Source organism: Ginsengibacter hankyongi (genome assembly GCF_008710285.1).
Taxonomy (GTDB): domain Bacteria; phylum Bacteroidota; class Bacteroidia; order Chitinophagales; family Chitinophagaceae; genus Ginsengibacter; species Ginsengibacter hankyongi.
This window is the reverse complement of the sequence record NZ_VYQF01000001.1, coordinates 922,743-980,413: the sequence shown is the minus strand read 5'-3', so window position 1 is coordinate 980,413 and position 57,671 is coordinate 922,743. Positions and strand designations below refer to the sequence as shown.

General features: G+C 39.7%; 30 protein-coding genes (2 of these 30 cut by a window edge). 27 read left to right on the top strand and 3 right to left on the bottom strand.

Annotated features, from left to right (window positions below; translation table 11 throughout):
* From FW778_RS04040 to FW778_RS03970, 15 genes are all read left to right on the top strand, one after another.
* Positions 1 to 1,097, top strand: the 3' portion of a protein-coding gene (locus FW778_RS04040; RefSeq protein ID WP_150413302.1) for a glycoside hydrolase family 32 protein. 424 nt of this gene lie to the left of the window's left edge; only the last 1,097 of its 1,521 coding nucleotides appear in the window; its start codon lies off the left edge, out of view; the stop codon is at positions 1,095 to 1,097.
* 257 nt (positions 1,098 to 1,354) lie between these two features.
* On the top strand, positions 1,355 to 2,401 hold the full coding sequence (locus tag FW778_RS04035; RefSeq protein ID WP_150413301.1) for a LacI family DNA-binding transcriptional regulator: 1,047 nt from the start codon (positions 1,355 to 1,357) through the stop codon (positions 2,399 to 2,401).
* A 253-nt stretch (positions 2,402 to 2,654) separates the two neighbouring features.
* Positions 2,655 to 3,476: an SDR family oxidoreductase gene (locus tag FW778_RS04030; RefSeq protein ID WP_150413300.1), complete on the top strand. Its 822-nt coding sequence runs from the start codon at positions 2,655 to 2,657 to the stop codon at positions 3,474 to 3,476.
* A gap of 155 nt (positions 3,477 to 3,631) precedes the next feature.
* Entirely contained in the window at positions 3,632 to 6,646 is a 3,015-nt protein-coding gene (locus FW778_RS04025) for a SusC/RagA family TonB-linked outer membrane protein (protein ID WP_150413299.1), read from the top strand.
* A 32-nt stretch (positions 6,647 to 6,678) separates the two neighbouring features.
* Positions 6,679 to 8,586, top strand: coding sequence for a RagB/SusD family nutrient uptake outer membrane protein (locus FW778_RS04020; protein WP_150413298.1), 1,908 nt, complete (start codon positions 6,679 to 6,681; stop codon positions 8,584 to 8,586).
* Between the two features lie 100 nt (positions 8,587 to 8,686).
* Positions 8,687 to 11,071 (top strand): GH92 family glycosyl hydrolase, encoded by a 2,385-nt coding sequence (locus FW778_RS04015; protein WP_150413297.1) that lies wholly within the window; start codon positions 8,687 to 8,689, stop codon positions 11,069 to 11,071.
* A gap of 52 nt (positions 11,072 to 11,123) precedes the next feature.
* Positions 11,124 to 13,286: a hypothetical protein gene (locus FW778_RS04010; protein WP_150413296.1), complete on the top strand. Its 2,163-nt coding sequence runs from the start codon at positions 11,124 to 11,126 to the stop codon at positions 13,284 to 13,286.
* Positions 13,287 to 13,344: 58 nt separating this feature from the next.
* Positions 13,345 to 15,513 carry a hypothetical protein gene (locus FW778_RS04005; RefSeq protein WP_150413295.1) on the top strand — a complete coding sequence of 723 codons (2,169 nt, stop codon included), beginning with the start codon at positions 13,345 to 13,347 and terminating at the stop codon, positions 15,511 to 15,513.
* A 44-nt stretch (positions 15,514 to 15,557) separates the two neighbouring features.
* Positions 15,558 to 17,096, top strand: a complete 1,539-nt coding sequence (locus FW778_RS04000; protein WP_150413294.1) for a rhamnogalacturonidase — start codon at positions 15,558 to 15,560, stop codon at positions 17,094 to 17,096.
* Between the two features lie 23 nt (positions 17,097 to 17,119).
* Complete coding sequence (locus FW778_RS03995) at positions 17,120 to 18,016, top strand: alpha/beta fold hydrolase (RefSeq protein ID WP_202552068.1); 897 nt, start codon at positions 17,120 to 17,122, stop codon at positions 18,014 to 18,016.
* A gap of 20 nt (positions 18,017 to 18,036) precedes the next feature.
* Positions 18,037 to 20,070 carry an NPCBM/NEW2 domain-containing protein gene (locus FW778_RS03990; RefSeq protein WP_150413293.1) on the top strand — a complete coding sequence of 678 codons (2,034 nt, stop codon included), beginning with the start codon at positions 18,037 to 18,039 and terminating at the stop codon, positions 20,068 to 20,070.
* Positions 20,067 to 22,001: a hypothetical protein gene (locus FW778_RS03985; RefSeq protein WP_150413292.1), complete on the top strand. Its 1,935-nt coding sequence runs from the start codon at positions 20,067 to 20,069 to the stop codon at positions 21,999 to 22,001. Before FW778_RS03990 ends, FW778_RS03985 begins: the two co-directional genes overlap by 4 nt.
* Before the next feature lie 13 nt (positions 22,002 to 22,014).
* The gene (locus FW778_RS03980; RefSeq protein WP_150413291.1) at positions 22,015 to 23,166 is read left to right on the top strand and encodes a glycoside hydrolase family 88/105 protein; all 1,152 of its coding nucleotides are present in this window, start codon (positions 22,015 to 22,017) and stop codon (positions 23,164 to 23,166) included.
* Positions 23,166 to 25,190, top strand: a complete 2,025-nt coding sequence (locus FW778_RS03975; protein ID WP_150413290.1) for an NPCBM/NEW2 domain-containing protein — start codon at positions 23,166 to 23,168, stop codon at positions 25,188 to 25,190. Before FW778_RS03980 ends, FW778_RS03975 begins: the two co-directional genes overlap by 1 nt.
* A gap of 29 nt (positions 25,191 to 25,219) precedes the next feature.
* Complete coding sequence (locus FW778_RS03970) at positions 25,220 to 27,517, top strand: GH92 family glycosyl hydrolase (RefSeq protein ID WP_150413289.1); 2,298 nt, start codon at positions 25,220 to 25,222, stop codon at positions 27,515 to 27,517.
* 148 nt (positions 27,518 to 27,665) lie between these two features.
* Here the strand turns inward: FW778_RS03970 and FW778_RS03965 are convergent, their stop codons facing one another.
* Positions 27,666 to 28,760, bottom strand: coding sequence for a GTP-binding protein (locus FW778_RS03965; protein ID WP_150413288.1), 1,095 nt, complete (start codon positions 28,758 to 28,760; stop codon positions 27,666 to 27,668).
* Between the two features lie 6 nt (positions 28,761 to 28,766).
* Positions 28,767 to 31,460, bottom strand: a complete 2,694-nt coding sequence (locus FW778_RS03960; RefSeq protein WP_150413287.1) for a GH116 family glycosyl-hydrolase — start codon at positions 31,458 to 31,460, stop codon at positions 28,767 to 28,769.
* Between the two features lie 383 nt (positions 31,461 to 31,843).
* Between FW778_RS03960 and FW778_RS03955 the strand changes: the two genes are divergently transcribed.
* From FW778_RS03955 to FW778_RS03940, 4 genes are all read left to right on the top strand, one after another.
* Positions 31,844 to 34,270, top strand: a complete 2,427-nt coding sequence (locus FW778_RS03955) for a glycoside hydrolase family 95 protein (protein WP_150413286.1) — start codon at positions 31,844 to 31,846, stop codon at positions 34,268 to 34,270.
* Positions 34,267 to 36,609, top strand: coding sequence for a glycosyl hydrolase family 95 catalytic domain-containing protein (locus FW778_RS03950; RefSeq protein WP_150413285.1), 2,343 nt, complete (start codon positions 34,267 to 34,269; stop codon positions 36,607 to 36,609). The genes FW778_RS03955 and FW778_RS03950 overlap by 4 nt, the downstream gene beginning before the upstream one ends.
* A 253-nt stretch (positions 36,610 to 36,862) precedes the next feature.
* Complete coding sequence (locus tag FW778_RS03945; protein ID WP_150413284.1) at positions 36,863 to 37,648, top strand: ThuA domain-containing protein; 786 nt, start codon at positions 36,863 to 36,865, stop codon at positions 37,646 to 37,648.
* A gap of 34 nt (positions 37,649 to 37,682) precedes the next feature.
* Positions 37,683 to 39,929, top strand: a complete 2,247-nt coding sequence (locus tag FW778_RS03940) for a DUF7133 domain-containing protein (RefSeq protein WP_150413283.1) — start codon at positions 37,683 to 37,685, stop codon at positions 39,927 to 39,929.
* A 76-nt stretch (positions 39,930 to 40,005) separates the two neighbouring features.
* Here the strand turns inward: FW778_RS03940 and FW778_RS03935 are convergent, their stop codons facing one another.
* Positions 40,006 to 42,282, bottom strand: coding sequence for an alpha-L-rhamnosidase-related protein (locus FW778_RS03935; RefSeq protein ID WP_150413282.1), 2,277 nt, complete (start codon positions 42,280 to 42,282; stop codon positions 40,006 to 40,008).
* A 375-nt stretch (positions 42,283 to 42,657) separates the two neighbouring features.
* Here FW778_RS03935 and FW778_RS03930 point away from each other — a divergent pair, with 375 nt between their 5' ends.
* From FW778_RS03930 to FW778_RS03895, 8 genes are all read left to right on the top strand, one after another.
* Positions 42,658 to 44,238: a putative Ig domain-containing protein gene (locus FW778_RS03930; protein ID WP_150413281.1), complete on the top strand. Its 1,581-nt coding sequence runs from the start codon at positions 42,658 to 42,660 to the stop codon at positions 44,236 to 44,238.
* Positions 44,239 to 44,681: 443 nt separating this feature from the next.
* Complete coding sequence (locus FW778_RS03925) at positions 44,682 to 46,241, top strand: sulfatase family protein (RefSeq protein WP_150413280.1); 1,560 nt, start codon at positions 44,682 to 44,684, stop codon at positions 46,239 to 46,241.
* Between the two features lie 32 nt (positions 46,242 to 46,273).
* A complete protein-coding gene (locus FW778_RS03920) occupies positions 46,274 to 47,815 on the top strand; it encodes a glycoside hydrolase family 28 protein (RefSeq protein ID WP_150413279.1) in 1,542 nt (513 codons plus the stop codon).
* A 46-nt stretch (positions 47,816 to 47,861) separates the two neighbouring features.
* Positions 47,862 to 49,376, top strand: a complete 1,515-nt coding sequence (locus FW778_RS03915) for an alkaline phosphatase D family protein (RefSeq protein ID WP_202552067.1) — start codon at positions 47,862 to 47,864, stop codon at positions 49,374 to 49,376.
* Between the two features lie 15 nt (positions 49,377 to 49,391).
* Positions 49,392 to 53,201 (top strand): glycosyl hydrolase, encoded by a 3,810-nt coding sequence (locus FW778_RS03910; RefSeq protein WP_150413278.1) that lies wholly within the window; start codon positions 49,392 to 49,394, stop codon positions 53,199 to 53,201.
* Between the two features lie 24 nt (positions 53,202 to 53,225).
* On the top strand, positions 53,226 to 55,346 hold the full coding sequence (locus tag FW778_RS03905) for a glycosyl hydrolase 115 family protein (RefSeq protein ID WP_150413277.1): 2,121 nt from the start codon (positions 53,226 to 53,228) through the stop codon (positions 55,344 to 55,346).
* A gap of 195 nt (positions 55,347 to 55,541) precedes the next feature.
* Complete coding sequence (locus FW778_RS03900; protein WP_150413276.1) at positions 55,542 to 56,681, top strand: formylglycine-generating enzyme family protein; 1,140 nt, start codon at positions 55,542 to 55,544, stop codon at positions 56,679 to 56,681.
* A 257-nt stretch (positions 56,682 to 56,938) separates the two neighbouring features.
* Positions 56,939 to 57,671 carry the 5' end (the start) of a hypothetical protein gene (locus FW778_RS03895; RefSeq protein WP_150413275.1) on the top strand. The gene runs 1,433 nt beyond the window's last position, so 733 of the gene's 2,166 nt are visible here — the first part of the coding sequence; the start codon lies at positions 56,939 to 56,941; its stop codon lies off the right edge, out of view.

Genomic DNA, 57,671 nt, shown 5'->3' with positions numbered 1-57,671 from the left:
ATTACCAAAACCAGAGCATTGCTTACAGTAATGACGATGGAAAGACATGGAAAAAATATAATCATAACCCGGTATTAAAAAATCCTGGTATTACCGATTTTCGTGATCCAAAGGTGATGTGGTATGAGCCCGGTAAAAAATGGATAATGACCTTAGCAACAAAGGACAGGGTAACGTTTTATTCCTCGCCTGATTTATTAAACTGGAAAAAAGAAAGTGAATTTGGAGAGCATATCGGTGCACATGGCGGCGTATGGGAATGCCCCGATTTATTTGCACTGGACGATAATGGTAAAACGGTTTGGATACTTATTGTAAATATAAATCCGGGAGCGCCCAACCTTGGTTCGGGCGCTCAATATTTCGTGGGTTCTTTTGATGGTAATAAATTTACTACGTCCAATAACAACACAAAATGGCTGGATTATGGCCCCGATGATTATGCCGGAATCACCTGGTCAAATACAGGCAGCCGAAAAATATTTTTAGGGTGGATGAGTAACTGGTTATATGCGAATGTTGTTCCTACCGTTAGATGGCGAAATGCAATGACAATACCACGGGAATTAAAATTGAGACATGTAGGTAAAGACATTTTGGTAGTTTCTGAGCCGGTGAAAGAATTGAATATAATTCAACAACATCCAATAACGGTCAGCAACATTGTTGTAGATAAGAATTTGGATCTACATCAAAAAACAGGTGCCGTAAAATTTCCCTGCAGACTTAACTTAAGTATGGATACTGTAGAAGATTTTTCTGTGGTCCTGTCTAATGATATGGGAGAACAATTAATGATTGGCTACAATAAAAGCGACACCCAATTTTTTATTGACAGAACTAAATCAGGTAAAAGAAGTTTTCAAAAAGATTTCGCTGCCAGAGATGTTGCACCGCGTTTCATTAAAAATAATGGCATGAATCTATCGTTGATTATAGATGTAAGCTCGGTTGAATTATTTGCCGATGACGGACTAACGGTTATGACTGAAATATTTTTCCCCTCTAAATCTTATGATAAGATTACCCTACATGCAAAAGAAAAACTCATCATTAAGAAATTGAGTTACGCAAACCTGCAAAGTATTTGGAAGTAGCTGTTCTTTTCAGTTTTATGGGCGGGCACTCGTTTAAAAATAAAAGATTTCTGGTGCAAATGATCTAAACAGCCTCAACGAAAGCTATTTACGCAAACGTTTTCGGAAATAGTTTCCGGCAATTTAATTCGAGGTCCAATAGAATCATCGACCGCTAAAAGCCTTATCAGCATAGCATTTGGTAGCGCCGGCCCGTGATGCCTGCAACTTATTTCTGCTTCTATTTTGCGGATAGAAAACCGGTAAAGAAATAAATCATGATTAAGTTTTGTACCTTCAATCATCGATTGCTTATGAGTGTGGATATTAAAATGCTAGCCAAAAATCTCAATTTATCTATCAGCACAATTTCCCGTGCCTTAAGAGATAGCTATGAGATAAGTGATGTAACGAAAACCAGGGTGAGGGAAATGGCTGAGAAATTAAATTACCATCCTAACCCTTATGCTAGCAGCCTGCGAAAGCATAAAAGTATGACCATTGCAGTGGTAATTCCGGAAATCACCAATAACTTTTTTGCATTAGCTATCAATGGAATTGAATACGTGGCGCAGGAAAAAAACTATCACGTACTCATTTATCTTACTCACGAAAATATTAAGAAAGAAATAGGATTCGCCAATCACCTGCAAAATGGCAGGGTCGACGGGATTATGATTTCTCTTTCATCGGAGACAAATAATTACGATCACCTGATTGAACTTAAAAGTAAAGGTGTACCTATCGTTTTTTTTGACAGGATATGCGAATCTATTGAAAGCAGCTACATTACCACTGACGATTATGAAAGCGGCTTTGCAGCTACTGAGCACCTTATTAGTTGCGGCTGTAAAAAAATTGCATACCTGGATTTGTCCAGGTATTTATCGATCTCCAATAAAAGAATGTTAGGGTATATGTCTGCCCTGGAGAAACATCATATTAGTATAGATGAGCGGCTGGTAATGCGTTTTACCAATAATAATGCAGAAAATGAAGAATTAATTTCGAAGATGCTTACAGGGCCAAACAGGCCTGACGGTATTTTTGCTTCAGTTGAAAAGCTGGCTATTGCCAGTTATAATGTGTGTGAAAGACTTAAAATAAAAATACCTGAGCAATTAAAAATTATCAGTTTTTCCAATTTGGAAATATCGTCCCTGCTGAGTCCCAGTCTTACCACTATTACCCAGCCTGCATACGAGATTGGAAAGCAGGCTGCCTTGCAATTATTCCGTTACCTGGAAAAGAAAAATATGATGAATGTTCACGAAAAAATCATCTTAAAATCTACGCTTATTCCGAGGGGAAGTACAAGGGCGTAGTTTTTCCCTTGCTGTTGATTATATCTATTGTTTGCCCCAAACGCAGTACAGGCACGTTTCCGAAAACGTTTCCGTAAATAAAGATCTGTGGGAGCAATCGAATCCGGGAATTTTGATCCAAATTCATGCAAAAGATTAAAAATTCAGGTTTACAACAGTAATCAATTTCAATTCATCGACGATTGTTTGGCATTTTCCATTAATCGGGCTGTTTAATTAAAACGCCCGATCATCCGTTTTAAACAAAATTATAATGAGTCATTCATTTTCACTGGAAGGTAAAGTGGTAGTCGTTACCGGTGGTACGGGTATTCTCGGGAAGTCTTTTATAGACTGCATTGCAGAAGCGGGTGGAACGGTAGGTATTTTAGGAAGAAATCGTGCAATAGCGGAAGAACGGGCAACAAAAATTAATAAGGAAGGGGGAAAAGCCATTGCCCTTTGTGCGGATGTTACCAACAGAAATGATTTAACCAATGCCCGGAAACTTGTATTAGACACCTATGGTAAAATAGATGGATTGGTAAATGCAGCGGGAAGCAGCATGACCGATGAAGCAGAAAAGGAATTGGATATTTTCAATATGAGCCTCGATGATTTAAAGGCAACCATGGATGTAAACCTGTGGGGAACGATATTACCTACGCAAATTTTTGGTAATGCAATTTCACACCAAGGAAAGGGAAGTATTGTAAATATTTCTTCGATTGCAGCTAAGCGTGCTATTGGCAAAATACTGGGCTACAGTATGGCTAAAGCGTCAGTGGAGTCCTTTACAAAATGGTTTGCAGTTGAGCTGAGCCGCAGGTATAAAGATGCGATAAGAATAAACGCAATTGTTCCGGGCCTGTTTTTAACAGATGCGAACCGGAATTTCTATACAGATATTAAAGCCATAAATGAAAAGCCATCAAATCCTGTTCTTCAGAAAGTTCCTTTTAAGAGATTTGGTGAGCCGGAAGAATTGAACGGGATTGTTGTGTGGCTATTGAGTAATGCCTCAAAATTTGTAACGGGCACCACCATAACTGTTGATGGCGGCTTGAATGTTAATAGCGGATTGTTTGATTCGTGAAATACAGGGACGGCTTACTATTCCTGAATTGCGTGCAAACGTTTCCGTAACTTAATTAAGAGTTGTTCAGTTTAAAATATAAGTTTGTTAACAGAAATTAACCACAACAAGGGTACTAAAAACGAAGATTGCTTTTTCCACCAAAAAAACTTTTTATGAAAAAATTTCTATTGCTATCAATGCTTATGTGCGCTGTTTTTTCAACAGTAAGCGCACAAACCCGCAAAATTACCGGGCAGGTATTGGATGACAAGACCGGCAATCCTTTTTCGGGTGTCAGTATTGTTGAAAACGGAACTAATAATGGAACCACCACCGATCAAAATGGTAGATTCAGTCTTAATATTCCGGCGCAGGGCAAAGTTGTTTTAAACGTAACCCACACAGGTTATGTTGACCAAACAATTACCGTGAATAAACAAACTACACTTACCATCACGTTAGCCGAAGAGGTTAAACAGCTAAGCGACGTAGTAGTTGTCGGTTACGGTACGGTAAGAAAGAAAGATCTTACGGGTGCAGTTGGCATAATAGGCGCCGCTGATATCACCAGGGCAAACCCTACAAATGCAACACAGGCATTGCAGGGGCAGGTGCCTGGGGTAGTTATTACCAAAGGCAACAACCAGCCCGGCCAGCCCTTTAGTATTGATATTCGGGGAGAAAACACCATCACCGGTGTTACTGAACCGCTTGTGGTAATAGATGGAATTGTTGGCGGGAGATTAAGAGATATTAATCCTGCGGATATAGAAAGTATTGATATTTTAAAAGATGCTTCCTCTACGGCTATTTATGGATCCCGGGGTGCTAACGGCGTTGTTATTATCACTTCAAAAAAAGGAAAAAGCGGCCGGCCTAAAGTAACCCTTGATTCTTATATAGGCAATAAGAGGCCTTCTCACTTACCCGACATGCAAACGGCGCAACAGTTTTACAAAAGTATGTACACTGATGTTATTTTGAATAACGGAACACCGGCATCATTCTCTTCAAATGAACTCAGCCAGATAAATAATAATCAAACCACCAATTGGGTAGGTCTTTTAACGAAGCCAAGCACTAATGCGGGTGCAACTGTGGCAGTAACTGGTGGCAGTCCTGGTACCACTTACCGTTTTTCCGGAAGTTATATCCAGGAAGATGGCAATATTCCGAATAGCACCTTTAAGAAATACAGTTTAAATGGCGCCCTGGATAGTAAAATAAATCATTTCTTAAGGATAGGATTTACTGCATTTGCAAATTATAATGATAACCCCACCGGTTCGTTAGAGGCTTTACGTTCTGCGTTTCGTGCAAGGCCTACGGGGGTGGTTTATTATAAAGACCTCGTAAACCCAAGCGATGGCTACGACCTTACCGAAGGACCATGGAACGGCTATGCAGTATGGATGGGAATTAAAGATAACCAGGTTTTAAATCCATTGGTTGAAGCTGATTTTGCAAATACCAGGGAAGAAGTAAAAGCTGCAAATGAGATGGGTAGTGCTTTTGCAGAAATAACCCTGATGAAAGGCCTCACTTTTAAATCCACTATATCAGTGTCGAATATTGATACCAGGACAGGAGATTACCGTGGTACTTACTCAAAAGATCGTAATGGTCTTAAGCTTCCCAGGGCAACTTATTCAACCGCTGACCTGAAAGCCTATACCCTCGATAATCAATTAAATTATAATTATTCCCAGGGGAAAAGCAGGTTGAACGTAACCGCATTACAAAGTGCTTATAAGAACACCGCTGAAACTTATTCTATTGCGGTTCAAAATCTTCCCTACGCTTCCGGATGGTATAATTTAGGCACTGCGGGACTTTCAAACATTACCGCCGTAAGTAGCAATTACCAGCAAAATACTTTGGAATCGTACATGGGAAGAATAAATTATTCTTATAATGATAAGTACCTGCTTACCCTTACAGGACGTGGCGATGGTGCATCCCAATTAGCTAACAGAAATAAGTGGGCCTTCTTTCCTTCAGGGGCTTTTGCATGGCGGGCCGGAGATGAAAAATTCATTGAGCAAACCAAGATCTTCTCTAACCTGAAATTGAGGTTAAGTTATGGGCAGGTGGGTAATGCGAACGTATCACCATACAGCACCCAGGCACAGGTTTTAAATACTATATATAGTTATAATCAAAACGTGGGTAATGGGTTTGCCCCCGGCACGCTGGCCAATAGCAACTTAAAATGGGAAAGAAGTGAAGAGGTGAATCTCGGCCTCGATATGGGATTTTTCAACAACAGGATTTCAGCAACAATTGAAATATATAAAAGAAATACGAAAGACCTGATTTTACAGGAAAATCTTCCAACATCTACCGGCTTTAAAACGGTAACTGCCAATGTTGGCCAAATTTCAAACAAAGGAATAGAACTGGGATTAAATACAGAAAATGTAATTACAAGAAATTTCTCGTGGTCAACCAATCTCAACTTTTCCGCAAATAAAAATAAGGTAGTGTCTCTTGCAAATGGCGTCACCTCTATCATTTCGGGTACTACTATACTTGAAGTGGGCAAGCCGGTAAAATCCTATTATGATTATAGATACGCTGGTATTTGGCAGATACCCGATAGTGCACAAGCTGCAACTTTCCACCAGCTTCCCGGACAGGTAAAAGTGATAGATAGCAACGGCGACGAAGTGATATCAACTTCAACCGGTAAAGATGACCGCCAGGTGTTGGGTACACAATTACCTAAATACACCATTGGTATGACGAATCATTTCAATTACAAAGATTTCGACCTTTCTTTTCTGATGTACTATCGCAACGGAACAATTTTTCAAAATAACTTATTTGGCGGAGGAACTATGGCCGACTACACCAATAGCCGCTACGAACACATTGTGTTGAATTATTGGACGAGAAATAACCCGACAAACGATATGTATGGTGTGGGAATTTCACAACCTTATAAAAATGCAATTGCTTATCAGAACGCAAACTTTTTAAGAGTGTCTGATATTACACTTGGTTATACGATGCCAAAAGTGAAGCTTGATAAATTTAGTATTGACCGGATGCGGATCTACATCCAGGTAAGCAATCCTTTTGTCTTTACTAAATATAAAAGCCTTGATCCCGAATACAATTCAAGTACCTATATAGATGATGTTCCCTACACACTCTATACGTTTGGTTTAAATCTCGGCTTCTAAAAAATTAAAGTAATACTCTTAAAATTAATTATATGAATATTTTTAAAAATATAAAATTCATTTCCATTTTTATACTGTCTTTGTGTATAACCGGAATGAGTTGCAAAAAAAGCTTCCTGGATGAGTACAATCCGTCCAGTCAAACTACTACCAATTATTATGTTGACGCTGCAGGGTTTGAAAGCCTCGTGACATCATGTTATCCATTACTGAGAGACATTACCCAGCAAAGGGTATTGACGTTTGTAGGTACTGATGTATTTGCAGCCAGTGGGCTGGGAGCAATTTATTATAACCAGCCAAGCCCGCAGGGAAGTGCCTTTGATCAATACGATATCCGGTTAAATGCGTCGGCTCCGGAACTGCAGTCACTTTGGGATATGCTTTACCGTGAGATAAACAGGTGTAATGCTGTTGTAGAAAGGGCTCCCGGCATACCCGACGAACCTGATTCCTTAAAACATATCAGGATTTGCGAAGCAAAGTTCTTACGTTCTTTATGTATGTTCTGGGCAGTTCAGCAATGGGGCGATGTTCCAATGCCATTAACTGAAACAAAGGCTGCAAGCCAGGTAGTAACAAAAGTTCCATCAAAAGATATCTATGCTCAAATTATTACTGACCTTACAGAGTGCGCAAGCACTTTACCTGTATCACCGTCAGATGCAGGAAGGGCCAGCCAGGGCGCAGCAAAATTTTTATTGGCCAGGGTTTATTTAACCCGCGGATGGAACTTCAATAATTCCTTAGGCGGAGCGCCTGCTGATTTTACAAGCGCATTACAGCTTTGTGACCAGATTATCGCTTCAGGCAAATATCCTTTAGAAACTAACTGGAACAAATTGTGGCCTGTCCATAACAAAAATCCAAATCTTGAAACAGCAAGTTCGGCAGCCTCTGTTGCCACTGCTAACGCAAGTAAAGAAGTGATTTTTGCAGTTCAATATGCAAACCCATCGGCCTATAATGGAGATCCAAGTGTAGGTACCACCACAATTGGCAATAACATGCATGAAATGTTTTCCAATGGCCCTAGCGGAGTTGCCCAACAGGCCAGAACCAGCACCTACAACCGCTGGCTTCCATCACAAATTTGCACGTGGGCAGCTTATCGCCTCTTCGATCCAACCTTAGATACCAGGTATGACGGAACATTCAATAGTGTTAGTTATGCCACTGCGAAAGGAAATGTCTCATTAGCTACCAATAACCCTAATCCTCAAAATATTACGCTGTCATTTAATGTTAATGATACTACAGCCATTGCATTGCCATGGAATAACCCTGCTACCAGTCCTGACCAGTTTGGAGTAGATATTTCCGGAGGTACTAAAAAATATGCAGTGGTTAATCCAAACCAATATTTTGGTTTAGGTTACAAAGGTTCCACAGCCTATGTAGATAATTTAGGATGGGGCGCTCCCATGTTTTGGAAGTTTTTTCAACCGGGGATTCAATACGGTGACGGATATTCGACATTTAATGATCCGTTATTCCGTGCTGCAGAAGTTTACCTGATGGCTGCAGAAGCTATTGTAAAAGGAGCTACAGGAGCCGCCCTGGGCGGAGCAGATGTTTATTATAATAAAGTTCTCGACCGTGCATTAGGAGCTAATGCGGGGATGGATCCGCAATGTGCTGCTAATCCTGCAGATGTTAATGATCTTACTACGGTTGGATACAGGGCTACCCCGGCAAATATTTCTATCGATATGATTCTCGATGAAAGAGCAAGAGAGTTGCTGGGTGAAGGCAATGAAAGATGGTATGACTTAAAACGGACAGGCACTTTGATTTCCCGTGGTGAAAAATACAATCCATGGGTTGCATACGGATTGAACGGAACACCTTTGATAGATGCGCACGATTATCTAAGACCATTACCGCAGGGAATGTTAGATAATTCGAATCCTCATATTGACCAAAATCCTGGTTATTAGCCCTTCTTAGTGGAGAGGATTTATACACCTTGTTACCAGTTTAGTATAAATCCTTTTCCAAAAGAAGCTGCTGCCTTCATGAATTTTTAAAAATCAACTCATGCATGTTAAAAAGATTTTTATCATAACGATAATAGTTTTGCTAAAAATCTCACTGTCGTATTCGCAGATCAATCGTATTTCAAAGGTTGAAAAGGTTGACCTTGTAGAGCCAATGGTGGATGCCGCAAACTCCCGGTTTTTCTTTTTTAGTTCCGCCTGCAGGCCTTTTGGAATGGTGAACCTGAGCCCGGATATGGTTTTGAATGGAACCTGGGGTACGGGTTACCGTTATAATGAAGATACTATCAAATGTTTTAGTCATATTCATGGGTGGGAGCTTTCGGGTATACCGGTATTACCTACAACAGGCCCTTTTAAAGGGCAATTAGGTCCCGACAAATATGGTTCATCTTATTCTCATAAAGATGAAATCGCCAAACCCGGATACCATAAAATATTTTTAAGAGATTATGGTATAACAGCGGAACTCACTTCTACCAACCGGGTTGGTTTTCACAGGTACACCTTTCCCAAATCCGGTCAGAGTCATATTCTTTTTGACTTTACAACTGATTTGGGTTCATCTGCCACAGACAGTGCAGTTACCCGGGAAATAAGCAATTCGCAATTAGAAGGGCAGGTCGTTATGTCGGCCACCCCAAGGCGCCCTAAGCTAATAACTGTCTATTTTGTGATAATGTTTGATAAGCCATTTCAAACCTTTGGCGGCTGGAAGGATGGCGAAATAATTCCCGTAAAAAATAGTATCGAAGGAAAGCGTACAGGCGCCTACGTTAGCTTTACAACTTCTGCTAATGAAGTAAGGCAAATGAAAGTTGCTATCTCGTACGTGAGCATTGCGCAGGCAAAAAATAATCTTATTAAAGAATTACCGCACTGGAATTTTGCCCAGGTAGTTAAAGATTCAAGGAAAGAGTGGAATAGCTTATTGAGCAGGATTGATGTGGAAGGAGGAACACTTGTTGAACAAAGAAGATTTTATACAGACCTGTGGCATGCATTGCAGGGGAGAAGAATTGTAAGTGATTACAGCGGAACTTATATTGATAACACGGGTGCAAAACCGCGGGTTGGACAAATTCCTTTGGATGCAAATGGTACACCTAAGTTTAATGAATACAATTCAGATTCATTCTGGGGCGCCCAATGGTCATTAAATACCCTTTGGGATCTGGTATATCCCGAAGTAACAGAATCGTTTATCAATTCGTTTTTGTTGATGTATGATGATGGAGGCCTTATTCCAAGAGGTCCGTCCGGTGGCAATTACACTTATGTGATGACAGGTGCTACCACCACGCCCTTCATAGTAAGTGCTTATTTAAAGGGCATTCGCGGATTTGATATAAAGAAGGCTTACGAAGGGATGAGGAAAGATCATTTTCCCGGGGGGATGATGAGTAAAGCGGGTTATGAGTTTAACACCAGCGTAGGTGGCGGTATTGAATATTATATTAAAGATGGTTACGTTCCTTTTCCTCTTTCAAAAGAAAGATATGGTTATCACCAGGACGGCGGAGCTCAGACTTTAGAATATGCTTACCAGGATTATGCGATGTCACAGATCGCGAAGGCTCTTGGAAAGAAAGATGATTATCTTCTTTTTAGTAAAAGAGCACAGAATTATAAAAACATTTTCAATAAGGATATTGGCTGGGTGTGGTTGAAAGATAAGAATGGAAATTGGAATCAGCCAGTCGATATCCTCCGTTATGAAAATGGATGGGTGGAAGGTAATGCGGCCCAGTATACCTGGTTCGTTCCGCATGATGTAAAGGGTTTGATTGACCTGATGGGAGGCTCTGATAACTTCACAAGAAAGTTAAACGAATCTTTTGAAAAAGCCCAGCCTCATGGCTTTGTTTCGGGAAGTTCTAAAGATAAAGAAGATCAGGAACAGGCAAGAAGAGTTTATATTAATTACGGTAATCAGCCTTGTATGGAAACTCCTTTCCTCTTCAACTTTTCCGGCGCCCCATGGCTTACACAATATTGGACAAGACAAATTATCGATTCTGTTTACAGCGGCATTTCACCACAAAAAGGATATAGCGGAGATGAAGACCAGGGCTTGATGGGAACCTTGTCGGCCTTATTAAAGATGGGTATTTTTTCAACTAACGGGGGCACATCCGAAAAGCCTTATTACGAAATAAGCAGCCCGATCTTCAAAAGGATAATTATTCATCTGAATTCAAAATATTATCGCGGTAAACAATTTATAATTGAAACCAAAAATAACGGGGCGAATGATGTTTATATTCAATCGGCTCAATTAAATGGACGTTCATTTAATAAACCCTGGATATATCATAGTGAACTAATTAAAGGCGGGAGACTGGTGTTGCAAATGGGGCCTAAGCCCAATAAATCATGGGGAAATAATCCTGCAGCGGCTCCGCCATCGATGTCGTCAGAATAATTATATATAATTTTTTGATGTTTGATAAAAGCATCAGGCAAAAAATGAATTCATGAAAAGAATTACTATCTCATTTTTACTGCTCGTTTTTAATTTTCAGTTTTTAAAGGCACAGTCCATTCAATATGCGTCAAAGTTTGCTGATGAAAATCATCCCGAAATTGGCTACTGGTTTATATCGCCAGACCTGTTAAACAACGGGCGTTATTTAGAGGAACTGGATTCTATCATTCATCAATGTCCTTACACTTTGGTATTTCTTACCGCAAGGGATGGCGCTAATTTTTATCAATATCCAACAATGCATCCTGTGTTTAAAAAAATAGTTGCTGTAGCACATCAGCACGGATTTAAAGTAGGCCTCCAGCTTTGGGGGAATTATAATGATAAATCTATTGAAGGCGTTCAACGAATGATTGTTGAGGATGAAGTGACGTTAGATGATGAAGGAAAAGCTTCACTCGCAGCTAAAGCAAGATTTATACGATTTCCTGATCGTCTGTTGAAAACAGATTTATTTAAAGTGTATGCTTTCAGAAAAACTTCAGATGGCTTTTATGATCCTTCTACATTGAAAGATATCACCGCGAAATGTGAAACTGTTTTGCCGGATAAAGAAACTGTGCAAATTAAAGTGAATGGAGGAGCATCATTAAAAGGATTAACCGCATGCATTATGACGCAGGAATATTGCAGCCAAAGCAGCATGTGGGGTAACGTTGAGATTAACGGGTTTAAAAAAGCAATGGATGAATACAATGACATACCTTTTGATGGGGTTGCATTAGACGAATATGGAAACAAGTTTGTTGAAAGAATATTCGATTCTGTAACAACGAAGCCTTTCAGGGGCCGATGGTATTCAAATGCAATGGCAAAAGCCTTTAAAAGCTCCACCGGAACTTCATTGATTAAAACACTGTTTGATGGCCGCTACGCACCGGAAGGAAAGTCTGAAGTAAGAATGAAAGCGATCAATCAATACATGGATTTTATGAGAGGAGGTGCTTTACGAGTGGAAAAAGCAGTCTATGATTATTCTCATAAAGTTTTTGGAAATAACATTTTCAATGGTATTCATGATACATATCACAATAAATTAATCAATGATGAAATATGGGCAAATGGCATTTCCTGGTGGATTTTGCCCCGCAAGTATGGCCAGACGGATGAGAAGACTTTCCTGCCCACCCGAATGGGAGTTGCTATGGCACACACAAAAAATGCAATGTATAACCAGTATTACGATAGAGTATTTCCACCGGTTCAGGAAAAGGCATTATTCGATCTGCGCTATGGAGTCCGAACACATTATCATGCCATGCACGATAAACGGGTAAATCGTTTCGATCTTTTGGATCCGGAAGCTGTGGCCGGGATCGACAAAGTGGAAAATTGTTCCAGGCTTTTGAATAAGTTCAATCCATTATTACCTAAGATTCATTTATTAGTAATTTTTGGAATCGAGTCACTGGAAAACTGGTATCCTGTGGCGGCAGACAGAGGCGTTTATGACATTAATGATAAACAGGGTATTGAAGCAAAAGCTGTTGAAATATGGAATGCCGGCTACCTCAATGCATTAGTCCCTTCCGATTTGATTGCTCATAATATTTTGAAGTTAGATAAGAATGGCAAACCGGTTATGAACGGGCATACGTTTGATGCGATAGTATACCTAAATCCACAATACGCTAAAGAATCAGAACTTAAGTTTTTAGAAGAATATGAAAGCAAGGGTGGTAAACTGATGGTAGAAGGAGGCGCTGATCGTGATTTTAATGCCAACAAAATTTCAAAAAGATTTACGTCAATTTATAATAAAGCTACCGTTAAAGGTTATTCAATAGAAAACCTTTCCAGGCTTGGTCTGCAAAAAAATCTGCTTCCCGATGGATGTAAAAATGAAGATGATTCTTATGTTTTCACCGATATCAATTCTTTAAGAACGGGAAGCATGGCATCTTTCTCGATAAAGATTGACGGTGATTTATACGAATGCAGTTACCAGGGGTTAGCAATCATAAGGACAGTTAAAAAAATGGGTGTTATAAAATTTGCTGCCAATGGCTTCACGTCATTACGCCGAAACGGCAAAGTGGTATTAAGTTTCAAGGACCCGGTGAATATATTTATCAGCCGGCAAAATGGAAAAATTAATATGATTATTAAAGACAGTACGCACACTATAAAACCTATGATAAATAAATTATAGACTGTTATAATTATTGAAATCGTCAGTTTAATAAAATGAGTCCTTATAAATATTTTGAATGAAAAATAAATTGCTTTTGTTTTTTTTCTGTGTGTTGATTTTGCATGTTACCAGCAAAGCACAGCAACTAAAAGTAAACTATGTAAACGCTTTCCAAAATATCAATCATCCTGAAGTTGCCTATTGGTTTTTTGCCAGTAACATGTTGCCCAAAGCAGCTTACCGGGGAAAGATTGACAGCTTTGCCAGGTACAGCAAATACACATTGATCTTTCTTACAGAACGCGATGGTTGTAACTTTTACGACTTTAAAACCATGCACCCGGTTTTTAAAGACCTTGTTGCTTATGCGCATAAAAAGGGTTTGAAGATCGGGCTGCAGATTTGGAAACGGGAATTTGGAACCCGTATTGAGAACACGGATCGTTTGATGCAGGAAGGCGAAGTGGTTTTGGATGAAAATGGCCACGCAAATTATAGTGTAATGGCAAAGGGTGCACGAAATATGAGTGAACTTTTAACAAGTGATTTATTTAAGATATACGCTTTCAAAAAAACCGGTGATGGCTTTTACGATCCTGCTACATTTAAGGATATAACAAAATATGCGAAAGCTGATACCAGCAGAACACAAGTGAAAGTTTCTATAAGTGCAGGAAAAAAATTAGAAGGTTATACGGCTTACATTCTCACTCAACACTATTACAATTATGCAAGCAATTTTTCTGAACAGGCAAAATCAGTTTTATTGCATGCTTTTAAAGCGTATGCAGATATCCCTTTCGATGGAATAGGCCTAGATGAATATAAGAATCTTTTAATTGCAAGGCAACCTGTTCTTAAAAAGACGAATGATACATTTAGAGAGAGACTATATTCAATCGCAATGGCAAAGCGAATGAAAGCTTTCACAGGCATGGATTTGAGCCGGGTACTTTTTGATATGCGTTATGCTCCTGAAGGAAAGCCGGCCATCCGTATAAAAGCCATCAATGAATATATGAGTCTTTTGCGAACCGCAACGTTAGATATAGAAAAGTCTATGTATGACCTTGGTAAAAAAATGTATGGCCCAAAAACCTTCATCGGTTTACATGATACATTTCATAACAATCTCGATGAAGATGAAGTCTGGCAAACCGGTGTAAGCTGGTGGAACATAAAAAGAGATTATGGGCATACGGATGAAGAAACATCAACGCCGGTTCAAATAGGAATAGGAATGTCCAACAAGGAGAATGCCATGTACAACATGTATTACAATAAAAGCCTGGAACGCATTTGGACTAAAGCCTTATATGATTTGCGGTATGGGGTTCGCACCCATCATCACGCTGCCAACGATGTACAGGGCTGGGGCGTTTCAATTGATAAACCAGCAGCGTTAGAGAAAATAAACAAGGTAGAAAATTGTGCCCGGTTGCTTAACCGGTTTAACCCGCCTTTTCCAGCTATTAAATTACTCGTGGTGTATGGCATGGAGGCAATGTATAATTGGTATCCCAATAAAGAGGATAGGGGATTGTATGATATCAATGACAAACTCGGTATGGAAGAAAAATCAATTCAATTATGGCAAAATGGTTATTTGAATGCAGCGGTTCCTACAGATGAAATTGAAGATGGGCGTTTGAAGTTAAATGCGGATGGCAAGCCCGTTCTTAATGGATATACATTTGACGCGGTGATTTTTCTTGACCCGCAATATTCAAAAGAAAGTACCATAAAATTCTTTCAGCAATATGTAAACAGAGGTGGGCAATTGTTAATTGAAGGAAACGCTACTAACGGTTATTATGGAAATGATATCACCAATCCATGGGCAAATATTGAGAGCAAAGCTGTGGCTACTTCTTTCTCTTTGGAGAATGTAGAAAAATTAGGTGTCCCGAGAAATGACCTGGTTAATGGTGTGCCAAATGGCGATGGAGCTTATACTTTTACCAGCATCGAATCTTTGCAGAAAGACAGCGCTGTTAATTTTTCGTTTGCGTATAACGGTTATACATTTAGCGGCAACTACAAAGGCCTGGCTGCTATTAAAGTTGATAACAAAGGAAACCTGCAAAAACTTGCCGCCACGTGCTTCTTGTCGCTTAAAAGAAATGGTGTGCAAATAATGCATCTTAGTAAGCCGGCTGACATCTTTATTTCTCTTGAAAATAATAAAATCGACGCAACAATTGCCGATTCAACCAAAACCATACAACTGTTCCGGGATGAATAGCGTAACTCATAAATAATGTCTCATAACATTTAAAACCATGACAAATGAAATTATTTCCGGCAATTAAAATCCTGTTCTTTTTAGTATTGATTAATATTTCATCTGTCACCAATGCTGCGTCTCCTGTTAAAAATATTTTTTTTAATGTAAAAGACTATGGCGTAAAAGGCGATGGCAGCACGGTGGATACGAAGGCCATCAATATCAGTATTGATGCGGCTTCTGCTGCAGGCGGAGGAACGGTTTATTTTCCTGCAGGCGATTATTTATCAGGTTCTATTCGCCTCAAAAATAATATCACTTTGTTTATAGACCAGGGCGCAACCATTATTGCGGCTCCTGCAGAAGATTCATCTGAGTACGATAAAATTGAACCTGCCGTCAATGATAAGTACCAGGATTTGGGTCACAGCCATTTTCATAACAGCTTTATATGGGGAGAAAATTTGCATGATATATCCATTATTGGCAGTGGTATGATTTGGGGAAAGGGATTGCTGGGTGGCGAAAAAAAAGGAGGAAGTAATTATGCGAATAAATCCATTGCATTATTATCATGCCGCAATGTAATCATACGCGATGTTACAATAAAACATGGCGGATGGTTTTGTATTTTGGCAACCGGCGTCGATCATTTAACCATTGATAATGTAATGATGGATACCAACCGTGATGGAATGGATATCGACTGTTGCCAGTGGGTTCACATTTCAAATTGCACTGTAAATTCTCCTTCAGACGATGGTATTTGTCTCAAAAGTTCGTTTGCTCTCGGCTATACAAGACCCACCAAAAATGTAACAATTACCAATTGTATTGTGAGCGGCTATTTTGAAGGAAGCGTGTTGGATGGAACTTACAAAACAGATTATAGAAAAGCGCCAACGGGCAGGATAAAAATGGGTACCGAATCAAATGGTGGTTTTCAAAATGTGGCTATTTCTAATTGTGTATTTGATCATTGCCGGGGGTTGGCGTTAGAGTCAGTAGATGGAGCCTTACTGGAAGATGTAACAATTACCAATATCACCATGCGAGATGTTACAAACTCGCCTTTTTTCATAAGGCTTGGTGCAAGGATGCGTGCCCCGGATAGCCTGGTAGTAGGTCATTGCCGAAGAATTGTTATTAGCAATGTAAATGTTTACAATGCAATGGATGATAGTTCAGGCTCTATCATCAGTGGTATTCCCGGCCATGAAATTGAAGATTTGGAAATGAAAAATATTCACATTTATTATAAAGGCGGCGCCAGCAAAGAAATGGCTTTGACTAAAGTTCCAGAGTTTGAAAAAAGATATCCTGACCCCAATAAATTTGGAGTGATACCTGCCTACGATTTTTTTATAAGGCATGTAAAAAATATTGTGATGCATGATATCACGATCAGTTTTTTAAATGATGATTATCGGCCGCCCTTTATTTTAGACGATGTAACAGTCGCAACTTTCCGGTACGTGAAAGCTCAGAAGCTACCGGCTACTCCTTCCTTTGTTTTAGATAAGGTCGGTGATTGTACCATCCAAAATTGCACTGGATTAAAAGATGTCCATATAAAACAGGCGGTTCATCAATCGTTGTAACTTAATAATTTAAAAAATCGTGTATGCCGGAACGCTATATAAAATCAACACTGCATATGTTGAAAAAATTGATCCATCTTTTTTTGGGGCTTTGCCTTTCAGCAGTTGCATTTAGCCAATCGGCCAATCAAAGCATAGCTGATACCGCCACTCCTTATGGAGACAATCCTGCGGCAGGCAGGTATTATAGTGTGAGGGGCATAAAAATATATGCAGAAGAATATGGAACGGGCATGCCTTTGCTTATGATTCATGGTAACGGTGGTTCGGGTAAGGCTTTTGGAAAAATAGTTCCCTATTTCGCAAAAAATTACCGGGTCATTATTGCAGATAGCCGTGCACAGGGAAAGTCCGTTGATACCGGGGATTCGTTAAGCTTTGAAATGATCGCCGATGACGAAGCGGCGTTGTTGGATGAAATGCATATTGACTCTGCTTATGTACTTGGTGCCAGCGATGGAGGAATCGTTGCACTGGTGCTGGCTATGCGTCATCCGGGTAAAGTGGTTAAACTGGCGGAAACAGGTGCTGACCTTGTTCCTGATTCCACAAGCATAGCCGTTGTTCATTCATCATGGCTAAAAGAAAAGGAATTTTATGATGAAAACATAAACAGAACTCTCACAACCGAAGAAGAGAAAAATCATTGGAAAGTGAAAATGCTGGATTGGCGACAACCCAATATTCCGTTTAGTGCATTAGAGGCTATCAAATGTCCTTCTTTAATAATTAGTGGCGATCATGATATGTTTAACGTAGAACATGCGGTGCAGATTTATCACCATATTCACCGGGCGTATCTGTGGGTGGTCCCCAATTCCGGTCATGGCACAATGCATGAGCATACGGATGATTTTATAAAAATGACAGACAATTTCTTTAACGAGCCCTTTAAGGACAGGAAAAATTATATTTTATAGAAATGGCATGAAATTTTAAAATGAATTATAAATTAAAACTGTTTATTGTCGCTATCATTTTAATTGGCGCAGTTGCGATTGCTCATGCTCAACAGGGCAATCATGTGTGGCTCGACGATTTGCTTGTATCCAACTTTTCAGAAGGCATTCCAAGTGTATCTGCCAAAACCAGTGCAGGCAGCGATTCTATGAAGTTGCAGGGAGTTTATTTTGCCAGGGGAATTGGCGTTCAATCATTAAGCGTGCTTTCTTTTTATCTTGACGGGAAGGCAAAGAAATTTACCGCTATAGTAGGCGCTGATGATAAGGGAAATCCTATCACTTCATCTAAATTTTATGTGATAGGCGATAGGAAAATTCTCTTCGGGAGTAAGGACATGAAGCCGGGAGACAAGCCGGAGAATGTCGACGTGGATCTTAGTGGAATAAAGCGTTTAGGCTTACTCGTGACCATTGCTGATTCAGGGGCGGGAAGAGTTTATTCTGACTGGGCAAATGCGAAATTTGAAATGCTGAATAATGCAATGCCGGAACCAATGCCCAACGATGATGAAAGATACATTTTAACTCCGCATTCTTCCAAAATTCCCAGGATCAACTCCCCACTGGTATTTGGCGCAACACCGGGAAATCCATTCTTGTATACAATTGCTGCAACCGGGGAACGGCCGCTGCATTTTTCCGCAATAAATTTACCAAAAGGCCTTTTTCTTAATGCCAAAACCGGAATTATAACGGGAAAGATTACCCGAAGAGGAAATTATATAATAACATTAAAGGCCGGTAATAAATTTGGAACAGCCACAAAACGCCTGGTAATAAAGATTGGTGATACCATTGTACTTACACCTCCCATTGGCTGGAACGGCTGGAACTCATGGGCAAAAAGCATTGACAAAGAAAAAGTAATTGCTTCGGCAAATGCCATGGTTTCATCGGGGCTTAGCAATCACGGCTGGACCTACATCAATGTAGATGATGCCTGGCAAGGACAGCGGGGAGGAAAATATAATGCTATTCAGCCCAATGAAAAGTTTACCGGCTTTAAAAAAATGATTGATTACATCCATTCGAAAGGACTCAAATTTGGCGTTTACTCTACACCGTGGATATCCAGTTATGCGGGTTATGTAGGCGGCTCTTCCAACTTTAAAGACGGCGCCTATCCTGATTTTATAAAAAACAATAAGCGGGCTTATCGTTATATCGGGAAATACAGGTTTGAAAAAAATGATGCGCTGCAAATGGCAGATTGGGGAGTTGATTACCTGAAATATGATTGGCATATTGAACTCAATTCTGCGGAGCGAATGTCGGCAGCTTTGAAAAATTCCGGACGGGATATTTTTTTCAGTATATCCAATTCGGCACCTTTTGCTTTGGCAAAAGATTGGGAACGCATTACCAATGCATGGCGCACGGGCCCTGATATCCGCGATAGCTGGCTTAGTCTTTATGTCTCTGCTTTTTCTATTGATAAATGGGCGCCTTATGGGGGTCCCGGACATTGGAACGATCCTGATATGCTCATTGTTGGAAATGTTACTACGGGTTCATCATTACATCCAACGAGGTTAACGCCCGATGAACAATATAGCCATGTAAGTTTGTTCAGTTTACTTTCGGCTCCTTTAAATATTGGCTGTCCCATTGAGCAACTTGATCCATTTACATTGAATTTACTTTCTAACGATGAAGTGCTGGAAATAGACCAGGACCCATTAGGAAAGTCTGCAAGATTATTGGCAGATGAAGATAATGTTCAAATATGGGTGAAGCCGATGCAGGATGGTTCTTACGCAGTTGGTTTGTTTAATATAGACGGCTTTGGAAAAACGCCTCAATCTTTTTTCCGTTGGGGTGATGAAAAGCCAAGGTCGTTTCTTTTTGATTTTTCTAAGTTAAACCTGCCTGGCAAATGGCAGCTTCGCGATGTATGGAGACAAAAAAATTTAGGCGTGTTTAATGGTTCTTTCACCACCAGCATTCACCATCATGGAGTTGTTCTGCTGAGGATGTTCCCTGTTGGGATTTCTAATAAATTATCGAAATGAAAAAAATTACATGGATGATTTGCCTGCTGGCATTGTTTCAATTGAACGGCTATTCGCAAAATCAAAATAAATTTAATATACCGCGAATGCCTGATCCTTTGGCACAAAAAGCTACACTCGAAAGGGAATGGAAACTATTGCAACAATCACCTCCAAAAGGGATTGTCCGCGAAGGCTTTTTATTTTTGCTTGATGCGCTGGATACCCATTTTTTAACTGATGAACAAACCTTGTGGGTGTTGCATTTATTAAGATCGAGAATTGTAACAGATACCACGGCGCAAAGTTTCGGTAACATGTATTGGGGCTGGGCAGATAAGAATAATGATGTAGGAGATGGTAATAATGTCGAGTTCTGTGTGCAATATGGGATTCTTATAAAAATATTGTTTGATGACAGGCTTTCTTCGCAAGCAAGAAAGGCGCTGGATGAAATTTTCCAATATGCGTTAATCGGCCTACATAAACAAAACGTGCGGATATCTTATACCAATATTTATGTAATGAAAGCGTGGAACCTGTTAGCATTGGGGCAGGTGTATAAAAACGCCGCGGCAACTGAAGAAGGTCGGGAAGTTTTTAATAAATGGTTGAACCATGTAGCCCGTTATGGCAACCGGGAATATGATAGTCCTACTTATTGCGGTGTTGACCTTGAATCGTTGGTATTGCTTCATAAATATATTAATGATGATGATATAAAGAAGAAGGCCGCAGACGCAATTAATTTTTCCCTAACCGATTTATCTGCTCATTATAATGTACAAGGTGGCTTTCTCGGCGGGGCGCATAGCCGGGATTATAATCGTGTGTTTGGCCGCGATCTGTTGGAGGAAAAATATCTGAATCCTTTACTTGGCTGGCAAAATAAAAACGACCAGCTTTTTAACCAGGTGTGCTTTACAGCATTACAGGAGATAGGTCTTACTCCGCAACAAAAGGAATTAATGAACGGCAAAAAAATGTATGTGGTGCAGAGATGGGACAGTTTGCCAAATGCATATGCATGCGAGTATGTTGGTAATAAATTTTCTCTCGCATCATCTAATCAGACCTATAGCCCTGATGATAAATCATTAGTTGCTTATCTCAACAGTAAGAAGATTCCTGAAATGCTTAACATCACTTATGTGGCAGAAGGAAGAGACGATCCTTATGGTACGTGGGCCGCTGAAGGCAAAGGGGAGAAAATGAAAAAGCTGATGCCTGCGAATTATCCGTCAAATGGTGGCTGGGGAAAAACGCGGCACCTGATGCCGTTCATCCAGGCGGCTCAAAATAAAAATGAATTTGTGATGTTGGTAGCAGGAATGAAAGATCAAAACTGCATCAATTCCTATATCAACTCAACTATCGTTTTGCCCAATGCATTTGATGAAATATGGATAGGAAACAGAAAAATAAATATTCTGGAAAAAGGCCGCAGCATTGCTTTTGATACAACCAATACTTTTTTTGCACGCTTTGAAGATGTGGTAATTGCATTTCGTATTCTTTGGGATAATGCAGATAAAGGGGTTAAGCCCGCTCTTTATAATGATGGCTTTGAATATAAACCTGCGAGGGAATATTTCAGTTTAAAAAATAATAAAGGATTGCGTATTACACTAAAACATCCCGATAATGGAGTAGTAAAAATTGCTATGTGGTGGAAGATACAGGAAGGTATTAACAGTGCAACTGATTTTCTTAAATTCAGGCAATCCGTTTTATCCGCACCCGTAAGTGTATCAAACAATAATGGAGTTGCAGACATTTCTGTTTTAACTCCGGCCGGTAAATTAGGCGTTAAAGCAGACCTTATAAGAAAGCGGCGATTGGATTATTATCTTCCAACACCTTTGCCAAAAGATTTTCTTTTTAATGTGGATGGAAAGGAATTAGGAAAGCCCATCATGAAAAAATATATTTTAAAAGGTATTGAGGAATAAAAATGGAAGACGCATGAAACAAAAAATTAAAATATTTTTTATTGGAGTATTCCTTCTCATTTCATCTTCTCTCTTTGCACAAAACTGGGTAGATTCGGTGGATGCTTATGGAAGAGAAGTGTACATGCCTGCAGAAAAATACAAATGGGATTGGGGACAGGCAACATTTTTAAATTCATTAATCCATTTGTATAATTATAAATCGGCAACTGGTAAAGAAAAATACCTGGCCTATATTAAAACTGCAATGGACGCCACTTACAATGTAGCGAATGGCAAACATCCAAATGCGGTTGCGTCTGGGATTGGTATGGCTTTTTTGGCAAGAATAACCGGTGAAGAAAAATACCGCAACAAGGCAATTGATATTTACAACGACTTTCTTAAAACGCCGCGGGCGCCAAACGGTGGTGTTTCTCATAGAGTAGAAACAGTTGAGTTATGGGATGATACCATTTATATGATCAGCATGTTTCTGTTAGAAATGTATCGCCTTACGGGCGATGAAAGATATATTGCTGATTTTGCTGCACAGGTTAAGGCACATAGTGAAAAATTAGCTGATAAAACGTGGGGACTTTGGTATCATGGCTGGGATGCTGATAATAAAAACTATGATGATAAATGCAGCATGGCAGGCTGGCCTGATAGTGTAACAAGAAGAAGCAGCCAGTTTTGGGGACGCGGTAACGGTTGGGTAACGATGGCGCTCGCTGATGCGCTGCATACAATTCCGAAAAAATCAAAATACTGGCGACCCCTTGAAGTTGAGTTTAAGAAAATTTTAAAAAATCTTCCGGCACTTCAAAATAAAATAACAGGCCACTGGTACCAGCTCCCGATTTTTCCCGGAGACCCTTTGAACTTCCAGGAAAGTTCATGCACTGCTATGTTTTCTTATGCAATCACGATGGGGCTTGAAATGAAAATACTTAACGAAAAAATTTACAAGCCGCTTATTGAGCGTTCCTATAAGGGATTACAACAATATAGTTTAAGTAAGATGGATGGGCCTTATCTAATTCCTTCCCAGGTATGCGGAGGTACGTGCATCGGCGATAAAAATTATTACTTCAACAGGAAAAAAACAATGGGAACAGGTTTTGGTCTTGGATCTTTTATCATGTTCGGGCTGGAATATAACAATCTTAATAGCATAAAGTAATGAAGAAAACCAGGGTTAAAGCTTGGCTTGTTTTATTGATGTCGATATTTGTTTCATCGAGCGCATATACGCAGTCACTCAAAAAAGTTTGGCTTGATGACCTGGATATTCAATCTTTTTCTCAAAGCATTCGCCCCGTTCAGGCAAAAACAAATTATAGCCATGATTCAATTTATATTAATGGCAACTTTTATGAAAGAGGGGTAGGCGCACAATCGGTGTGTATTCTTTTTTTTCAACTAAACAAGCATGCGAAGCGGTTTACAGGAATCGTTGGCGCCGACGATAAGGGTAATAAAGATATCGCCATTAAGTTTTATGTTATTGGTGATAGAAAAATACTCTTTGAAAGTGGAGAAATGAAAATTGGTGATGCTCCCGAAAAAGTAACGGTAGACCTTACAGGGATAGAGCGACTTGGTTTACTGGTTACTGATTCTATAGGTGGGATACGTAATAAAAGAACGTATTGTGATTGGGCCAATGCGCAATTAGAAATGTATGATGATTACTTGCCGCAGCAAATTCCCAATAATGGTAAAAAATATATTCTTACTCCTGCACCGCCGAAAAAACCACGGATTAATTCAGCAAAAGTGTTTGGTACCACTCCGGGTAATCCATTTTTTTATACCATGGCCGCAACCGGTGAACGTCCCATTCAATTTGAGGTTGAAAATTTACCTGCCGGACTTTCTGTTAACCGGCAAACGGGTGTTATAACGGGGAAGGTTAACCGAAGAGGTATTTATTCAGCAATATTAAGGGCGAAAAATAAATTTGGCGAGGCAACGCAGGAATTAATAATTAAAATTGGTGATACGATAGCCCTCACTCCTCCTCTCGGCTGGAATGGCTGGAATGCATTGGCAGGTCGTTTAAATAAAAAAAATGTAATGGCCTCAGCACATGCAATGGTAACATCAGGTTTACGCGATCACGGCTGGAGTTATATTAATATTGATGATAGCTGGCAGGGAAAGAGAGAGAAACCGTTAGATGCTCTTCAGCCAAATGAAAACTTTAGCAACATACAAAAAATGGTGGATGAAATCCATTCCTTGGGATTAAAAGCCGGTATTTACTCAACGCCTTACATTTCGAGTTATGGCAGTTATGTGGGTGGCTCATCTGAATTTCCACATGGCGGAGAAACGCATGATCTTATCAAAATAAATCATCAGCCTTATATGCATATCGGCAAATACAGGTTTGAAACTAATGATGCGAAACAAATGGCGGAATGGGGTTTTGATTTTTTGAAATATGATTGGCGCATAGACGTCAATTCTGCTCAACGGATGCAGGACGCATTAAAGCGGTCGGGGAGAGATATTGTTTTTAGTTTATCTAATAACGCTCCGTTTGAAAAGGTAAACGATTGGATACGGGTATCCAATATGTATCGCACCGGTCCCGACATTCGTGATAGCTGGAACGATCTGTATATGTTGGCATTTACGTTAGATAAATGGGGCCCTTACGGTGGGCCCGGTCACTGGAATGACCCTGATATGATGGTTGTTGGGAAAGTCGCTACTGGGCTGGAACTTCACCCTACGCGGTTAACGCCCGATGAGCAATACAGTCATGTAAGTATCTATAGTTTGCTGGCTGCGCCGATGCTGATCGGGTGTGAGCTTGATAAACTTGACGCGTTTACATTGAACTTATTATCTAATGATGAAGTGCTGGCAATTAACCAGGATCCTCTTGGTAAGCCCGCAAGATTATTGAATGAAGAAGACGGAGTGCAACTGTGGGTGAAGCCAATGGAAGATGGATCTTATGCTGCAGGCTTATTTAATACAGATGGTTACGGCACCACCCCTCAATCGTATTTCCGGTGGGGCGATGAAAGAGAAAAATTATTTGAATTCGATTTCGGTAAAGTTGGTTTAGAAGGAAAATGGAAATTGAGAGATGTATGGAGACAAAAAGATTTGGGTGAGCGTAACGGATCTTTTAAAACGAATATCCCGTATCATGGAGTGGTGTTGCTCCGGATGTTCCCGGTTCAATAATACTGCTAAAAGCCTGTAAAGTCTAATTCATGAGGGGACTAAAATTATTTTTGATAGGTTGTTTTGTGTTGTGCCGGTTTTTACTGCAGGCGCAGAAAGATTTTACAAAATATGCGTTACCTCTTGTCAGCACACAAAATGAGTATCAGTTCTCTAACGGTAACGTGTATCCGTGTATTGGGTTACCATTTGCAATGAACCACTGGAGCCCGCAAACTGCATTAAACGGGGAAAGATGGCAATATTCCTACAACGCACACCAGATAACCGGTTTGAAAGAAACCCATCAACCAAGCCCATGGGTGGGCGATTATGGGCAGTTATCATTATTACCTACTGTTGGAGAAAAGAAGTTTTTAGAAAAAGACCGGCAAAGCTGGTTTTCGCATAAAACGGAAATAGCAGCGCCCGATTACTATAAAGTTTATCTCGCGGATTATAATGTTACGGCTGAACTTGCGCCGAGTGAAAGAGGATGTATGATGCAATTTATTTTTCCCGAAACGAGTGAGGCTAACGTAGTCATAGACGCTTTTGACCAGGAATCATTTGTAAAAGTTATTCCGGGAGAAAATGAGATTATTGGGTATACCACCCAGCATAGTGGCGGTAAGAAATTGCTGCCTGGAAATTTTAAAAATTTTTTCATAATCAAATTTGATAAACCATTTAAGAACTATTCAACGTGGCTGGACACTTCTTTCGTTGGGGATGTAAAAGAAGTTAAAGGAAAGCGCACAGGCGTGGTAGTTACATTTAATACAACTGCCAATGAAAAAGTTATCGCCAGGATTGCTTCCTCTTTCATCAGTCAGGGACAGGCGCAACTGAACCTGTCCCGTGAAATAGGCAATAAAACTTTTAAACAGGTAAAAGAAAAAGGAAAACAAGCCTGGAACAAATACCTGTCAAAATTTGTGGTGGAAGATAATAGACTGGATGACCTGGATCATGTACGAATGTTTTATACAGCTTTGTATAGGATGCTACTATATCCAAGAGAATTTTTTGAATATGATACCCGCGGAAGAATAATGCATTATAGTCCATATAACGGGAAAGTGTTGCCAGGCAGAATGTACACTGACAATGGATTCTGGGATACTTTTCGTGCCGAGCATCCTTTTTTCACACTCTTCCTGCCTGGTGTAAGTAAACATATATTGGAAGGATTGGCCAATACCTATAAAGAAAGTGGATGGCTTCCTGAATGGGCGTCTCCGGGGCATATTAAAGTTATGATCGGATCCAACTCTGCTTCCATTATTGCATCTGCATATCTTAATGGAATTAAGGATGTTGATATTAATACTTTGTGGAATGCTACATACAAAAATGCTTATCATGTACATCCGGTATTATCGTCTGTAGGAAGAGCGGGTGTGATGGAATACAACAAGCTTGGTTATGTTCCTTATGACGTGATCAATGAAAGTGCAGCCCGAACACTGGAGTATGCCTATGATGATTTTTGCATGTATAAGCTCGCTCAAAGTCTGCATAAGTCCCCGGATATTATAGCAACTTTCCGTAAAAGGGCTTTTAATTATAAAAATCTTTTTTACCCAAAATACAATTTAATGGCAGGGCGGCATTCTAACGGGAATTTTCGCTCGGATTTTAATCCATTCTCCTGGGGGGGCGATTTTACCGAAGGAAACAGCTGGCAATATTCATGGAGTGTAATGCAAGACCCTTCAGGACTTGCAAAATTAATGGGCGGCAGAAAAATATTTGTAGAAATGCTGGATTCTGTTTTTAAAATGCCGCCGGTGTTTGATTATAAAAACTATGGCAAAGTAATTCATGAAATGCGTGAAATGCAAACGATAGGCTTTGGCCAATATGCCCACGGCAATGAACCTATTCAGCATATGATTTACCTCTATGATTGGGCTGGACAACCATGGAAATCCCAATATTGGGCAAGGCAGGTAATGGACAGATTGTATCAACCAACAGCTGATGGGTATTGCGGGGATGAAGACAACGGCCAAACATCTGCATGGTATGTATTTTCCGCACTGGGCTTTTACCCGGTTTGCCCGGTAATTGGCGAGTTTGCCATTGGGTCTCCCTTATTCAGAAAAGTAAAAATCAGGTTACCTAACGGTAAAACGCTTATCATAAACGCAAATAAAAACAACGAGGAAAATGTGTATTTGAAAAGTATTAGTGTAAATAAAATAATATGGGATAAAAATTATTTTACCCGTGGCCAGCTTCAGCAGGGGGGTATAGTGAATTTTCAAATGACTTCGAAACCAAACCAACTGAAAGGAACTAAAGAGAAAGATTTTCCTTTTTCACTTTCAAATGAAAAATAGCAAGCTTGAAAAACTTAATAAACTCCTTTCATGTATTAATTACCCTGAATAATATTCTAAAATAAAAAACGGTTACTAACGGCAGTTGACTATTGTATTGAAAAAGAAATGGTGAAAAGCGTTGGATATCCTTTTAGGGGATTATTTGCTATCCTGCAATCCGGTGCGTTGGCCTGGGATAACCTGGTTTAAATACAGACAAATTATATTCAATGATCTTACAATGAGCTGAGAGTTCTGTTTCAATAACGGCATCTGCAATAATTTTCTGCAGCAAGGAGGGCGAAACCTGTACCCTTGCATTGATAAGGAGAATAATTCTGTCAGTTTCCGGGCGATTGGTCACGATATCATTTAGGTCTGCAGCAATTGCATTGAAACTTATTTTTCTTTGTTCATTTCCATCATCCATTAAAAATTTTAAATGCCCAATCGAATAGCCGTGATCCGTTAGTTTAGTATATATTGTATTCATTAAAAAACGGGCCGAGGCAACAGCACTTTTATCTTTGGTTACAATTCCTATTTCTTCATCCAGCCACGCAAGTTCAGCTTCGCCAGCTCCATATATGTCATAATCTATTTCAGGAGCTGAACGCAAGGATGCATTATGAAAATTATTGGTAATCAATTGTGTCCAATGCGTTACACTTTCTTCTGACAAAGAGTTTTGATAGAGTATTATTTTATCGCCATATTCATTAGCAATTAATTTTTTTGCCAGTGCTAATTGCGCATCATTTAACAGATCAATTTTATTTACAACAATAATATCTGCTTCTTCCAATTGTTTTTCATAGATATAATTTACATTATCATAAAAAACGTGCTTTTCACTTTTCAAAAATTGTATAAGCAGCCTGGCATCAGCAAACACTGATAATACGATTTCATACTTACCGGCATTAAAACTTAATAAAGGATTGATAACAGTAGCTGCAAGATCAGTACAGGAACCTACTGATTCTGCAAATATGATATCGGAATTGTTGCCAAAAATTAAATTATGAATACTTTCTTGCAGGTCTTCATAATTACAACAAAAGCAACCCCCGGAAACTTCTTCAGAAGGTATATTGAGGCTTTTGATAAACAGACTATCAACCTGCTGTGTTCCCTGGTCATTGGTAATTACACCGACTTTCTTTTTTGCATTAAATAAATATTTCGCGGCTTCCGCTATTGCTGTAGTTTTTCCGCTTCCCAAAAATCCTCCAACCAGACACAATTTCACCCTGCTCATTTTTGACTAACTGATTTTTATTGATAAAGATTCGCCAGCATTAATTAATTCAGCATTATTAAAACTAATCTCACAGAGCGTATCCGTTTGTTTAAAATGATTGCTAATAATTTTTTTACCAATCATTACTTCCACATTATTTGCTTTTTGATTTTTATCAAGGTTTGCAAAGAATTTTCTTAGACTCAGCCTACCATGCTTAATTTCTAATTGTGCTTTAAATGAGTTCTGATCTCTTTGTTGACTGTAAGTTCCCCAACCTTCGGCAACAGTGAAGGGCGCCTTAAAGTTTTCCGGTGATAGCTTAGGGGAGAAACCGATATATCCTTTTGGTCCATGATAAGTAAAGCCGCAGGCGCTTATGAATGTACCGTAGCTGGCCATTGCCCGGCCATAATGATCACTGCATTCAACCTCATTAAAAGGGTTGCGTTTGTAAGCGTGGTAACGGTCATGGATAGACCGGGTAAGCACTAAAGACTCCTGGTGCATTCCTTCTGCCATCATGTGCGACGCAACCTGGTGTTCAAAGCCACTCATGCATTCGCTGAAATAGCCAACCTGCCATGCTTTGGCGTTGCCATACGGGTTAATGTCATTGCCGGGGTTGGTATTCATTATCATGCCACCTTCGCCGGCTAGAGCATAAAAACGGCCGCCGGGATGTTTTGCAATGTAAGGCCCAACATCGGGCATGTAATTATATTTCCAAAGGGCCCGTAAGGCGCTCATCGTTTTTTCTTTACTTAAAATTCTTCCAAGGTTAACCTGCCACGCCCAGCATTGGCCATATACCTGGTCAATGTGACATGTATTAAACGAACCAATTTCTTTTTTACCTACAGTTGGATCGGGACGATGGATGAAGTACTCCCCATTGAAAAGATAGGTCTCCATGTTCCTGCTTCCCTTGTCAACATATTGCCTGCACCGGGTGGTAAAATCTTTATCATTCATTTCTTCTGCCATCGCTTGCCCGGCACGCACAGCGGCAATACATAAACCTACGATCCATGAAATTTCTCCGTGCCACAAAGCATCCAGCGTATTCTCCATAGGGGTATCTTCCATGCCATCCTGGTTTTTATCCTGCATAATTACAAATTCTACTGCCTTTTTTATTTTGGGCCAGTTCCTTTGCAAAAAAGTATTATCGCTGTTCATCTGGTGTTCCCTGTAAATACGTAAAATGGTACCGGCCTGTCCATCAATAGAAGGACCTGTTTTTTCACCACGTATGCGTATCATGCCGGTAGTACCGTCATAGCCTATTCCCAGGTCAACACGTTCTCTCGTATCTCTTTCCAGTTCAGGAAAAATCCTCGACACTGCATGTGCGTATTGATAAACATGCGTACAATTTCCATGGCAGCAACCTACACCTTCCCAGGCATAATACCTGCCCGATTGAAACCGGTGTGTTGAAGAAGTTGCTATCGCAGAAATATTTAAAAATGTTCTTTCGAGAAACCACCAGGGCAAAGTGCTATCGTACCAGGTTTCTTTCCAAAGAAAGGTCTGACGCTTTAACGATGGAAAGTTTTGTGCAATGTAGGCTGCTACTGATGCGGCACTATCACAGTGATTAGTATAATAATGCAAATCCGCATCCGTAACAGTCATGTCTTTATGACCATCGTTGTAATGAAAATCTATATTAGGCGTATACCACGAAATGATAAAATCGATAACAAGTTCCCCGCCGGGCTCTAATTTATTATTGTTTATGATACCTGCCATCGGTGAATTATCTGACAACTTTACAAGGTCTTTAATTTTAAAAGCTGCCGGGTCTTTGCTGGTATTAATGTCATCTATGCAAAGAGCATTTTTTGAAAGTGTTGCAAAAAACATATTGCCATAATCAGGAGTTTTTTCCAGTTCATGATTAACAGTCGTGCACTGAAGTGCAACTCCTTTATAGGATTGCGTTTCTTCCACTTTATTTATTCTATCGAAATCAGTATGTTGTTTTTCAGTAGCAGATAATATTTTATTCTCCAGCCAACCTAACACTTCAACTTCAATAGAATTACCTGATAAATTTTTTATTGAAATAGATTGAATGGTAGCCGGCATTCCGCTGTCCTTTGCATTTCCGGGAATGAAAGGCGAGAAAGCCCTGAGTGTTACTTCCAAAGGTAGATTTTGATCAATATATTTTATAGTAGCAACAGGGTAAGTAGCTTCAAAGGTAACTTCATCCCAGTCGTCCTGCTGAAGCCTCTTAATAATCTCAGATCCGTTTTGTTTAATGGAAAGGGCAAATCCCTGCTGCAGCGGGCTTGCTTCAGTCAATGGCTCGAGGTATAAGGTGCCATCAGCATTACTTATTTCTTTTTTATGAAAGCCTTCTAATTTAATTGGAAGTGTTTTGGTTATAACACCCAGTTGGTTCTGATTAAAAATATCCCACAACCAAAGCCTTCCGTCACCGCCTACATACACCCCGCCACAACATATACCACCCACCGGCATTCCGATATAACGAAGTTCGTTTTTAGTTTTCGAGTAGGTGGTGGCGTTACCCCGGTCATATAGAGATTGCAGCCAACCGGAATCTAATTTTTTATCACTCGGAAAATGAGTATACAAAAAATCATCTTTGGTAAACGGCCCGGCAGTGAGTGGAAACCGCGGAGCAAAAAATCCTGCTGCGGTAAGCAGCCCGGTTGATTTTAAAAATTTACGCCTTTCCATATTATTATGATATTGAGGTAAAATAATTTAAGTGAATGTGCATCCTTATTTTTTTTCAAAGGCTAATAGAATCGTATTTATATTCGAAAATTTATGTTTCAAATCTTTTAAAAAAAAATGATAAAGATCAACCGTTTTCTTTCGTCCAGGCTCTCTTAACTCATGTGTATGAGATGCCTTTTCGGAAGTGATAATGAAAATACAGAAAGTTTTTCTTTCAGACCTCGATAGCAACAATTTCGCAAACGTTTCCGTACAAAAAAAAATCGAATATTGTAAAATGCATAATTTGTTGTGGAAACTTTTGCATAAATGAAATTATAAGATCAATCGGTAATTAATTCATGTATTGAAGAAAAAGCTTGATAAAACAACTTAATAAAATGAAAACAATTCTCTTTTCTCTTTTAGTTATTTATTCATCGGTTGGATGGTCACAAAATAATGATGTAGAGTTATGGTATAAAAGCCCTGCCAAAGATTGGAATGAAGCTTTGCCAATTGGGAACGGCCGCTTAGGGGCAATGGTCTTTGGAGAATATAATCATGAAAATATTCAGCTGAATGAAGAAAGTTTATGGGCTGGTTCTAAAATAGATAATAATAATCCCGGCGCAAAGAGTCATTTAAAAGAAATTCAACAGGCAATTTTTTCCGGAGATTATAAAAAAGGTTTGGAGTTATCCAATAAATATATGGTAGGTACTCCGCCCAATATAAGATCTTACCAACCGCTAGGTAATCTTTATATTAATTATGACTGGGGCGATAATGAGAAGCCAACATCATATAAAAGATCTTTGGACTTACATACAGGCATTGCAAAAACAGAATATATTATCAATGGAAATAAAGTTACCCAGGAAGTATTTGCATCTGCACCACAGGATATAATAATGGTAAGTATTACTGCTCAAAAAGAAATTAATGCTGAGTTTGTGTTATCTAGAAACTTTAAAGCAGATAATGAAAACAGGGGCAGGAGAAAAAAAGCAACATTTCCTGATACTTTATATGAAAACCGATATCACCAAACGAAGGGCCTTGCGTATTACAGCGGACAGATTATAGATAGTTATTCTCCATCACAGGGGCCTGCGGGTAAGCATATGCGTTATACTGCTGCCATGAAAATCCTTTCACTTGACGGAAGAATCACGGCATTCGCTTCGGATACTGCTGTTGGATATAATATCCATTCCGCTAAAAAAATTGTTATCCTGCTAACCGGTGCTACCAATTATAATATTAATAAGTTGGACATGGATAACCTGATCAATCCATTGACTATTTGTAACAAAATTTTAGCCAAAGCCGCCGGGTATAAGCCAGGAGAATTAAAAAAAATACAGATGCAGGATCATCGTTCCATGTTTGACCGGGTATCATTTTCTTTGGGGAAAGATTCTCTTCGTTCAATGGCTACAGATGAAAGATTAAACAGGATGAAAGAAGGAAAAACAGACAATCACCTTGTAGTTTTATATTACCAGGTGGGGCGATACCTGTTAATGAGTTCATCAAGGAGACCTGGCCGTTTACCTGCCAACCTCCAGGGCATTTGGAATGATTTATATTTCGCTCCATGGAATTCCGATTTTCATACCAATATCAACCTTCAAATGAATTATTGGCCGGCAGAATCGGGTAACCTTTCTGAAACGTCTGTTGTATTAACCAGCTTCCTTCGCAAGTTGACAGTGCCGGGGGCGGTTACTGCCAAAGAAATGTATAACGCTAATGGCTGGACGCTGCATCACCTTACGGATCCGTTTGGCAGAACAGGCGTTGCAGATGGTGTGTGGGGAATTACGCCTTTGGACGGATCGTGGATGACTTTTTCTGTTTATGAACATTTTCTATATACCCAGGACACGACTTTTCTTCGTAAGGTGGCCTATCCTTTAATTAAAGGCTCGGTTCAATTTGTGTTAGATTACCTGGTTAAATCACCCGAAGGATACTGGGTTACCAATCCTTCTCATTCGCCCGAAAATACATTCTACGTTCCCGGTACCGGTCAGAAAGAAAAATCGCAATTGTGTTATGCTCCCACTATTGACATTCACATTCTGAATACTTTGTTTAATAATTTCCGGGATGCCGCAAATATTCTAAAAACAGATAATAAATTAGTGCAAAAAGTAAAACAGGTCCAGGATCGATTACCTCCGTTACAGGTAGGCGCTAATGGTACCTTACAGGAATGGATACACGATTTTGATGAAGTGGATCCGGGCCACCGCCATATGTCGCATCTTTTGGGATTGTATCCCTTAAACCTCATTACTCCAAAAGATCCCGTAATTTTTGAAGCCGCCAGGAAAGCGTTGGAAAGAAGATTAGCTAATGGTGGGGGGCATGTTGGGTGGAGCAAAGCATGGATCGTAAGCCTGTATGCAAGATTGCTCGATCCGGAAAAAGCAGAGGATAACCTAAATGATTTACTAAGAAAAAGTACGCTTCCTAACGTATTTGATAATTATCCTCCTTTCCAGATAGATGCCAATTTTGGCGGGGCTGCGGCTATTGCAGAAATGTTGTTACAATCCCAAAATGGGGAAATTAATTTGCTTCCTGCACTGCCGCGGGAATGGAAAGATGGTTCTATTAATGGCTTGCGTGCAAGAGGGGCCTGTACCGTAAATATGGATTGGAAGAATGAAGTCCTTACAAAGGTTAGCATTAAATCTGATAAAGGAGGTTCTTATCTGATTCGATATAAAGAAAAAACGAAACGAATACAGCTTAAACGTGGCGAAAGAATAACTATGAATGCCGATCTCAGGACTGAAAAAATTAGATCATGAAACGAACTGACTTCATGCTGCTGGTTATACTTCTACTTAGTTATGCTAATACGTTTGGTCAGTCTAACCCTGCAACATCTGTGGTTAAACTCAATGTTAACTGGAAGCAGTTTCTGTCAAAGCAAGATCTTCTTTGGGATACTATGCCTGGGGATTATTTCGAGGGTCCCTTTGTGGGCAATGGTTTGCTGGGTACAATTATTTTCAAAGATGACAAGGATTCGAATACTTTACGTTTTGAAATAGGAAGAACAGATGTTTATGATCATCGAACGAAAGAAGCGAGCGCTTATGAGACGCCAAGGTTGCCAATAGGCCAATTATTATTGACTCCTGTTGGTAAAATTATAAAGACCCATATGCGTTGCGATCTGTGGAATGCTGAAATCAGGGGAGTGCTTACCACCACTGCAGGAATAATTTCTTTCCGCTGTTTTGTTCCGTCCCGGGAAGAATTGATTGTGCTAACGGTAAAGGCTAGTGGTAAAGAAAAAAATGCAAAATTTACTTTGCGTCCGCAACAGGCAGAAAGTCCCCGTTACATTTTTAAAAAACCAATCGGTGGCGAGAAAGGTGGTTACGACTATCAACAAAATCCATCCTTCAGGGTTGAGAAAATGGATGGAATTGAAGTGGTAACACAACCTCTTTTAAAGGGAGACGATTATGCCACCGCCTGGAGTGATCAAAAAAATGCTGATGGTTCACAAACCGTTTTGGTTACAGTTGCCAATCGATGGGGAAAGTATAGAAAACCTGCTTCTGGTTCAGCCATCGATGCTGTCGCCACTATAAAAGCAGGGCAAGAGAAAGCGATGGCAACAATGGAGAAAGCACATCGTGCATGGTGGCATGCATTCTATCCTGCCAGTTTTGTTACCCTTCCTGATACACGGCTGGAGAGCTTTTACTGGATTCAGTTGTATAAGCTGGGCAGCGCCACTCATCCCGGCTGTCCGGTAATTGACCTGCTTGGACCGTGGTTTAAATCAACATCATGGCCTTTACTTTGGATGAACCTTAATGTGCAACTTACTTATTATACTTTGGGGATTACCAATCACCCCGACCTGGAAGATAATTTATACCAATTGCTGGAAAGACATAAAGGACAGATGATACAAAATGTTCCGAAGGAATTTCAGAATGATTGTGCTGGAATCAGGAACCCGGTACAATATGATGATCTCTATGCGCCTTTATTCCTTACAGAAGATACAGCAGGCAAGGAGGCAATGAATTTGATAGTGCTGCCATGGCTAATGCAGGAATTCTATGTCCACAACAGGATGACAATGGATGACAACAGGCTTCGCAACAGTGTTTATCCTTTGTTGCGCCGGGCATTCAATGTATATATGCGTATACTGCATAAAGAAGGTGATGGTTTATACCACATTCCTTATACCTACTCTGATGAGTATGGTAATGCAAAAGAAACCAGCTTGAATATTGCTCTAGCCCGGTGGGGGTTTAAAACTTTAATATCTTGTGCCAGTCGCTTAAAAATTGATGATCCGCTACTTCACCCATGGAAAGAGATGTTGGCAAAAATGCAGGATTATAATGTCGATGATAATGGAATAATGGTAGGTAAAGATATGCCTTTTGCAAAACCGCATCGCCACTATAGCCACCTCTTTGCGATATTTCCTTTGTATGATATGAATATTGAAAATGACCAGGAACGTATTCCCCTGATGAAAAAATCTATTGAGCATTATACTGCACTGGATGGCGATAATTGTATTTATAAATTTTCAGGGGCTTCTTCTTTATGGGCGGCTTCAGGTGAAGGAGACAGTTCACTTAAATGGCTGAACAGGTCGCTGGAATTGCTTCCAAGATTTGGCGTTCCTCCTGCCCCGAAAAGGATACCTACACTTACGCAAAATACATTTTATAGTGAAAGAGAAAATCCAACTTTTGAATCTCCTATATCATCATCGCGAAGCATGCTGGATATGTTGATTCAAAGTTGGGGAGGAACGATTCGTGTATTTCCTGCCTGTCCTTCCACATGGAAAAATGCCAGTTTCTATAACCTGAGAACCGAAGGCGCTTTTTTAATAAGTGCCGTTCGTAACGACGGTAAAACGAAATTTATCCAGGTGAAGAGTCTTGCCGGTGAACCTTGTAAAATTAAATTGGATTTGTCAGCAAATATAAAATTGATTGGACCTAAGACCGCTAATATGCATTTGGAAAATGGGCTGATAGAACTAACCCTAAAAAAAGGGGAAGAAGCTATCATATATGCCGGTAAAAAACCAGAATCTTTTGAGATTTCACCCGTGCCGGAGAAACCAGGAGAAATGAATAGTTGGGGTGTACATTAGCTCGTGTTCCTTCTGAAGACCAGTATTAATTAAAAGCACTGCCAAGTGAAAAAATGAATGCAAACGTTTCCGTAACTTAATCCTTATTCATGTTTTGAAAAATATAAGTTTGTTATGGCGAATTTATTATAACGGTTGCTGTTAAACGCTAACAAGCTGTATTATTTTTTTCGGGAATAAATCTAAATCTTTCAATAGCTTGCTATAATAATTACCGCAATATTTTTTCAAGCCACCCTTAAAAAATAAAATAATGAAACATCAAACAAAAGCCGGGTACTTCCAAAGTATTCGAATAATATTAGTCACCATTGCATTTATGATCTTCAGTATAAGTGCTATTTCAGCAAAGCCAAAACCGAGGGTACTTGTATTTTATAAAACCGCCGGCTTTCACCACAGTTCTATTGCATTGGGCTTGTTAGCTATTCAAAAACTGGGTGCTGAAAATAAATTTGATGTAGATACCACTCTTGATGCAGATAAAATAAATTCAGAAAATTTAAAGCGATATAAAGCTGTAATTTTTTTAAGTACTACCGGCGATATTTTAAACGATGCGCAAAAAGAAGCCTTTAAAAAATACATTGAATCAGGTGGCGGATTCATGGGCATTCATGCAGCTACTGATTGTGAATACAACTGGCCATGGTATGGAAACCTTGTCGGGGCTTATTTTGGGGGCCACCCAGCGCAACAGGTTGCAACACTCAACATCGTAGATAAAACTAATATTTCAACCGAAGAACTACCGAATCCATGGATTCGAAAAGACGAGTGGTATAGTTTTAAATGGATGGCGACCGGGCTGCATGAACTGATCACTATAGACGAAAAAAGTTATAACCTCGGTAAAATAAAACCCATGGGTCATCACCCGATGGCGTGGTATCATGAGTATGACGGCGGAAGGTCTTTTTATACTGAATTAGGACATGTTGATGAATCTTATTCAGATCCTGTATACCTGCGACATATTCTCGGCGGAATAGTTTATGTTATGGGACTCAAGCATCATGGTAAACTTGAAGTTGAATAACTGAAACTAAATAATTACCTCTTTATAAATTATTATGAAAATTAAATTACAGATTTTTTTCCTGCTTTGCATATCGACATTGATTATGAGGTGCGGCGCAAAAAAAGATGGCCAGGAGCCAGCATTTAACCCGCATCCATCGTCAGCCTATTTGTCGCCGGAAGAGAGTATGAAGACGATGTATCTCCCTAAAGGTTATCATTTACAACTGGTAGCAAGCGAACCCATGATCAAAGACCCGGTAGCTATTACCTGGGGCGGCAATGGCAGAATGTATGTTGCGGAAATGCTTACTTACATGAAAGATGCAGATGCAACCGGCGAGCAACTTCCCTGGAGCAGGATCATGTTGCTCGAGGATACGAATAATGATGGAATAATGGATAAAAGCACTGTTTTTGCCGATAGTCTTTTGCTGCCAAGGATGATGCAGAGTATAGGGAACGAATTGCTCGTAAATGAAACGAATTCTATCAACATCACAGCTTATAGCGATACTAACGGTGATGGCATAGCTGATGTAAAAAGGATCGTTTATAAAAAAGATAACTATGTACCTAGTGATCAAAACTTGGAGCACCAGCGCAGCGGGCTCGATTGGAATCTCGATAACTGGATGTACATGACTTATGATCCTGTAAGGTTTCGTTATACTAACGGTACCATAAAGGTGGATAGCATTCCCGGTGGAGTGAACGGGCAATGGGGTTTAACACACGATAATTACGGCCGTTTGTTTTTCTCCAGCGCTGGCGGCGAGACGCCGGTGCTAGGCTTTCAGATTAACCCCGTTTACGGAAGGCTTGATTTTGACGATCAGTTCAGCCCGGCTTTCCAGGCAGTATGGCCCATCATCGCAACTCCTGATGTGCAGGGAGGAAATCCCAGGTTACGCCTTAATAATACGTTGAACCATTTTACAGCTTCGTGCGGACAGTCAATCTTCAGAGGTGACAGGTTGCCAAAAGATTTTGTGGGAGACTATATAGTATGCGAACCTGTAGGAAGAATTGTAAGAAGAGCAAAGGTGTATGATATAGATGGAAAAACTTATCTTAAAAATGCCTACGACAGCATGGAATTTATTTCTTCATCTGATATGAATTTTCGGCCGGTAAATAGTGCCACCGGGCCTGATGGCAATCTATACATTGTAGACATGTATCGCGGAATAATTCAGCAGGGAAACTGGACGAAGAAGGGAAGCTTTCTTCGCAAGAAAATTGATAGCCTTGGCCTTGCTAAAAATATAGGGCGTGGCCGCATTTACAGGGTCGTTTATGATGGAATGAAGCCTGGCCCAAAACCAAATATGCTCAATGAATCGAGTACTACTCTTCTAAATTACCTGGGGCATCCGAATGGCTGGTGGCGTGATAATGCGCAAAAATTGATTATTACCAGAAGCGACAAATCGGTGGTGCCGGCTTTAAAAGCTATTGCTACCGGGCAGCAGGGCGTTGCAGCAAGTGATACTAACCAACTGGCACGCATACACGCTTTATGGACTTTAGAAGGATTGAATTCAATTGATAGAGGAACCCTAATACATGCTTTGCACGATTCCGATCCGCAGGTAAGAAAAACCGCCGTTTGGATCAGCGAAGCATACCTGAAAAAAAACGACGATGAAATGATTGATGAAGTAGCAAAGCTAAAAGCTGACGAAAGCTATGACGTGAGGGTGCAGGTATTACTTTCGATGTATAACAGTAATTCGGATAAGGCCAAAGCTGTAGTGAAAGATATTGCGGAAAAAAATACAAACAATCAAATGCTGGTTGCTACTAAAGATGCTCTTGATAAAAATGAAATGGTAAAAGACCTCGCGGGCAAGCTTGGCTATATGGACCAGAAAGATAAAAATACAATCCTTGGCGGAGCTATGATTTTTCGATCCCTGTGTGCTAATTGCCATGGAGCAGATGGAAAAGGTTTAGCTATCGGTTCAGGTTCTATGGCAGCCCCACCACTTGCAGGTGCATTGCCATTAAATTTTACAGAAAAAAATACTTCAATCAGGATATTACTGAATGGGTTAACAGGACCTGTAAACGGGAAAACCTATTCAAGTGAAATGCCTTCCATGGCAGCTAACAGTAATGGCTGGATTGCAAATGTGCTTAGCTATGCCCGTTATCAATTTGGGGATCATCCTAAAAATATAAAATCTCCTTCACCTGTTGTTACGTCCGGTGAAGTAAATAAAATCAGAAAAGAAAATACGGGTAGAAATAAAGCGTGGACACTGGATGAACTCAAAAATTTGAAGCAGGATTAGAAGTAACCATAAGAATAATTTTATAATCTTACCCGGAGCCAGGTTGTTGATGTATTTTATGATTTGACCCGGGAAATTATTTTGTTATAAAGTAGTGTTTTCCTGCCGATACATTTTTTATTAAAAAGAAATTGTTTTCAGGTTTAATGGATGCATTCTTTCCATCGATAAATAAACCTGGTTTTGAAGAATTGTATGGAATATAAATATTGGCTTTGGTATTACCGGGAACGGTAACTTCCATTACGTCCCCGCTTGTATCTTTTTTATAGGAAACAAAAATAGCGCCCTTGATTGTTGGCGTTTTCAATTGAGCAAAAGAAAGGCTGCCTAACTGTGGTTTTATTTGAAAAGTTTCAAATGCCGGTGTAAGAGGTTTTATACCCATCATTTCCCTTACAATAATATTGGCTGGCGCTGCGCCCCAGGCATGGTTCCAATCCAGGTTGGGCTTATATAATTTATCCCACGCTTCCATGGTAATTGTTGAGCCGCTGCGGATCATGTTGTACCAGCTTCGCTGTGTAGCAGCATCTAATAACGTTAACGCATAAACGCCCTCATTATTATCGTATAATGCATCTAATAAAAATTGCGCACCGTAAACGCTGCATGCCATTTTTCTTGTTTTAATAAATGCTACCACTCTATCAATATCATTTTTTGGAACTAAACCAAAGGCTAATGCAAACATATTGGCATGCAAAGACGAATGATCTGTGCTGTCTCCGTCTTTTATCAAACCCGTCTCAGGATTTTTAAAAACATTTTGAAATGACTGGTATACACCTTTTGCTTTTTCTTCATAGAATTGTGCATCTGCTTTCTTTTCCAACACCAGTGCGATCTTCTGCATCAACACCAAAGCCCTATAATAATAAGCGTTTACCACTGCGTTATAATTATTAAATACAAAACCATCCTGTTCTCCGTCGTATTCTTTTTCACTGCCAATGTAATGGCTTCCGTGCGGCCAGTCAACATTATCTCTTAGCCCTTTCTTATCATCAAAACTTTTCGGGAAGTGAATGGATTCTAAAAATTCAGGCGTTTGTTTATTTGTTCGTGTACTGATGAGGCCGTTGTTTCCTGCCAGCGGCATTAGTAATTTCTTCTGTAATTCTGTATAATATTTTTCAAGAAATAAATCATCACCTGTGTACATATAATCATTCCATGCAAGCAGTATATTTTGCAAACTCCATTCTGTTGGCCATGTAGGATGATAAATTACGTAAGCCATGGAACGCCTTGCCATGCTATATTCCGGGTCAACCGTATAATGCGATAACTGGTTGATTAACGCATCTGCTTCATAGGGTACTCTTTCCCTGTCGCCATCCACATAATAGCCAGTAAAGCTTGTGGCTTTTTCTGAATATCTACAGAGATCCCACACTTTATTTAAAATACTGTCACTGGAAATAAAATTGGAGGCGCTATCGTCGAAGGGATAAAAGATCATTTTTCGTTTAACTGATTCTTTATAAAGTTTGCCTTTAAAATTTTTTATTGTTACGTACCTGAAAGGAAAAACTTCTCCAATATAATCCGGCATTAATATAGGGCTGTTCCTATGATTTCTTTTTTCGTTGGCGGGCCAATTAATGATATAATCATGTGCTCCTTTTTTTAAGAACATGCCAATCTTTATGTAACGGATATTCCCATTCGTATTCAGAAGTTCGTGGTCACTTTTTAATGCCTCAGCGGCCTCAATCCAAATGGAATCGCTGGTTTCGCTCGTAAGGTGTAATTGCAGTTGAGCAAATCCGTCTTTCCCAAAATCTAAAAAGTAACTGTTATCATCTTTTTTAAATATAGTAGCAGGGCTCTGAATTGATGCAGATAACGGATAATGTGAAATATTATCTGAAGAATCTTTTGCGCTCAAATAAAAGACGGCGTTATCCGAAAAAGACGTTGCAACATCTTTGCCATTCCAAACTGCTACTTTCCAATAATATAATATCCCCGGAATAAGTGGCCTGCCATTATAAATAGAATGAGTACCCGAAGTTTTTACTTTTTTAGAGTCCCAGTAATCTGCCTGGTTCTTATTCAATAACCGAGGTGATGATGCAACTAAAATGCGCCATGCCGAAACATCCTTTATTAAAGTATCCACTTCCCAGTTGAAAATGGGTTGTTGGCTATAGATTGGAGCAAACTGGTATTTGTTTTTTTTATTTATTGCAGAGGTTAAGGGCTCGGTCACCGGCATTCCATGTTGGCTCACCTGGTTAGTGTGTAATAAAAAATCGCACCTGAGGCGGTTTGGGGCCGGCAATACCTGGCAGGTTGCTGAACAGGTAAAGGTGATAAGAAGTATACTAATAAACGGTCTTTTCATTTTGGTGGTAATTTGGCAGGCAATAGAATGTTGTTCTATTTAAAAATTTTTAATTGACCGGCATACGTTTCAGTCGCCACTTTTGAATATCATCACAGTGTAGCATACCCGAAATACTTAGCAGGTTATAAAACTGGAAAAATTTATTACATTTTTTTTAAAAGATAAACCGGAACTTTTTTAAAAATACTTATGCTTTCCAGGAAACTATAAATTTATTTCGGAAACGTTTCCGTAGAAAATTATAATGGTGACAGTTTAAAATTCATATTTTGTAAAAGCAAAAACAATCGCCTGGTTATAAATATCAAAAGCTAAGTATGATTATTAATAACTTTTGAATAGAATCGTAATAGAAATTTATAAAGTATTATAATGAAAATTAAAATCTTCACACTATTTATTGCTGTATTATTTTTTACAGTTAATGCAAATGCTCAATCCAGTTTACCCGATTCCTTAAAGGATGCAATACTTACGCCTCTCCCTCTGGAAACACCCCGTATCAACGGACCATCCGTATTTGGTGTACGTCCGGGTTCGAGAGTTCTTTATACAATTCCGGCAACAGGAATAAGACCACTTTCATTTAGTGCGATTGGATTACCACAGGGCTTAAAGCTTGATGCTGCAACTGGTAAGATTTCCGGTGCAGTTAATAAAAAAGGAGAATATACAGTAACTCTTGAAGCGAAGAATAAAAAGGGTGTGGCGAAAAAAGAGTTTAAAATAATTGTGGGAAACAAAATGGCTTTAACGCCACCGATGGGATGGAACAGTTGGAATTGCTGGGGCGGTGCTGTAAGCCAGGAAAAGGTACTTAGTTCTGCAAAAGCAATGATCGAAAAAGGACTTATTAATCATGGTTGGAGTTATATAAATATTGATGATGGATGGCAGGGCGTTCGCGGTGGGAAATACAATGCCATTCAACCTAATGCCAAGTTTCCCGATATGAAAGCGTTATCTGGTGAAATTCACGGAATGGGCTTGAAACTTGGCATTTATTCCACGCCATGGGCCGCATCGTACCAGCTTTATATGGGTTCCTCAGGCGACAATGCTGATGGAACTTACGATTGGATAAAAGAAGGTCATGAAGATGAATACCATCGCTTCGGACCAGATTCACTAAGAAGGAAAATGGCATCTTCTATGCATCATCATGGTCGTTATTCATTTGTAAGTAATGACGTAAAACAATGGGCCGATTGGGGAATTGACTATCTTAAATACGATTGGCATCCTATCGATATAAAACATGTGGCAGAAATGAGCAAAGCATTGCGCAGCCAGCACAGGGATATTTTTTTTAGTCTTTCTAATAGTGCTGATTATGATTCTGTAAAATATTATGCCGCGTTAGCCAATAGCTGGCGAACAACCGGTGACATTAATGATAGCTGGAAAAGCATGAGCACCATTGGGTTCTACCAGGATAAATGGGCGCCTTATGCCGGCCAGGGTCACTACAATGATCCGGATATGCTGGTGGTTGGTGAAGTTGGCTGGGGCCCGCAGCTTCATCCAACACGGCTTACTATCGGTGAACAGTACACGCACATCAGCTTATGGTGTATGCTTTCCGCGCCTTTACTTATAGGTTGCAATATCGCGGACCTCGATGATTTTACATTAAGCTTATTAACTAATGATGAAGTCCTTGCTATTGACCAGGATCCTTTAGTGAAAGAGGCAGTAAGAGTGGTTAATGACCGTGATAAAGTGGTTTATAAAAAAGTGCTGGCTGATGGTTCTATTGCTGTGGCATTATTTAACCGGGGAGAAATAAAAACTCAGGTAACAGTTAACTGGAGGCAACTGGATATCTACCACAACTGGAAGGTAAGAGATCTTTGGCGACAAAAAGATATAGGTGAAGCAAACGGTTCATTTTCTGCAGAAGTAGATCCGCATGGTGTAGTGCTTGTTAAAATAACTCCGTTGAAAAAATAACTATTACATATATATGGCTAAAGTTTGGCCCCAAGAAAACTCTAACAGTAACGGCTGATTTGCGTTAGTGTTTCTATTTATTAATTATTGTTGGATTTTATTCATTGATGTGAATTAATGAAACTAAAGAAACATTCATACTGCGTCGTGGATGTTTCTTATTACAAGAGGCATCGAAGACAAATACTTGATATTTATTTAAAATTCAGTTGAAACGCCCAGGGGCTCAATTTTTATTTGTTATTAACATTAACGGCTTTGCTAAAACATATACTGGTATTTACCGCTATTTTATCAGGTCAAGTAAAGTTGACTTGTGTATAAATTCAATTAGCATTATTCAAAAAATATCTAAAATTGGAGAGATTGATAAATGAGCAAGACGACATTCTTAAAAGCAATTTAAAAACTTATTTGTTTATAACACTTTTATAAGAAATATCATGATCAAAAGAAAAAACCTCCTATGCGTACTTTTGATTTTCGCGTATAGCTGCCATCAAAAAGACAGGGACTCAACTACTGTTTCAAAAGAAGAAAGGCTGCCTAATATTGTTTACATATTAGCAGACGATCTTGGCTATGGCGATGTTTCTATATACAATCCTGGATCGAAAATTAATACACCGAACATAGATGAATTCGCTGCGGAAGGTATGCGCTTTACTGATATGCATGCGCCTTCATCTGTGTGTACCCCTTCGCGTTATGGCATACTAACGGGGGACTATTGCTGGCGTAGCCGCCTGCCTCAAAGTGTACTACAAGGTTATGGTAGAGCATTGATTGAGCCAGGCCAGCCAACAGTTGCTTCATTGTTAAAAAATCATGATTATAGCACCGCGGTGGTTGGGAAGTGGCATCTTGGACTGAACTGGGTAATTAAACCGGGTCATGATTCGGTACTGCAACTTCCTGTTAATGATCCGGATCACGCAAGGATTGTTAAGGATATTGATCCTGGTAATATTGATTTTAGTTTGCCTGTTACAGATGGTCCCCGGGAACACGGATTTGATTATTCTTATATTTTGCCGGCTTCATTAGACATGGAGCCGTATTGTTACCTACAGAATGACACACTTACGGAACCGCTTACCAGCACTACGAATGGAAATAATCTTCACCCGAAAGGAACACCTGAATATGCTACGGGCGCTTTTTGGCGGCCGGGCTTAATGTCGCCGCATTTTGATTTTAATAGCGTTTTGCCTAATTGTACCGATCACGCAGTTAATTATATCAAACAAAAGGCAAAATCCGGCAAACCATTCTTTCTCTATTTCGCCATGCCGGCGCCCCATACGCCATGGCTACCGGCTAAAGAGTTTATCGGCAAATCAAAGGCAGGCCCTTATGGTGATTACGTAACTGAAGTGGATGCGATGGTGGGAAAAGTATTGCAGGCGATTAAAGAAAGTGGCGCGGCTTCCAATACGATTGTAATTTTTACAAGTGATAATGGGCCGTACTGGCGGCCACAATATATTCAGAAATATCAGCACCATGCCGCTTATATTTTCAGGGGCATGAAAGCCGACGCATGGGAGGGCGGACATCGTGTACCCTTTATAGTTAGATGGCCTGGTCATGTTAAGGCTGGCAGTGTAAGTAATCTTATTGCTACTCTTGCCAATTTAATGGCCACCTCTGCAGAACTCGCGGGTGGAGATAAAATGGCCGATTCATCATTTGATAGCTATAGCCTGGTGCCGGTTTTAACGGGGAAGGCCGATTCTTCTATTGTGCAAAAGGCCATTATCAACGAATCTTCTCATGGATTATATGCGGTTCGCAATGGCTCATGGAAGCTTATTGAAGGTTTAGGTTCAGGAGGCTTCAGTAGTCCGGTTACCGCTCAACCCGGGCCCGGAGAAGCCATAGGCCAATTATATAATATTAATACGGACCCTTCGGAAACCAACAACCTGTATCTGCAGGATCCCGGAAAGGTTGACTCATTAAGTCACCTGATGGATAGCATTAAGAAATTGAAGCATTAAAAAAATCATTGTAAAACAACTTAAATAAAAAAATGAAGACAATATTATTAATAACAGTCGCGTGTGTTCTTTGTCACCAAAATATTTACAGTCAAAAAAAATATAACATAAAAAATTTTGGAGCAGTCGCAGATGGCAGAACGCTGAATACAGAAAAGATACAGGCTGCTATTGATAAAGCGAATGGAGATGGGGGAGGAGAGGTAATAATTCCCGAAGGGAAATTTGTTACAGGAACTATTGTATTAAAGCCAGGTGTCGATCTTCATTTAAACCCCAATGCCGTATTGCTTGGTAGCACTAACCCTTACGACTACCCGTTTATGAAAGAAGTGCTGATAAAAGGTAGTGTGAAGGAAGGTGAATCAATTGGTGCATTAATTGGTGCCCGGTCTGCCGATCATATTGCAATTACCGGGCACGGTACTATTGACGGGCAAGGCCGTAAACTGGCGCTAACCATTGACAGCCTTTTTTACGTTGGTAAATTGGATACTGCTTATTATAACCTTCGCAGGAAAAGGGCAGACCGCAGGCCCGGGAATATCAAATTTGAAAGCTGCGAAAACGTAACCGTTTCGGGCATAACAATAAAAAATGCGGCTGGATGGGTACAAACCTATGACCTGTGTAAAAATCTAACGATTGATCACATACGCGTGGAAAGTGATGCTTATTGGAACAACGACGGAATGGATGTTGTGGATTGTTCTAACGTTAGAATCGCGCATTGTTTTGTAAATGCAGCAGATGATGGCATTTGCCTGAAGTCTGAACATGCCGGGCACTTTAACGATAATATTTACGTTGATAATTGTACCGTAAGATCCAGTGCCAGTGCTGTTAAGTTTGGTACGGCGTCCACGGGTGGTTTTAAGAATATTGTTATTAAGAATATAAGGGTTTTTGATACTTTCCGGTCTGCGATCGCAATCGAATCAGTAGATGGTGGCATACTCGAAAACGTATTAGTAGATAGTGTATTCGCCACAAATACGGGCAATCCTGTATTCATTAGGCTTGGACACAGGAATGTTAATGGACCTATTGGAACTTTAAAAAATATTCTTATAAAAAATATGAAGGTTGAGGTTCCTTTTGGCCGCCCCGATGCCAATTATGATTTGCGTGGTCCTGCTCTTGCTTTCTTTCATAACCCGTTTCCATCTTCAATTGTTGGGCTTCCCGGTCATCCTATAGAAAATGTTGTGTTGGAAAATATTGAGATCAGCTATCCTGGAAATGGAAACGACGGGCTGGCTTACCTGCCTTTGTATCGATTGAAAGATGTGCCGGAAGTGGCAAAGGAATATCCTGAATTTTCAATGTTTGGTGAGCTACCTGCCTGGGCATTTTATGTGCGCCATGTGGAAGGGTTGGTTGTAAAGAACGTTTCAGTTGTTGCAAGAAAAAAGGATTATCGCCCTGCTTATGTTTTTGACGATGTGAAGGGATTAGGCCTTTCCAATTGCGGCGTAAAAGTAAATGACCAGGGCAAGCAGTTTATTTTAAACAATGTAAGTGGTGAAAAATTGCAGGTTAATGATAAGCTTGTGCAGAGACTGCATCCATAAAAAATTGAAAGCGCTTGAATCAATTCATAACAGTTATTAAAATACAATGTCAAACAGAAGAAAATTTATCAGAGACCTGTCTCTAAGTTCAGCAGCTATAGCAATAGGCGTAAACAATAATAATAAAATCTCTCCTTTCGATTTTTTGAAAAATAGCAATGGGCCTTTTATGGCAACGGGGATAAAAATTGGAGAAGTCAGTTCAACGGCGGCCATCATCTGGACACGGCTAACGAAGTCGCCGGTAAGAGTAACTGATGACGCGCCGCAGCCGACAATTTTATACAAAAATCCAACAACAGGAAAATTTGAACATAAGGAGGGTAAAGAAACGAGGCCCAATCGTGAACCTAAAATAATATATCCTCGTGGTATTGATGTAAACACCATTGCCGGAGCAGTGCCTGGAACAGCAGGTGAGGTGCGTGTATTATGGACAGCCGGCAACGGCAATGCATGGAAAGAATCCGCGTGGCAACCGGTTAATGTTGATCACGATGCTACCCGCCAGTTTGTGCTGTCAGATCTTTTACCCGGAAAAAAATATGAAGTAAAGGTTCAATCAAGGATGACGGGCGATAAAAAAATTTCTGCAATTGTTGAAGGAAGTTTTAAAACAGCACCCGCAATAAATGACAGTGATGATATAAAATTTATGGTAGTTACCTGCCAGGAATATCACGACCGGGATTATGCAGCAAAAGGGTTTAAAATATATGAAGCTATGCTTCGGCAGCAACCTGATTTTTTTGTACATACCGGCGACGTTGTGTATTATGATCAGCAGGCAAAAAATATTGATTTGGCAAGATGGCATTGGCAGCGTGTTTATAGCTTTCCTACTTTAGTTGAATTTCATAAAAATGTAAGCAGTTATTTTATGAAGGACGATCATGATACCTGGATGAACGATTGCTGGCCAACAATGGAGACAAAGTTTATGGGAGATTTTACTTTCCAACAGGGACAACAGGTGTTCCTGGAGCAGGTACCTATGGGAGATAAACCGTATCGCACTTTTCAATGGGGAAAGGATTTGCAAATTTGGCTGGTAGAAGGCCGTGATTTCAGAAGTCCTAATAACCTGCCTGATGGCCCCGGTAAAACCATTTGGGGCAAAGAGCAAATTGAATGGTTTAAGCAAACGGTCCAGGCTTCCAATGCCACTTTTAAAATACTCATTAGCCCAACGCCGCTTGTAGGGCCCGACCGGCCAAAGAAGAATGATAATTATGCTAACGAAGGTTTTTATCATGAAGGTGAATTGCTTCGCAAATTTGTGGAGCAACAAAAGATGTACGTGGTGAATGGCGACAGGCATTGGCAATATGCTTCCAAAGATGTAGAAACAGGCCTTTTAGAGTTTGGGTGCGGGCCCGTTAGTAACGAACATGCAGGAGGATGGACCCAGGGCCACAAAAAGCCTGAACACTTATATGTGAATGTAGTAGGTGGTTATTTAGAGGTAAATGTTATTCATTCACAAGATCGTCCTTCAATTGTTTTTACGCATAGAAGTGTAGATGGAAAAGTATTGTTTGAATATAAACCTATTGTTTAAAATTTAGTTGTAATAATGCACCGCGAGAAAAATAGAATTGCCTATCATTATTTTTTAATGACTGTTACTGCGATTGTACTTGCTGGGTTGTTGTCAAGCTCATTTTCTCCAGGAAAAAGATTGGTGGTAACAAGTCTCAAAAATATTTCTAACGGAGATACCACTATCGTGGATACACTCGCTGCGCATTTTAAAAATCCGCCGCCGGAATATAGCCTGTTTCCTTTTTGGTCATTGAATAATACACTGGATTCTGCGAAGCTTAATTGGCAGACAGACCAAATGATAGATAAAGGAGTTTATGGGGCTTTCATGCATGCAAGGGAAGGTCTCGATGAAAGTGCAACGCCGTATTTCTCGGATGGATGGTGGAATGCAATAGCATCAACTGTAAAACATGCACATGAAAAAGGATTTTTTACCGGTCTCTATGACGAGGATAAATGGCCGAGTGGCAGTGCCGGCGGAAGAACGATAAGAGCTAATCCGGAAAGGAACATTAAAAAAATCATGCGCTATAGCGATTTCGAAGTACCGGGAGCTCAAACGATGCAACTTAATTTTCCCTATGATCCAATGGCAATATTTGCAGGCAAAATTTCTGATCGCGGTGTCTATGATTTTTCCAGCCAGCAGGATTTAACACCTTTGTTAGGAAAGGATTGGAAAGTGCCTCCCGGCAAATGGGCGATCATTGTTTTTACGTTGATCAAAGATCCGCAGGAACAAATTAATTATATGGATTCGACCTCGGTGGCCGATTTTATTCATATTACACACGATGAATACTATAAGCGGTTAGGAAAATATTTTGGTAATACCATTCCCGGTGTATTTTTTGATGAGATATATGCCAATTCATCAGACAGGAATAACAATATTTTCTGGACAGATGATTTCCTTCAAAAATTCAAAAAAATAAAAGGCTATGACCTTAGGCCTTATTTACCCCTGATGATTTTTAATGATCCAAAATATTCATCAATTGCCAGGTATGATTTTTTTGACGTGGTAAGAAACCTTTATAGCAAGGCATGGTTTAAACAATATGCACAGTGGACAAACGAGCATCATATCTGGGTTACAGGGCACACTACTGAAGAATTGATTCAATACATTCGCCAATCTGACTATTTTTATACTGAAGGTCAACTGCAAAGACCTTGTACCGATAACGAAGATTTTCGCTACGGTAATCCACGTGAAATTGATTGGTTTAATCCTAAACAGATCAGTTCAGTTGGGCGCAATTATGGAAAAAGCCGGGTGGCTGCCGAATCTATGGGAAGCGGCGGCTACACAATACCGTTAGAAGAATATCGTTACGGCTTTTCTATGCTGGGCGTATACGGTGTAAATATGTTTATACCGCACTTGTTTCATTATTCCATGGACAGGCCTGAAAACCAGGCGGACTGGCCGCCGAGCTGGTTTTATCAAAATCCTTACTGGAAATATTTTAAACCGTTGGCCACCTACGCCCAACGTATTTCTTATATGTTGTCACAGGGAAAATATAATTGCAAGGTTGCGATCGCTTATCCGCTTACCGAACTTTGGCTTGGCGGCTACGCTACACCGGTAAATGATGAATATTATAAAGAAGTGCAACGGCAATTACTGGAGCATCATATAGATTATGATATCGTTGATCCGTATTCATTATCTGTGGCGGTAAGTGACAGCAATGGATTACAGGTTGGAAAAAATCATTATAAAGTTTTGATTTTACCTGCTTTAAAAGCAATCCAAACTGAGGCAATGAAAAAAATAAATGCATTCATATCAAAAGGTGGTATTGTAATTGGCTTGAATCAATTGCCTTCCGCTTCTGAAAAAGGCACACCCGCAGATCCTTTCATCATAAAATCAATGACGGATATATTTGGATTTGAACCGAACGATCTGAGACAAGATCAGTATCATACATGGGATAAAGAAAGAAAATATCATTATACACTTAAGTCAAATACCGCAGGTGGAAAAGGAATATTCACAAGATATGTAGAACAGCTAACGGATATTATTCACGATCAAATCACCCCGGATATATTGGTAGAAGGAGCGCAGAACGATTGGCTTCAATACCAGCATCGTACCATCGCAGGGAAAGAAGTATTTTTTTTAGTGAACAGTCATAAGGTTGCCAATTCTTTTAAGATAAGTTTTGAAAATATTGGCAAACCTTATCTATGGAATCCTGAAACTGGCGCTATCAGCGAGGTTAGTAATTACCGGGTGTACAACAACCGTCTTGAAATGCAATTGGATTTTAAACCCTGGGAAAGTTATTTTATTGTAATAGAGCCGGGTCAAATAAAATCAAACAATGTATTGGTAAGCTCTGTTGACTTGGAAGATGTGCGATTAATGCAAAAAAATGATAGCGTTACTATCAATGGCTGGTCATCAGGTAATAGTTCTCACCAAATAAACTTCTTGAACGGCAATACACTCGTTTCTAAAAAATGGCGGGGTACTTCGTCTCTTCCCGAAATTCCTTTAATGGGTAACTGGCAATTTCAATTATGCCCGGATGCACTTAATTATAAATGGTCTCCGTCTGTTATTTCAGACACGCTTGCAATACCTGTAATGAATTTTAAAGCAGGGAATAATCAGCAATGGAAAAATATAAAAGTAGAAGATCAATTTAGCTCAATAAAAGGATGTGCCCGTTATTTAAGTAGCTGGCAAGCCTCATGGATCAGTTATTATGATTACAGTATGCATCTTTCGCCGCTCGGGGGAGGAACTGTTTATTTCAGAAAAAATATTGTTGCGAATGGCGCAGTAAAAGACGCTTCATTGGATATTACTGCTGATGAAGCTTACGAATTGTTTATTAATGGTAAGCTCGTTGGAAAAAATGCCAATTGGAAAAATGTGGATCATTATTCTATAACAGATTTTATTATTAGCGGTACTAACACCATATTAGTGAAAACTTCTAATACAAAGGGACTGTTACTGGAAGGTGCTGTTACACTAAAGAATAATAATACTATTTTATTAATGACAGATACTACTTGGCAGGCTTCAAAAGATAAGGTCAATTGGCTTCCGGCATTATTATACGCTGCGCCTCCATTAGGGCACTGGGGTGATATCGAAAGGCCTTCTCATAAGCTTCATTTTCCATTGACCGTTTGGTACAGGCAGGCGTTGCCGCCTGGAGTTGAAGCCATAATAAAGCCATCTGTAAAAGGGCGATATTATATTTTTATAAATGATCATTTAATCAAATTCAACGATCAAGGAATTGCCCGGATCAATCAATTCCTGAGACAGGATTCAAATATACTTTCTATAAAAGTACATGTCAAAGATTATAATGATGGGCTTCAGAAACCGGTAAAATTCATATGTAGCAAAGCGTCCGTTCCCTTGCGTTCATGGGGAGATATGAATCTAGGATGGTATTCGGGGCGGGCTTTGTATACGCATAGCGTCCAAATAAGTGAGCAATATTTTAAGCCAGAAACGAAGATGATTCTTGACCTTGGCAAGGTTGATTATTTCGCTGAGATATGGGTAAACGATCGGTTAGTATGCTACAGGCCATGGACTCCTTTTAATGCCGATATTACTAAGTACGTTCACCAGGGAGAAAATAAAATAACTATCGCGGTTGCTAACCTCCTTGCGAACCAGGCAAGCTGGGATATGATGGATGCCAACATAGATAACAAAGATGCCCGCTGGTGGAATTTTGGAAGTATTGTGAGGGAGAAAGAAAAATTGACTTCCGGGCTTCTGGGGCCTGTTAAAATTATTCTCTATGTGAGAGATTCTATACAAATCGCCATAAAAGATATACAGTAATTCGCAAGAAATCCATTAAAATAAATGCAATCAACAATTAAAATAAGAAAAATAAAAAAATATTTTGCGATAGGAATTTATTATATAAAACTGATTTCACCTCTACTCTGTATTATACTTTTATGCTCATTTCAACCTGGCAAAAAATATATTATCTATTACGGCAAAAACAGTTCTGCAGTTGAAAGGGCAACCTGTGAGGATTTAAAGAATGATCTTAAAGAAGCTACCCATGCGAATGTAATGGTGAAAGTGGAACCCGAAGATATTGCTCCTTCGGGTGATTATCGCATACTTGTTGGTTCGCGAGCCAGTAATCGTTTGATGGACTTACTTGCAAAAAAAGATTTGATCAATATCAGCAGTATACAACCCGGTCCGCAGGGTGGATTGATCCAGGTAATTAATAATGGAAAGCAAAAAATATTACTACTTGCCGGCAGTGATGCTGAAGGCGCTCAAAATGCAGTGTATGATTTCTGCAGCAAAGATTTTGGTATTGACCCCTTATCTTACTGGACGGGATATAAACCAGCCGTAAGAAAGAATTACAATCCATATAACACATCAGCAAGAATTGTTGATCCTCCTGTTGTGCCCACCATTTGTTATTTTGAAAATGATGTAGATGAACTGGCCAACTTACACAAACCTTACCTGGAATATGATATGGAAACATGGAAAGGAATGGTAAACTCACTGAGACGCATACACTATAATGCAATCCAGTTGTTTGATATGTTAGGAAGAGCAGAATTCTTTACCCGTGAACCTTATAAAAAATTACGGCCAAACTATCATACCAATCTTAAACTCGTGGATAGCCTCATTGATTATGCTCACCTAAAAGGAATGAAAATTCAAATTGACCTGAGCCCCGGCTACGAAATGAAATCCCTCACTGATAGTGAGGCGGTGTGTTGGACTCAATACAAGCAAAAATGGATAGACACCTGGGTTTATTACCTCACTAAAACACCTTTAGGCAAAGCGGATATATTTTCTTTACGTCCCAGGAACCAGGTTTGGGACAGGGCTTATGTAAGTAGTTGCGGAGAAAATAAAACGGAGGTGTTTAATGAAGTATATGCAGCGCTGGATAGTGTTCTTGATATTTATAAACCGGATGCACAAAAGTTATGTATTTGTTATGATGATGGGATGGAGATGTTTAACCATGGATTTAACCCGCCGAAAGATTTTACTGTTGTATGGTCTGATGATGGATACGGTGATTTTAATTCGCTTCCCGCAAGCACAAAGGGATATCATTTTGGAACGTATATGCACGCAGGGTTTTGGAAAAACCATACAGTTCATGATCCTTACCCGGAAAAAATAGATTCGGTTTTGTCGTATATGCTTAAGCGTTATAACGCTAAAAGCTATATCGATGTAAATGGGCAAACCTTCCGCCCTTTCCTGCTCAACCTCGAAGCATTTGGTGATTGGGCTTATGATCCGCATGCGTTTAACGGAGAAAGGTTTTATCATGCCTGGGCTGTGAATTATTTTGGAAAAGTTTGTGCACCATTTGCAATGTCTTCTATGAAAGCTTTGCACCGGGCCCAATTTGCCCGGAATGGATATGTAGAAAATCTATCCGAAATAAAAAGACTCATCGGGTTTCTTCAAGGCGGAAAAGGAATAAACAATCAAATCATGTCGGATTTCATTAATAAAATTTCTTCCGATTTGGTGAAGCGCTCCAGCCTGGTAGAAACTGCTGTAGAAGAAGCTTCGCTGGGTTTGCCAAAAGCAAAAGACCAGGCTGATTTTTATTTTGATTATATTTATTTACCTGCTTTAATGTATCACGAACTCCTCGATTTTGAAAACACGTTGCTTGTTGCCGCTCACTTAAAATGGGATTATATAACTGGCGGCCATGAAAAAGGAAAATTGGTTGCGGCAAAAAAATTAATGCTAAATGCCTCGGTGCAATTGAAATTAATTTATAAAACATCCTTGCAAGGAGATAAAAATCGTAAATGGGCTACCTGGTACGACCCTGTGAAGAGAAGGCCCAATAATGGTTTCCCGACACCGCATATGATTACATCTATTGAGCAAAATTTGGATAGGCTTGAAAAATTAAATAATAGACAAAGACGACAGGAGCGAACTGAAAGATCTTGCCGGTAAGTATCCCGGCAAGGTAAAGATGATGGCTGATATGTGGGCAAAATGGGCCGGTAAGGTTGGTGTGTTTAACGGGCAACCAAAAAGTCAGAATGAATAGCAGTATCCATTTTTTGCTGGCGATAATTTGATTGTCATTTATGAAGATGACATTGAATTTATACAAATAACAAAGGAAAAAGATAATTTTGAATTGTGATGATACACACGAAGAATAATACATTCTATTTGCGGCTTACTATCCTGTTTATTTTTACCTGCACCGTTATATCATGCCATAATGCCACGAAGGATAAAATTTCATCAGGCCGTGCAGACACAGTTTCATGCAGTTCCAATATTCCCGCACGTTTTCCTTCAGTGGCGATCGATGCAACCAATAATATAAAAATGGGAATAGTTTCCCATAATGAAATGGTATGGATACCAGGTGGAGAATTTGACATGGGTAGCAGTGATGAGGAAGGAAGACCGGACGAATTACCTGTTCACAAAGTAAAGCTTTCGGGATATTGGATGGATGTTCATGAAGTGACCAATGCCCAGTTTAGAAAATTTATAGAAGCGACCGGTTATGTAACAACTGCGGAAAAAGCTCCTGTTTGGGAAGATCTGCAAAAGCAATTGCCCGCCGGTACGCCAAAGCCGGCCGATAGCTTAATGGTGGCGGCTTCATTGGTGTTTACGCCCCCCGATCATCCTGTTCCTTTAGATAATGTTTCCGTATGGTGGGCCTGGAAAAAAGGTGCCAACTGGCAACATCCGGAAGGCCCCGGCAGTACTATTAAAGAAAAAGATAATTACCCGGTTGTGCAGGTTTCGTGGGATGATGCTCAAGCTTATGCTAAATGGGCTGGTGAAAGATTACCTACTGAAGCTGAATGGGAATATGCTGCCCGTGGCGGTTTGAAAAATGAACCATACTCATGGGGAAATGAGCCGGTAGAAAAAGGCTCGCCTAAAGCCAATACCTGGCAAGGCAATTTTCCTAATTATAATAATGATTGGGATGGATATAAAGGATTAGCTCCTGTAAAATCATTTGCTCCTAATAATTATAAATTATATGATTTGGCTGGCAATGTTTGGGAATGGTGCAACGATTGGTATGCTCCCGATTATTATGCATCATTAGCTGGTAAAACATCTGTCAATCCCGGTGGGCCTGCAGAAAGTTATGATCCGATGGAACCTACTGTGCCAAAAAGAGTGACAAGAGGTGGATCGTTTATGTGTAATGCTTCTTATTGCAAAGGATACAGGGTTTCATCAAGAATGAAAACCTCTCCCGATTCTGGTTTGGAGAATGTAGGATTCAGGTGTGTTTCTTCCAATTGACTTTATAAACTTTTGTTGTAATGATAAAATGCAAAAAACGGTTTGCTACTATACTTTATTTCTTTATATAAATCTTACAATAATTAATTGTAAATAATATTTCTACGAAATCGTTTGCAGAGAAAATTTTCAATTACTTAAAAGCTATCATTAATTTCAAACGTGCTAAGGATTGAGAATGCTAATCATAATACTGCAAATAGCATAACGATTGTCAATTACTTTTTAATGAAACAATTAATCTAAAAATTTCAACAATGAAGATGATAAAATCTTTGCTCTTATTATTTGTTTTTACAGGAATTAATTTAACCACATCGGCACAGCAGAAAAATGATATTTCGGTAAAAGTTAATGCTGAAAATGGTAATTATATAATAAGTTCTGCAGGTTTGAATTGGACATTTGGAGGAAGTGTCGACAAGCCCCTGAATAATTTAAAATCTTCAAAAGGCAGCGATGCTATTGGCGCATATAAATCAATTTCTTTTAAATGGAAAAGTAATAACAATTATGTTGGAACTATTCGCTGGTATACGAATTCGCCGGTGGTTATATTTTCTTTGTCCACACCAAAGGGAGCTGCTAATCAATCGCTGGAAGCCTTTCCCCACTTCACTTCTATGCCGGCATCCCTTTACCATTTCAGCTATCATGATGTCGATTTTTCTACTCCCGAGTTTACATTAAATGAAACTTCAACGCCATGGCTGTTATTTGATGAAAATAAAAATTCCTGCGTTATTTCTCCTGCTTCCGATTTTATTGTTGCCAAATTAACCGGTGATGGAACGACGAATATTAGCAGCGGAATAAATGAAGAGGTTCAGCAATTGCCATCGAATTTTATCCATTCAACAATTATGGTTTTCGACAAAGGCATTCACAATATGTGGGATGTTTGGGGAGGCGCTTTAAGGGCCTTATATCACCGTCAACGCCCCTCAAATGATGCGGATAAAGTGTTGAAATATTATGGCTACTGGACAG

Excerpts from the sequence above, each read along its gene's own strand:
- FW778_RS04035 (WP_150413301.1), top strand. The coding sequence starts at position 1,355 with ATGATTAAGTTTTGTACCTTCAATCATCGATTGCTTATGAGTGTGGAT.
- FW778_RS04005 (WP_150413295.1), top strand. The coding sequence starts at position 13,345 with ATGAAAAATAAATTGCTTTTGTTTTTTTTCTGTGTGTTGATTTTGCAT.
- FW778_RS03995 (WP_202552068.1), top strand. The coding sequence starts at position 17,120 with ATGCCGGAACGCTATATAAAATCAACACTGCATATGTTGAAAAAATTG.
- FW778_RS03900 (WP_150413276.1), top strand. The coding sequence starts at position 55,542 with ATGATACACACGAAGAATAATACATTCTATTTGCGGCTTACTATCCTG.
- FW778_RS03930 (WP_150413281.1), top strand. The coding sequence starts at position 42,658 with ATGAAAATTAAAATCTTCACACTATTTATTGCTGTATTATTTTTTACA.
- FW778_RS03920 (WP_150413279.1), top strand. The coding sequence starts at position 46,274 with ATGAAGACAATATTATTAATAACAGTCGCGTGTGTTCTTTGTCACCAA.
- FW778_RS03980 (WP_150413291.1), top strand. The coding sequence starts at position 22,015 with ATGAAACAAAAAATTAAAATATTTTTTATTGGAGTATTCCTTCTCATT.
- FW778_RS04030 (WP_150413300.1), top strand. The coding sequence starts at position 2,655 with ATGAGTCATTCATTTTCACTGGAAGGTAAAGTGGTAGTCGTTACCGGT.
- FW778_RS03945 (WP_150413284.1), top strand. The coding sequence starts at position 36,863 with ATGAAACATCAAACAAAAGCCGGGTACTTCCAAAGTATTCGAATAATA.
- FW778_RS03970 (WP_150413289.1), top strand. The coding sequence starts at position 25,220 with ATGAGGGGACTAAAATTATTTTTGATAGGTTGTTTTGTGTTGTGCCGG.
- FW778_RS03960 (WP_150413287.1), bottom strand. The coding sequence starts at position 31,460 with ATGGAAAGGCGTAAATTTTTAAAATCAACCGGGCTGCTTACCGCAGCA.
- FW778_RS03950 (WP_150413285.1), top strand. The coding sequence starts at position 34,267 with ATGAAACGAACTGACTTCATGCTGCTGGTTATACTTCTACTTAGTTAT.
- FW778_RS03990 (WP_150413293.1), top strand. The coding sequence starts at position 18,037 with ATGAATTATAAATTAAAACTGTTTATTGTCGCTATCATTTTAATTGGC.
- FW778_RS04015 (WP_150413297.1), top strand. The coding sequence starts at position 8,687 with ATGCATGTTAAAAAGATTTTTATCATAACGATAATAGTTTTGCTAAAA.
- FW778_RS04020 (WP_150413298.1), top strand. The coding sequence starts at position 6,679 with ATGAATATTTTTAAAAATATAAAATTCATTTCCATTTTTATACTGTCT.
- FW778_RS03905 (WP_150413277.1), top strand. The coding sequence starts at position 53,226 with ATGCAATCAACAATTAAAATAAGAAAAATAAAAAAATATTTTGCGATA.
- FW778_RS04025 (WP_150413299.1), top strand. The coding sequence starts at position 3,632 with ATGAAAAAATTTCTATTGCTATCAATGCTTATGTGCGCTGTTTTTTCA.
- FW778_RS03975 (WP_150413290.1), top strand. The coding sequence starts at position 23,166 with ATGAAGAAAACCAGGGTTAAAGCTTGGCTTGTTTTATTGATGTCGATA.
- FW778_RS03940 (WP_150413283.1), top strand. The coding sequence starts at position 37,683 with ATGAAAATTAAATTACAGATTTTTTTCCTGCTTTGCATATCGACATTG.
- FW778_RS03965 (WP_150413288.1), bottom strand. The coding sequence starts at position 28,760 with ATGAGCAGGGTGAAATTGTGTCTGGTTGGAGGATTTTTGGGAAGCGGA.
- FW778_RS03925 (WP_150413280.1), top strand. The coding sequence starts at position 44,682 with ATGATCAAAAGAAAAAACCTCCTATGCGTACTTTTGATTTTCGCGTAT.
- FW778_RS03985 (WP_150413292.1), top strand. The coding sequence starts at position 20,067 with ATGAAAAAAATTACATGGATGATTTGCCTGCTGGCATTGTTTCAATTG.
- FW778_RS04000 (WP_150413294.1), top strand. The coding sequence starts at position 15,558 with ATGAAATTATTTCCGGCAATTAAAATCCTGTTCTTTTTAGTATTGATT.
- FW778_RS03910 (WP_150413278.1), top strand. The coding sequence starts at position 49,392 with ATGCACCGCGAGAAAAATAGAATTGCCTATCATTATTTTTTAATGACT.
- FW778_RS03935 (WP_150413282.1), bottom strand. The coding sequence starts at position 42,282 with ATGAAAAGACCGTTTATTAGTATACTTCTTATCACCTTTACCTGTTCA.
- FW778_RS03915 (WP_202552067.1), top strand. The coding sequence starts at position 47,862 with ATGTCAAACAGAAGAAAATTTATCAGAGACCTGTCTCTAAGTTCAGCA.
- FW778_RS03955 (WP_150413286.1), top strand. The coding sequence starts at position 31,844 with ATGAAAACAATTCTCTTTTCTCTTTTAGTTATTTATTCATCGGTTGGA.
- FW778_RS04010 (WP_150413296.1), top strand. The coding sequence starts at position 11,124 with ATGAAAAGAATTACTATCTCATTTTTACTGCTCGTTTTTAATTTTCAG.